Annotated in this window: 64 protein-coding genes and 1 pseudogene (2 of these 65 cut by a window edge); 16 read left to right on the forward strand and 49 right to left on the reverse strand. The window is 42.2% G+C overall.

Annotated elements, in window-relative coordinates; translation table 11 throughout:
- Positions 1-481: the beginning of a M56 family metallopeptidase gene (locus J3L18_RS04685; protein WP_129569735.1), read on the reverse strand. It extends 1286 nt beyond the left edge of the window; 481 of the gene's 1767 nt are visible here — the first part of the coding sequence; its start codon is at positions 479-481; the stop codon falls past the left edge of the window.
- Positions 478-855: a BlaI/MecI/CopY family transcriptional regulator gene (locus J3L18_RS04690; RefSeq protein WP_090526521.1), complete on the reverse strand. Its 378-nt coding sequence runs from the start codon at positions 853-855 to the stop codon at positions 478-480. Before J3L18_RS04690 ends, J3L18_RS04685 begins: the two co-directional genes overlap by 4 nt.
- Positions 856-1103: 248 nt before the next feature.
- Between J3L18_RS04690 and dprA the strand changes: the two genes are divergently transcribed.
- Positions 1104-2201, forward strand: coding sequence for a DNA-processing protein DprA (gene dprA / locus J3L18_RS04695; RefSeq protein ID WP_129569736.1), 1098 nt, complete (start codon positions 1104-1106; stop codon positions 2199-2201).
- 119 nt (positions 2202-2320) lie between these two features.
- On the opposite strand, the gene J3L18_RS04700 is transcribed toward dprA, so the two are convergent.
- The 8 genes from J3L18_RS04700 to J3L18_RS04735 all read right to left on the reverse strand — a co-directional run bounded on the left by J3L18_RS04700 (position 2321) and on the right by J3L18_RS04735 (position 8682).
- A complete protein-coding gene (locus tag J3L18_RS04700) occupies positions 2321-2797 on the reverse strand; it encodes a SixA phosphatase family protein (RefSeq protein ID WP_112655724.1) in 477 nt (158 codons plus the stop codon).
- 166 nt (positions 2798-2963) lie between these two features.
- Positions 2964-3479, reverse strand: a complete 516-nt coding sequence (locus J3L18_RS04705) for a porin family protein (RefSeq protein ID WP_129569737.1) — start codon at positions 3477-3479, stop codon at positions 2964-2966.
- Complete coding sequence (locus J3L18_RS04710; protein ID WP_262511173.1) at positions 3457-3585, reverse strand: hypothetical protein; 129 nt, start codon at positions 3583-3585, stop codon at positions 3457-3459. The genes J3L18_RS04705 and J3L18_RS04710 overlap by 23 nt, the downstream gene beginning before the upstream one ends.
- A gap of 132 nt (positions 3586-3717) precedes the next feature.
- Entirely contained in the window at positions 3718-4683 is a 966-nt protein-coding gene (locus tag J3L18_RS04715; protein ID WP_129569738.1) for a glycosyltransferase family 9 protein, read from the reverse strand.
- Positions 4684-4696: 13 nt separating this feature from the next.
- The gene (rfaE2, locus tag J3L18_RS04720; protein ID WP_129569739.1) at positions 4697-5200 is read right to left on the reverse strand and encodes a D-glycero-beta-D-manno-heptose 1-phosphate adenylyltransferase; all 504 of its coding nucleotides are present in this window, start codon (positions 5198-5200) and stop codon (positions 4697-4699) included.
- 81 nt (positions 5201-5281) lie between these two features.
- Entirely contained in the window at positions 5282-5848 is a 567-nt protein-coding gene (locus J3L18_RS04725) for a D-sedoheptulose 7-phosphate isomerase (RefSeq protein WP_129569740.1), read from the reverse strand.
- An 88-nt stretch (positions 5849-5936) separates the two neighbouring features.
- Positions 5937-6929, reverse strand: a complete 993-nt coding sequence (gene rfaE1 / locus J3L18_RS04730; protein ID WP_129569741.1) for a D-glycero-beta-D-manno-heptose-7-phosphate kinase — start codon at positions 6927-6929, stop codon at positions 5937-5939.
- Between the two features lie 79 nt (positions 6930-7008).
- Entirely contained in the window at positions 7009-8682 is a 1674-nt protein-coding gene (locus J3L18_RS04735; protein WP_129569742.1) for a DNA polymerase/3'-5' exonuclease PolX, read from the reverse strand.
- Positions 8683-8882: 200 nt separating this feature from the next.
- Here J3L18_RS04735 and J3L18_RS04740 point away from each other — a divergent pair, with 200 nt between their 5' ends.
- Positions 8883-9632, forward strand: a complete 750-nt coding sequence (locus tag J3L18_RS04740) for an ankyrin repeat domain-containing protein (RefSeq protein WP_129569743.1) — start codon at positions 8883-8885, stop codon at positions 9630-9632.
- Positions 9633-9635: 3 nt separating this feature from the next.
- On the opposite strand, the gene J3L18_RS04745 is transcribed toward J3L18_RS04740, so the two are convergent.
- Both J3L18_RS04745 and sppA read right to left on the reverse strand, forming a co-directional pair.
- The gene (locus J3L18_RS04745; RefSeq protein ID WP_129569744.1) at positions 9636-10097 is read right to left on the reverse strand and encodes a hypothetical protein; all 462 of its coding nucleotides are present in this window, start codon (positions 10095-10097) and stop codon (positions 9636-9638) included.
- Between the two features lie 82 nt (positions 10098-10179).
- Positions 10180-11970 (reverse strand): signal peptide peptidase SppA, encoded by a 1791-nt coding sequence (sppA, locus tag J3L18_RS04750; RefSeq protein WP_129569745.1) that lies wholly within the window; start codon positions 11968-11970, stop codon positions 10180-10182.
- 87 nt (positions 11971-12057) lie between these two features.
- Here sppA and folK point away from each other — a divergent pair, with 87 nt between their 5' ends.
- Positions 12058-12546, forward strand: coding sequence for a 2-amino-4-hydroxy-6-hydroxymethyldihydropteridine diphosphokinase (gene folK, locus J3L18_RS04755; protein WP_129569746.1), 489 nt, complete (start codon positions 12058-12060; stop codon positions 12544-12546).
- 16 nt (positions 12547-12562) lie between these two features.
- Positions 12563-12940: an Hpt domain-containing protein gene (locus J3L18_RS04760; protein WP_112655708.1), complete on the forward strand. Its 378-nt coding sequence runs from the start codon at positions 12563-12565 to the stop codon at positions 12938-12940.
- 140 nt (positions 12941-13080) lie between these two features.
- Here J3L18_RS04760 and purS read toward each other — a convergent pair whose 3' ends face one another.
- From purS to rho, 3 genes are all read right to left on the reverse strand, one after another.
- Entirely contained in the window at positions 13081-13338 is a 258-nt protein-coding gene (purS, locus tag J3L18_RS04765; RefSeq protein WP_121229743.1) for a phosphoribosylformylglycinamidine synthase subunit PurS, read from the reverse strand.
- Positions 13319-14041, reverse strand: a complete 723-nt coding sequence (gene pssA / locus J3L18_RS04770) for a CDP-diacylglycerol--serine O-phosphatidyltransferase (RefSeq protein ID WP_129569747.1) — start codon at positions 14039-14041, stop codon at positions 13319-13321. The genes purS and pssA overlap by 20 nt, the downstream gene beginning before the upstream one ends.
- A gap of 90 nt (positions 14042-14131) precedes the next feature.
- Positions 14132-15766 (reverse strand): transcription termination factor Rho, encoded by a 1635-nt coding sequence (rho, locus tag J3L18_RS04775; protein ID WP_129569748.1) that lies wholly within the window; start codon positions 15764-15766, stop codon positions 14132-14134.
- Between the two features lie 364 nt (positions 15767-16130).
- Here rho and pyrF point away from each other — a divergent pair, with 364 nt between their 5' ends.
- A complete protein-coding gene (pyrF, locus tag J3L18_RS04780; protein ID WP_129569807.1) occupies positions 16131-16961 on the forward strand; it encodes an orotidine-5'-phosphate decarboxylase in 831 nt (276 codons plus the stop codon).
- Between the two features lie 118 nt (positions 16962-17079).
- On the opposite strand, the gene dnaJ is transcribed toward pyrF, so the two are convergent.
- The 5 genes from dnaJ to J3L18_RS04805 all read right to left on the reverse strand — a co-directional run bounded on the left by dnaJ (position 17080) and on the right by J3L18_RS04805 (position 21264).
- Complete coding sequence (gene dnaJ, locus J3L18_RS04785; protein ID WP_090526554.1) at positions 17080-18243, reverse strand: molecular chaperone DnaJ; 1164 nt, start codon at positions 18241-18243, stop codon at positions 17080-17082.
- A 126-nt stretch (positions 18244-18369) separates the two neighbouring features.
- The gene (locus tag J3L18_RS04790) at positions 18370-18984 is read right to left on the reverse strand and encodes a nucleotide exchange factor GrpE (RefSeq protein WP_223266176.1); all 615 of its coding nucleotides are present in this window, start codon (positions 18982-18984) and stop codon (positions 18370-18372) included.
- Between the two features lie 265 nt (positions 18985-19249).
- Positions 19250-19930, reverse strand: a complete 681-nt coding sequence (locus J3L18_RS04795) for a cell division ATP-binding protein FtsE (RefSeq protein WP_091162312.1) — start codon at positions 19928-19930, stop codon at positions 19250-19252.
- 4 nt (positions 19931-19934) lie between these two features.
- A complete protein-coding gene (locus J3L18_RS04800) occupies positions 19935-20138 on the reverse strand; it encodes a fructose-6-phosphate aldolase (RefSeq protein WP_090526558.1) in 204 nt (67 codons plus the stop codon).
- A 100-nt stretch (positions 20139-20238) separates the two neighbouring features.
- On the reverse strand, positions 20239-21264 hold the full coding sequence (locus J3L18_RS04805) for an aldehyde dehydrogenase family protein (protein ID WP_129569749.1): 1026 nt from the start codon (positions 21262-21264) through the stop codon (positions 20239-20241).
- 101 nt (positions 21265-21365) lie between these two features.
- Here J3L18_RS04805 and J3L18_RS04810 point away from each other — a divergent pair, with 101 nt between their 5' ends.
- Both J3L18_RS04810 and J3L18_RS04815 read left to right on the forward strand, forming a co-directional pair.
- Entirely contained in the window at positions 21366-21719 is a 354-nt protein-coding gene (locus tag J3L18_RS04810; protein ID WP_090526563.1) for a 4Fe-4S dicluster domain-containing protein, read from the forward strand.
- Between the two features lie 265 nt (positions 21720-21984).
- Positions 21985-22749, forward strand: a complete 765-nt coding sequence (locus tag J3L18_RS04815) for a C40 family peptidase (RefSeq protein ID WP_129569750.1) — start codon at positions 21985-21987, stop codon at positions 22747-22749.
- Positions 22750-22842: 93 nt separating this feature from the next.
- Here the strand turns inward: J3L18_RS04815 and J3L18_RS04820 are convergent, their stop codons facing one another.
- The 13 genes and pseudogenes from J3L18_RS04820 to J3L18_RS04880 all read right to left on the reverse strand — a co-directional run bounded on the left by J3L18_RS04820 (position 22843) and on the right by J3L18_RS04880 (position 34836).
- Complete coding sequence (locus J3L18_RS04820) at positions 22843-23754, reverse strand: WD40 repeat domain-containing protein (RefSeq protein WP_129569751.1); 912 nt, start codon at positions 23752-23754, stop codon at positions 22843-22845.
- Positions 23755-23854: 100 nt separating this feature from the next.
- Positions 23855-24442, reverse strand: a complete 588-nt coding sequence (gene hisIE / locus J3L18_RS04825; RefSeq protein ID WP_129569752.1) for a bifunctional phosphoribosyl-AMP cyclohydrolase/phosphoribosyl-ATP diphosphatase HisIE — start codon at positions 24440-24442, stop codon at positions 23855-23857.
- A 152-nt stretch (positions 24443-24594) separates the two neighbouring features.
- Positions 24595-25380: an imidazole glycerol phosphate synthase subunit HisF gene (hisF, locus tag J3L18_RS04830; RefSeq protein WP_223266178.1), complete on the reverse strand. Its 786-nt coding sequence runs from the start codon at positions 25378-25380 to the stop codon at positions 24595-24597.
- Positions 25381-25389: 9 nt separating this feature from the next.
- Positions 25390-25734: pseudogene (locus J3L18_RS04835) on the reverse strand (endonuclease domain-containing protein); the annotation flags it as partial.
- A 43-nt stretch (positions 25735-25777) separates the two neighbouring features.
- Entirely contained in the window at positions 25778-26527 is a 750-nt protein-coding gene (locus tag J3L18_RS04840; RefSeq protein ID WP_112655469.1) for a 1-(5-phosphoribosyl)-5-[(5-phosphoribosylamino)methylideneamino]imidazole-4-carboxamide isomerase, read from the reverse strand.
- 5 nt (positions 26528-26532) lie between these two features.
- On the reverse strand, positions 26533-27201 hold the full coding sequence (hisH, locus tag J3L18_RS04845; RefSeq protein WP_129569753.1) for an imidazole glycerol phosphate synthase subunit HisH: 669 nt from the start codon (positions 27199-27201) through the stop codon (positions 26533-26535).
- A gap of 36 nt (positions 27202-27237) precedes the next feature.
- A complete protein-coding gene (gene hisB / locus J3L18_RS04850; RefSeq protein WP_129569754.1) occupies positions 27238-28377 on the reverse strand; it encodes a bifunctional histidinol-phosphatase/imidazoleglycerol-phosphate dehydratase HisB in 1140 nt (379 codons plus the stop codon).
- Between the two features lie 45 nt (positions 28378-28422).
- Positions 28423-29469: a histidinol-phosphate transaminase gene (gene hisC / locus J3L18_RS04855; RefSeq protein WP_129569755.1), complete on the reverse strand. Its 1047-nt coding sequence runs from the start codon at positions 29467-29469 to the stop codon at positions 28423-28425.
- Positions 29470-29561: 92 nt separating this feature from the next.
- A complete protein-coding gene (hisD, locus tag J3L18_RS04860) occupies positions 29562-30848 on the reverse strand; it encodes a histidinol dehydrogenase (protein ID WP_129569756.1) in 1287 nt (428 codons plus the stop codon).
- 95 nt (positions 30849-30943) lie between these two features.
- Positions 30944-31795 (reverse strand): ATP phosphoribosyltransferase, encoded by an 852-nt coding sequence (gene hisG / locus J3L18_RS04865; protein ID WP_129569757.1) that lies wholly within the window; start codon positions 31793-31795, stop codon positions 30944-30946.
- 521 nt (positions 31796-32316) lie between these two features.
- Positions 32317-32538 (reverse strand): hypothetical protein, encoded by a 222-nt coding sequence (locus tag J3L18_RS04870; protein ID WP_129569758.1) that lies wholly within the window; start codon positions 32536-32538, stop codon positions 32317-32319.
- 110 nt (positions 32539-32648) lie between these two features.
- Positions 32649-34169, reverse strand: coding sequence for a hypothetical protein (locus J3L18_RS04875; RefSeq protein ID WP_129569759.1), 1521 nt, complete (start codon positions 34167-34169; stop codon positions 32649-32651).
- A gap of 175 nt (positions 34170-34344) precedes the next feature.
- Entirely contained in the window at positions 34345-34836 is a 492-nt protein-coding gene (locus J3L18_RS04880) for a D-glycero-alpha-D-manno-heptose-1,7-bisphosphate 7-phosphatase (RefSeq protein WP_112655487.1), read from the reverse strand.
- A gap of 397 nt (positions 34837-35233) precedes the next feature.
- On the opposite strand from J3L18_RS04880, the gene J3L18_RS04885 reads away from it, so the two are divergent.
- Positions 35234-35563 carry a YbjQ family protein gene (locus J3L18_RS04885; RefSeq protein WP_112655489.1) on the forward strand — a complete coding sequence of 110 codons (330 nt, stop codon included), beginning with the start codon at positions 35234-35236 and terminating at the stop codon, positions 35561-35563.
- A gap of 72 nt (positions 35564-35635) precedes the next feature.
- On the opposite strand, the gene J3L18_RS04890 is transcribed toward J3L18_RS04885, so the two are convergent.
- The 3 genes from J3L18_RS04890 to J3L18_RS04900 all read right to left on the reverse strand — a co-directional run bounded on the left by J3L18_RS04890 (position 35636) and on the right by J3L18_RS04900 (position 36667).
- Entirely contained in the window at positions 35636-35833 is a 198-nt protein-coding gene (locus J3L18_RS04890) for a hypothetical protein (protein ID WP_090526592.1), read from the reverse strand.
- 46 nt (positions 35834-35879) lie between these two features.
- Positions 35880-36365 (reverse strand): hypothetical protein, encoded by a 486-nt coding sequence (locus J3L18_RS04895; protein ID WP_129569760.1) that lies wholly within the window; start codon positions 36363-36365, stop codon positions 35880-35882.
- Positions 36366-36475: 110 nt separating this feature from the next.
- A complete protein-coding gene (locus J3L18_RS04900; RefSeq protein ID WP_112655493.1) occupies positions 36476-36667 on the reverse strand; it encodes a hypothetical protein in 192 nt (63 codons plus the stop codon).
- Between the two features lie 359 nt (positions 36668-37026).
- On the opposite strand from J3L18_RS04900, the gene J3L18_RS04905 reads away from it, so the two are divergent.
- From J3L18_RS04905 to J3L18_RS04915, 3 genes are all read left to right on the forward strand, one after another.
- The gene (locus J3L18_RS04905; protein ID WP_091162340.1) at positions 37027-37971 is read left to right on the forward strand and encodes a hydroxypyruvate isomerase family protein; all 945 of its coding nucleotides are present in this window, start codon (positions 37027-37029) and stop codon (positions 37969-37971) included.
- A 35-nt stretch (positions 37972-38006) separates the two neighbouring features.
- Positions 38007-38558, forward strand: a complete 552-nt coding sequence (locus J3L18_RS04910; protein WP_129569761.1) for a GNAT family N-acetyltransferase — start codon at positions 38007-38009, stop codon at positions 38556-38558.
- Positions 38559-38698: 140 nt separating this feature from the next.
- Positions 38699-38914, forward strand: coding sequence for a hypothetical protein (locus J3L18_RS04915; RefSeq protein WP_090526601.1), 216 nt, complete (start codon positions 38699-38701; stop codon positions 38912-38914).
- 76 nt (positions 38915-38990) lie between these two features.
- Here the strand turns inward: J3L18_RS04915 and J3L18_RS04920 are convergent, their stop codons facing one another.
- On the reverse strand, positions 38991-39650 hold the full coding sequence (locus J3L18_RS04920) for a YdeI/OmpD-associated family protein (RefSeq protein ID WP_129569762.1): 660 nt from the start codon (positions 39648-39650) through the stop codon (positions 38991-38993).
- Positions 39651-39751: 101 nt separating this feature from the next.
- Here J3L18_RS04920 and J3L18_RS04925 point away from each other — a divergent pair, with 101 nt between their 5' ends.
- The gene (locus J3L18_RS04925) at positions 39752-40429 is read left to right on the forward strand and encodes a GNAT family N-acetyltransferase (protein ID WP_129569763.1); all 678 of its coding nucleotides are present in this window, start codon (positions 39752-39754) and stop codon (positions 40427-40429) included.
- Positions 40430-40512: 83 nt separating this feature from the next.
- Here J3L18_RS04925 and J3L18_RS04930 read toward each other — a convergent pair whose 3' ends face one another.
- Both J3L18_RS04930 and J3L18_RS04935 read right to left on the reverse strand, forming a co-directional pair.
- Positions 40513-41043, reverse strand: a complete 531-nt coding sequence (locus J3L18_RS04930) for an RNA methyltransferase (RefSeq protein WP_129569764.1) — start codon at positions 41041-41043, stop codon at positions 40513-40515.
- A 98-nt stretch (positions 41044-41141) separates the two neighbouring features.
- Positions 41142-42308: a galactokinase gene (locus tag J3L18_RS04935; RefSeq protein WP_129569765.1), complete on the reverse strand. Its 1167-nt coding sequence runs from the start codon at positions 42306-42308 to the stop codon at positions 41142-41144.
- Between the two features lie 179 nt (positions 42309-42487).
- Here J3L18_RS04935 and J3L18_RS04940 point away from each other — a divergent pair, with 179 nt between their 5' ends.
- Positions 42488-42778, forward strand: coding sequence for a YciI family protein (locus J3L18_RS04940; protein ID WP_091162351.1), 291 nt, complete (start codon positions 42488-42490; stop codon positions 42776-42778).
- A gap of 137 nt (positions 42779-42915) precedes the next feature.
- Here J3L18_RS04940 and J3L18_RS04945 read toward each other — a convergent pair whose 3' ends face one another.
- The 8 genes from J3L18_RS04945 to J3L18_RS04980 form a co-directional block, all read right to left on the reverse strand.
- Positions 42916-43314, reverse strand: coding sequence for a hypothetical protein (locus tag J3L18_RS04945; RefSeq protein WP_129569766.1), 399 nt, complete (start codon positions 43312-43314; stop codon positions 42916-42918).
- 115 nt (positions 43315-43429) lie between these two features.
- Positions 43430-44293 (reverse strand): aldo/keto reductase, encoded by an 864-nt coding sequence (locus J3L18_RS04950; RefSeq protein WP_129569767.1) that lies wholly within the window; start codon positions 44291-44293, stop codon positions 43430-43432.
- A gap of 167 nt (positions 44294-44460) precedes the next feature.
- Positions 44461-44865 carry a DUF1761 domain-containing protein gene (locus tag J3L18_RS04955; RefSeq protein ID WP_091162357.1) on the reverse strand — a complete coding sequence of 135 codons (405 nt, stop codon included), beginning with the start codon at positions 44863-44865 and terminating at the stop codon, positions 44461-44463.
- A 171-nt stretch (positions 44866-45036) separates the two neighbouring features.
- Positions 45037-47760, reverse strand: coding sequence for a carboxypeptidase regulatory-like domain-containing protein (locus J3L18_RS04960; RefSeq protein ID WP_129569768.1), 2724 nt, complete (start codon positions 47758-47760; stop codon positions 45037-45039).
- Between the two features lie 158 nt (positions 47761-47918).
- On the reverse strand, positions 47919-48860 hold the full coding sequence (locus J3L18_RS04965) for a hypothetical protein (protein WP_129569769.1): 942 nt from the start codon (positions 48858-48860) through the stop codon (positions 47919-47921).
- Positions 48861-48935: 75 nt separating this feature from the next.
- Positions 48936-49238, reverse strand: a complete 303-nt coding sequence (locus J3L18_RS04970; protein WP_129569770.1) for a hypothetical protein — start codon at positions 49236-49238, stop codon at positions 48936-48938.
- Positions 49239-49357: 119 nt separating this feature from the next.
- The gene (locus J3L18_RS04975) at positions 49358-49876 is read right to left on the reverse strand and encodes a hypothetical protein (protein ID WP_129569771.1); all 519 of its coding nucleotides are present in this window, start codon (positions 49874-49876) and stop codon (positions 49358-49360) included.
- Between the two features lie 73 nt (positions 49877-49949).
- Positions 49950-50891, reverse strand: a complete 942-nt coding sequence (locus J3L18_RS04980; RefSeq protein ID WP_129569772.1) for a hypothetical protein — start codon at positions 50889-50891, stop codon at positions 49950-49952.
- Between the two features lie 96 nt (positions 50892-50987).
- Here J3L18_RS04980 and J3L18_RS04985 point away from each other — a divergent pair, with 96 nt between their 5' ends.
- Positions 50988-51455 (forward strand): CYTH domain-containing protein, encoded by a 468-nt coding sequence (locus tag J3L18_RS04985; protein WP_091162366.1) that lies wholly within the window; start codon positions 50988-50990, stop codon positions 51453-51455.
- Positions 51456-51462: 7 nt separating this feature from the next.
- Here the strand turns inward: J3L18_RS04985 and J3L18_RS04990 are convergent, their stop codons facing one another.
- Complete coding sequence (locus J3L18_RS04990; RefSeq protein WP_129569773.1) at positions 51463-51756, reverse strand: hypothetical protein; 294 nt, start codon at positions 51754-51756, stop codon at positions 51463-51465.
- 331 nt (positions 51757-52087) lie between these two features.
- Here J3L18_RS04990 and J3L18_RS04995 point away from each other — a divergent pair, with 331 nt between their 5' ends.
- Positions 52088-52426 carry an ArsR/SmtB family transcription factor gene (locus tag J3L18_RS04995; RefSeq protein ID WP_129569774.1) on the forward strand — a complete coding sequence of 113 codons (339 nt, stop codon included), beginning with the start codon at positions 52088-52090 and terminating at the stop codon, positions 52424-52426.
- The gene (locus tag J3L18_RS05000; protein ID WP_129569775.1) at positions 52423-52848 is read left to right on the forward strand and encodes an SRPBCC family protein; all 426 of its coding nucleotides are present in this window, start codon (positions 52423-52425) and stop codon (positions 52846-52848) included. The genes J3L18_RS04995 and J3L18_RS05000 overlap by 4 nt, the downstream gene beginning before the upstream one ends.
- 117 nt (positions 52849-52965) lie before the next feature.
- Here J3L18_RS05000 and J3L18_RS05005 read toward each other — a convergent pair whose 3' ends face one another.
- Positions 52966-54332 carry the 3' portion of a glutamate synthase subunit beta gene (locus J3L18_RS05005; RefSeq protein ID WP_129569776.1) on the reverse strand. The gene runs 112 nt beyond the window's last position, so 1367 of the gene's 1479 nt are visible here — the last part of the coding sequence; its start codon lies beyond the right edge, outside the window — the gene reads right to left on this strand; the stop codon is at positions 52966-52968.

Here is a 54332-nt window from a genome sequence, read left to right on the forward strand (position 1 = left end):
TAATGATATTATTAGCCTGGGTTTTTGTGCCAATAAAAAGGTAGTTAAAGAAGGAAAAGGCGATGTTTGATCCCTCTATATTGATGAGTTTATACTTACCATCAACCAGGGTTTTGGTGGCCTTTGTTAATTTGACCAATTGATAAAGCCTGATAAATAGTACTGTGGTAAGTACTATTATACCAAGTATATAGGCGTAAACCCAAATATCGTTAAAGGTTAACGTTTGCCGCACGGTAAGTTTTTGCACTGTTGTTTGGTAAGCCGTTTGAGGAATGATAACGATTGTTTTGGTTGCAGTTTCAACCGGTTTTAGCCAGCCAATTTGTACAACGGGTAATACAAATGAAACCACACAGCTCAATAACAGGTATATACGGTTTAAGGTATAGTGTGTTTCCTTATTTAAAAACAGGCAGTACCCTGCATAAAATACGCATAGGTACAAGTTTGCTTCAAGCAAATAATATAGCCAGTTCATTGTTGTTTGCTTTTAAGTTTATCAATTAATGATGTTAGTTCGTCCAGTTCTTTTACGCTGATGTTCTTTTCATCCACAATAAAGGATACCAAACTTTGATATGAATTGCTGAAATAGTTTTTCATCATCTTATCAAAAGTGAATTTTTTGTACTCCGCGTCGCTGATGAGCGGGAAGTAAACATGCGAGTTACCATAGGCCTTATGGTCGATAAAGCCTTTGCCTTCCAATACCCTTACCACAGTCGACACCGTGTTGTAAGCGGGTTTAGGCTCAGGCATTTCTTCAATAATATCTTTAACAATGGCTTCTTTCAGTTGCCAAAGGATCTGCATTACCTGCTCTTCGGCTTTGGTTAGTTCTTTGATATGCATAGCAAACTATTTTTATAGTTAGATAAAGGTAAAACTATTTTTATAGTTTGCAAACTATTTTTGTAGTTTTTTAATAGATGTGCAGATTAGGGCTGTGCAGATGTGCAAATTAAATAACGAAAGGTATATGTTTTAGGGGTGAGTATGATATCCAGACTTTATTTATTGCATTGCAAATAACAGGTCCTGCTTGCAAATCGCCCGAATATTCATAATTTGCAAGGCTCTAATCTGCATGTCTAAACCCAATGTCATTACTCCATAAAGTAGCTTTATCTTTTGTTAAAAAACTCGGGCCGGTAGCGGCTAAGTCGCTGATCGCATATCTTGGCAGCGTGGAAGAAGTGTTTAACGCATCGCCCGAAAAGATGACCAGGATCCCGGGAATAGGTGAGAAGCGCGCTGTAAAATGGGATTTTGACGATGCTTTAAGGCAAGCCGAAAAGGAGCTGAAGTTTATAGAAGAGCATAACATCGACGTTGTTTTTTACACCGATCCCCGTTATCCTAAACGCTTGAAAAACTGCCACGATTCGCCGGTGCTACTTTATGCAAAGGGTAAAATGGATCTTAACCCGCCACATACTATTAGTATAGTAGGCACCCGTAATGCTACCGATTATGGCAGGCAATTATGCCGCCAGTTAGTTGAGGAATTACAGCAATATAATGTATTAATAGTAAGTGGTTTGGCGCATGGCATTGATGTAGCGGCACACAAAGAATGTTTAAAGCTAAATGTGCCAACCATCGGTGTACTTGGCCATGGGCTCGACAGGCTTTATCCTGCTCAAAACCGGGCCACTGCCGATAAAATGCTCGAAAATGGCGGTTTACTATCCGAATATCCTTCAGGCACTAATCCCGATAGAGAAAACTTTCCGCAGCGAAACCGGATAGTTGCCGGTATTGCTGATGCAACCGTGGTAATTGAAGCCAGTATAAAAGGAGGTGCGCTCATCACGGCCGAAATTGCCAACTCCTATAACCGGGATGTTTTTGCTTTTCCGGGCAGATTAGGTGATGAATTTTCTGAAGGATGTAACTTCCTGATCCGCAATAATAAAGCGAGCCTGCTAACCTGCCCTGCTGATCTGGCTTATAGTTTAGGTTGGGAAAAGAATGATGTAAGTAAACCTGTTGAGCAATTTATGCTGCCGTTTGATCTATCGGACGATGAACGGCTGATCATGGATATATTACGGCAAAACAATACGCCCGTTGCTATTGATGATTTAACCCTGCGGGCTAATATGCCTATGAGCCAACTCGCTATGAATTTGCTTACTATGGAGATGCAGGGATATATCAGTTCGCTTCCTGGGAAAATGTATCGTGCAAATTAAGATTTGTAAGGAGTTGGAAAGTCCGAATGTAAAGGAAGTTCGAAAGATGGGAGACTTTTACGCCCTAAATAATGTTTACTTCCGGACTTACTGACTTCTCTGACTTTCGGGCTTCTCCGCTACCCCTTCGGTGAATCAAAGTGTACCAGTTTCCCATCCTCTTCGCTGATAGATTGCCATGTATCGTTTTCAAAAGTAATGATAGCTACAGCACACGTAGGCATCTCTTTTAACTGGCTGGTGAGGTAATATAGTATTTGGCTTACGCCAGGGTTATGCCCAACTACGCCTATATAATCATATTCATCGGGCAGGCCATTAATCACTTTAACCCAGGTGTTTTCGCTGGCTTCGTAAATTCTTTTGTCTTCCCCGGGAGCCGGTAATTTAAACTGGTTGGCAAAAATTTCGGCAGTAGTTTTGGTACGAAGTGCCGGACTGGTTATAATAATTTGAGGGATTTGTAATTGTCCTTTTAAAAGAGTAGCCATTAAAACCGCATCCTGCATACCCGATTGTTTTAAAGGCCGGTCAAAATCAACATAACCGCTTTCATGGGTAGCTTTTGCGTGGCGTATTAATAATAACTTTTTCATGATTTTAAACGGCTGACCGATCGGTTTATAATGTTACGGTTTTGTGATTATAACGTGAGACATTTGTAATAAGTTTCCAATAATACTAAATAAATAAGGAGAAGCTGTTGCTTCTCCTTATAATAAAAGATAGACAAAGTCTGCTTCAATTTTTTCACCGGGTTAATTAAAACGCGTAACCAACTGAAATGCCGAAAACACGGTTTGTAAGTTTAATACCATCAACGTTGGTGATGTTGGTAAGTCCCCAATCATAATTAGCATTGATCAGGAAACCGGTTTTGAATTTAAAACCAACAATGGCATTTAAACCAGCGTCTGTTCTTTTGATTTCGTCCTGGCCGCTGCCAAATTTAATGTCTTCAGAATTGCCGCTGTTGTCTTTTGCTTTGCCGGAAACACCCATGCCAAGGTAAGGGCCGGCACCAAGGTAAAAGTCACCGACTACCGCAGGCACGTGGTACACAACATTTACCGGAACTTGCAGGTAATAGAGTTTTACTTTGCCGCCAGAGTTTGCTTCGCCATCAAAAGAAACACTTGATGATCCGCCTTTACCGGTAAAGTTTAAGGCTGGTTGTAATGATACATTGCCAAATTTAAAATCGACAAAAGCGCCTACGTTGAATGTGGTTAAGCTGCCCGAATTGCCGGAGCCGCTAAACCCCGTCAACTGTAGCATGTAACGTTGCGAAGTTTACACCTCCTTTAAAACCAACGGTAGGTAATTGTGCAAAGGCTGCGAAAGATGCCATTAAAAGGCACAGGCTTAGTAAAGTTTTTTTCATCGTGAAAGGATTTTAAGTTAATGCACAAAATTATATAAATACACTAAGATTAAAACATATCTGGTGCTTTTTGTGAAATATTATCAATTGTGCATTTGTAAGTATAACCTAGGCAAGGTTTTATACTTGTAATTAGCGATTGGAGAACTCTACAATATCAGCTTCTGGCATATCGTTCATACATTTAAAGTGTCCGAGCGGGCATTTTTCAAGTCCGAATTTGGAGCAGGGACGGCAGGATAGTTCAATACCGGCAATCAGTGTTTCTTTTACTTTATAAGGCCAAACCCCCAGCAAATCGGGCGTGGTGCCACCCCAAACCGAGGCTATGGGCACATTAAACGCTTCGGCAATATGTGTGAGACCTGTATCAAAACCAATTACATTTTTTGCGCGCGATACCAGAAAAACCGATTCATCAAGTGATGTTATTCCGCAGGCATTATAAACTGAAGTACCAACTGCCGCAGCTATTTCATCGCCATTTGCTTTTACATCATTGCCGCCCAATAGCAAAACAGGTAAATTAAGCTGCCTGCAAATGCTAATGATCTTGAAATTGGGCATCCGCTTGGTAAAATGTGTTGCACCTATTACAAAAGCAACATAGCTATGCTGATGTCTAACCGGTAGTAATTTAGTTATATCGTGTTGGGCTTTGATATAATAATCGATAGGCTTATCGTCATTAACCACACCTAAAAACATAACAGCTTTTAAATACCTGTCAACCAAATGCTCTTTACTTACCAGGTTGCGTTTCAACTTTAAACTTAGCCACTTTAAAATTGGCTGTTTTTTATAAGTTGATGCTTTGATACCGGCACGCAGCTTGATGATGCTGGTGCGGAGATTATTATGCAGATCAATGATCTGATCATACTTTTCTGCCTTAATGTCGTTAATGGTATCTGTTAACGAGGGTTTTAATAGCAGCAACTTATCAACATACGGGTTATTATCGTAAATATATTTGAAAGCTGGTTTGGTTAAAAAATGAACTTCGGCATCAGGGACCTGCTTTTTGAGGCAACGCACAACGGGCGTGGTATAAATTATATCACCCATTGAACTAAAGCGGATCACCAGTATCTTCATGTTGTTATCACGTTCAGGAAATCTGGTTCCTGATTTTTTCGATTATAGAAGTGGATGAATATCCTTCAACAAAATTAATGGTTTTAACCTCGCCTCCGTTTGCAATCACTTCTTTGGCGCCTACGATGTTTTCAACCGTATAATCGGCTCCCTTTACCAGTATGTCGGGCAGAAGGGAGCTGATCAAATTAAGAGGAGTATCTTCTTCAAAAACAACGATGGCATCTACAAAAAATAAAGCCGCCAACAGTGCTGCACGGCTGTTTTGATCATTTACCGGGCGGGTTGGGCCTTTGATGCGCCTAACCGAACTATCTGCATTAAGGCCGATCACCAGCTTATCGCCAAGTTCGGCCGCTTTGGCCAGGTAGGTGAGATGGCCTATGTGCAGCAGGTCAAAAACACCATTGGTGAACACTACCTTTTTGCCTTCAGCTTGCCAGTTTTTGATCTGTGCCTGTAGCGACGGTTGATCTGTTATTTTATCAAGAAGGGTTTTTTCGAAGCCGGTCCTCATTTGTTTTTCCTGTAAACACACATCACATGTGTCTTTGTATATTAATAGAAAGACGCGTGTGATGCGTCTCTACGGTACTGTTTAATCAAAAAGGTCATCAATGGCGGTACACAGGATATGCCCGATAAGAATATGCATTTCCTGGATACGCGCGGTAATGTTTGACGGCACGATGATGTTCAGCTCGCAAAGACCATTCATTTTACCGCCATCCCTGCCCGAAAGGCCTAATGTTTTAACCTCCAGTTTTTTAGCAGACTCAAATGCCGCCAGGATCCCCGGACTGTTTCCGCTCGTCGAAATGCCGATGAACAAGTCGCCCGGTTTGGCAAATGCCTCCAACTGGCGTGAAAATACATGTTCGTAGCCGTAATCATTGGCAATAGATGTAAGCGCCGAAGTATCAACTGTTAATGCAATGCCCGGCAAGGGTTTACGATCTTTTACATAACGCCCGGTAAGCTCTGCTGCAATATGCTGAGCATCAGCAGCACTACCGCCGTTGCCAGCCAGTAATACTTTATTGCCTTTTTTTATGGTTGAGGTAATCATATCACAGGCTATCTCGATATCGCCGCCAAGCGTATCAATTACCCTTTGCAGCGTATCCTGGTGATCTTTAAGTTCGTTTAATATCTTTTGGTTCATTAGTTCACTTGTTCATTAGTTCATTGGTTGGTTAGGGCAAGCACATTTCAAACCCTTCGCCTTTAACCTTTGGCCTTTCACCTCTATCTCACCTTTCGCCTTTTAATATATCTTCAATTATCTCATCTACAGTGGTTGTTGCGCTACCTACACGGCGAATCACTATAGCAGCGGCATGGTTAGCCAATTCGCAGGCATCCTCAATATTCAGACCTCCTGCCATAAAGTATGCCATGGTGGCCAGTACAGTATCGCCGGCACCGGTTACATCAAATACTTCGGTTGCCTTTACCGGTAAACTTTGATAGCCTTCTTCATTCAGTATTACCATACCTTCTTCGGATAAGGTAACTACTATATAGTGGGTCCCGGTTTGTTCAAAAATTACCTTGCCGGCCTGTTGCAGGCTTTCTATCGAGTTGATCTTATCGGTTTTAGCAGCTTCAGACAATTCCTTGCGATTAGGCTTAATGATAAAAGCGCCTTTGTATTTTTCGTAATTAAGCCCTTTAGGGTCGATGATCACTTTTTTGTCTTTAGCATTGGCCGCCCTGATAATGCCTTGCGTTAAAAACGGTGAAAAAAGACCTTTGTTATAATCCGATAAAAGTACCATATCTGCGTTGTCAATATAACTGCTTAGCTTACTTATAAGCTCGTTGGCAATAGGCTCCGATACTTCGTCGGTAATTTCCCGGTCAACACGTACCAGTTGGTGGCTGCCAACAACAACGCGGGTTTTTACTGTGGTAGGGCGGTTGCTATCTTTAATAATAGTGTGCGTTTCAACCCCTTCATCGGTCAGGATTTTGATCAATTCTCCGGCAGCCTGGTCATTTCCTATTATGCCGGCAACAATAACTTTTGCACCTAATGATACCAGGTTTTGAACCACATTACCGGCACCACCTAATGTAGTGGTTTCGTTTTTAACGTTTACAATAGGCACAGGCGCCTCGGGCGAAAGGCGGGTAGCGTTGCCCCATATATAATGGTCAACCATCAGGTCGCCAATTACCAGTATTGCGGGTTTGCGGACCGCTGCCTGGATGGATTGTACTTTATCTTTTAGGTTGCTCATTTAATTTTAGTCTTTGTTTCATTGGGTCATTAGGTCATGGTTTGTCGCGTAAAAAACATTAACCTTTGATCTCTAATCACTAACCTTTTTTACTGGAAAACGCCTTTGTGATTTCTTCTAAGGTCATGGCATTCATGCACATCTCTTTATACAAACCGCCTTTACGTGCGGCGAGAATACCGTAATGCATATCTGTGAAGCCTTCAATGCGATGGGCATCGGGGTTTATGGACAGCATAACGCCTTTATCTAAAGCATATTGGTGCCAGCGCCAGTCGAGGTCGAGCCGCAATGGGTTGGCATTGATTTCAATAACTACGTTGTTGGCTGCGCAGGCATCTATCACTTTTTTATAGTTGATAGGATATCCGCTACGGCTTAGTAAAAGTCTGCCTGTTGGGTGCCCCAATATAGTTGTATAAGGATTTTCGATTGCGGTGATCAGTCTTGACGTAGCCTTTTCCTCGTCCATTTTGAGGATTGAATGAACTGAGGCTACAATGAAATCAAACTTTTGCAGGATCTCGTCAGGATAATCAAGCGAACCATCATACAAAATATCCGATTCAATACCTCTAAAAATATGGAAACCGTCGAGTTTTTTATTCAGGGCATCTATTTCTTCATGTTGCTGCAATACCCGTTCAATACTCAAGCCTTTTGCATAAAACGCGCTCTTACTGTGATCACACATGCCCAGGTATTCTAATTTCAGGGTATCCCGGCAATACAAGGCCATTTCTTCAATGCTGTTAACACCATCGCTCCAGGTGCTGTGGTTATGAAGTGTGCCTTTCAGGTCGTGCCAGTTGATCAGCGTTGGCAGTTCGTTCTTTTCGGCTTTTTCAATAAACAGGGTACCTTCACGCAGTTCGGGCTGCATCCAGCTTAAGCCGGCCTTGGTGTAGATCATTTCTTCTGTTTCTGGCTGTTCAACAGGAACATTAATCCTGTCGAAAACGGCCTGTACGTGATCATCAGTACCTGTATTGATAAATAGTTCTTTGTAATAATCAGCCTTATCTACACAAACAATATCAACGAGCAAGCCATTTTGCAGCTCGCCCTGAATATGGTTTTGATTTTTACTTACATTGCAAAGTATGGTTGAATTTACCAGCGCATCGTAAGCAATATCATGGTTAAGGCTACCTACTACGATCACAATTTCGGTGATGATCTCATTCAAACGCCTGAATTCGCCTGCGAAGTGTTTTAGCGCATCAGGGAAAATGGCTTTTACCTCATCCATCAGTTCGTTGGCTTCCTTCTCAACCTGAGCAAAAAGAAATTTGCCATTGCTTGCCATTCTGAACTCGATAGCTTTACGGATATCTTCCTGCGTTTTAAGGCCGAAGCCTTTAGCCTCTATCAGGCGGTTTTCATTGCAGGCATAAAAAAGCTCACCGGTATTTTCAATGCCCAGCTCTTTCCAGATAACAGCTACCTTTTTGGGGCCGATGCCTTTGATACCCATCATTTCAACCACACCGGCAGGGGTTTTATCCAACATGTCCTGCAGCTCGGTCATGGTGCCGGTTTCAAGCAACTCAGCAACTTTGCCGGCTATACTTTTGCCAATGCCATCAATCTTTTCCAGTTCATCCAGTTTTTTACCGGCGATAGGGAAGGGGAGCTTATCAACCTTAAAAGCTGCATTAGCTACCGATTTGATCTTGAATGGATTAACCTCATGGAGTTCCATGAGTTGTGAGAGTAAACGAAGTGTACGGGCTATGGGTTTATTTTCCATAATTACAATGAGGCGGTAAAAATACAAAAAGCCATTGTAATGACAGCTTAGATGGTGGGTTTGTTTTTGTAAAGAGAGGTTTTAAGGCACGGTGATGCCGCAATAAGTTTGAGGATGCTTATCGGTTTTACATCTCTGCGAGATTCCAGATTATCTGATAAGTAGTTCTTTGATTGTTTAACTTTAATAAAAAGAAGATCATGCCCAACTACAACGACATCCTTTACGCTGCAGAAACCCACTCAGTTGATGAGATCAAGGCGTATTTTAATAAAGGGGGCAGCCCGAACGAAGTTCATGACGGAATGCCGGTTTTTACCATGATGGTTGAAATGTATGCCCGCGGTCCCCGGTTTAAGGATTGTGTACGGGCTTTCATTGACGCCGGACTTGAGTATCACGACAAGCCGCTACTGGCCGTTTTAGCCCATGATGAGGCAATGTTAAAACAGGCTTTGACGATAGATCCATCTGCTGTTAACAAAACCTATTCTTTATATAATAATACCTATACTCCTTTAACGGGTGGAACACTCATGCATTTTTGCGCCGAATATAATAGCCTTACCTGCGCCAAAATACTTTTACAACATGGGGCTGATGTAAATGCCAAAGCAGCTCATGATGATCATGGTTTCGGCGGACATACACCTATTTTTCATACGGTTAATCAAAACGGGAATAGTTCTGTTGATATGCTTCATTTTCTGTTACAAAATTGTGCAGACTTGTTGTACAGCGTTAAAGGATTGATTTGGGGCAGGGGATATGAATGGGAAACATTTATCCCGGCAGTAAACCCAATAAGTTATGCCATGATGGGCTCATTGCCTCAATTTCACCGCAGGGAGCAGACTATTATGGAGGTAGTTAGCCTGCTTATAAAGCATGCTTACGGAATTGATTATGTACCGAAAAATGTGCCGAATGCTTATTTGAAGAGGGGATAGGGATTAACGTGAATATCTTTTTAAAACCGTTCTTTCTATATTTTCACTGGGCCAAATCTCTATTCGATAGAAATCATCACCTTCATCGCCATAAACGGAAGCGAGGTTTGAAGAATATATTCTAACCCTGTAAGTTCCGGGTGCAGTGTGTAATTCTATCTGCACTGTCCAATCCGGGCAATTAAGTATTTGAATTACCCCGGATTTTATGTCAATGCCAGCTTCAACAATGTGATCGAAACTGGAAAAATCTACAATGTTATTCGCTGATTCCAAAATTTCAAGTTCAGCTTTAATCGGGCCATAACATTCCGTTCCTATGCCTAACACGCCATCTTCAATAGCTAATCTATCTTCGTAAGCTTCGTTTGTCCAAAAGCTGGCAGAGTCAGTTTGGCCTGGAGAGTACTCGTCATAAACATAAAACTGACTATATGAAGTATAGAAATCCAATGGATATTTCATGGTTTAAGTTTTTTCTAAAAATAAAAAAAGCCACCCAAATCGGGCAGCTTTTCACAATCAAAATTAATGTATTAATGAAATATTATTTGATCACCAAATCGTAAGGAAGGCGGGCTTGCGGAGTGCGCATCATTTGGGTGATCTCTTTTATTTGCTGATAAACACGGTAATTTTCGCCAAGCTCGTTTTTCACCATGCGGGTTTGTACTTCGGCGCTTAAGCCGCTGCCCACCTTGTTGAAAAAGCTTTTTTGCTCGGGATAACTTACAATATTATAGGTTTTGATCTTAGCTTTTTTGGCAGCTGAAGTGATAGCATCGTTGATATTCCCCAAACGGTCAACCAGGCCAATTTTTAGGGCTTGCTCACCGGTCCAAACACGGCCCTGCCCAATGCTGTTAATGTAAGCCTGTGTTTTGTCGCGGCCTTCGGCCACTGCTTTGGTAAATTCGTCATAACCACGGTTTACGCTGTTTTGTAATATCAGGCGTTCGTCGGGGCTAAGCGGACGGCTAATATCGCCCAAATCTGCATACTTCCCGGTTTTTACACCATCAAAGGTTACACCCAGTTTATCGTTAAACAGTTTTTGCATGTTTGGCAATACGGCGAAAATGCCGATAGAACCGGTAATAGTATTAGGCTGGGCAATGATCGAATCGGCTGCACATGAAATGTAATAACCGCCCGATGCAGCATAATCACCCATAGAAACAATGATCGGCTTTTTTTCGTGGATGAGTTTCACCTCGCGCCAGATCACGTCTGATGCCAGTGAGCTGCCGCCCGGCGAATTTACACGCAATACCACAGCTTTAACTTTATCATCTAAACGAGCTTTGCGTAATGCTTTCGAAATAGTTTCTGAACCGATACTGTTGTCGTCGCCATCGCCACCGGTAATATCACCTGATGCATAGACTATAGCAATCCGGTTTTTAGATGATGAATCATCCTCTTTATCGTCCGAATCATCATTTTTGCTTTTGGCGTAATCCCTAAGGTCAACGCTTTTTAAATCGTCTTTTAAATCGGTACCAGTGCGCCTTTTTAAGTCGTTAAGGATCTCATCTTTATATTTTAAGCCATCAACCAGCTTCAATTTATATGCATCTTCAGGAAATTGAATACGCATATTATCGGCATAAGTGAATAACGAATCCCTGTTAAGGCCGCGGCTTTTGCTGATGCCGGTTAAAAAATGATTGTACAGTGAACCAAGATATGAGGTTACCTGTAGTTTATTAGCATCGCTCATCTTGGTAAGGAACAACGGTTCAACAGCGCTTTTAAAGGTACCAACTTTAATGATCTGTGCTTCAATGCCTAATTTGTCCAGTGCACCCTTCAGGAAAGTGGTTTGAGAGCTAAAGCCGTGAAACTCAAAAATACCTTTTGGGTTAATATAAACTTTATCGGCTACTGATGCCAGATAGTAAAAGCCCTGTGTATATACTTCGGCGTAGGCTACAATAAATTTGCCTGATTTTTTAAAGTCGATAAGTGCGTTGCGGATCTCTTCGGTAGTGGCCTGGCCGGCGGTCATATAACTCTCATCAAGGTATATGCCTTTAATATTATCGTCGGTTTTGGCTTTTTTAATATCAGCCAGGATATCATTTAAGCCGATTGATTTATCTTCATTCAAACCCAAAAAATCCAGACCGGCAAGGGGATTGTTTGGTGTACGCTCGGTGATCTGATTTTTAAGCGACATGTATAAAATAGAGTTTGGGCTAACGTCTACAGTTTTATCACTGCCGGCGGATGCAATAAGGCCGATAACAAGAACCGCTCCTACAACACCTATTATTATACCCGAAATAATTACCCCTACAATAGTGGCCAGAACGAATTTGAAGAATTGTTTCATTAATGTTATAAATCTTTTTAACTATGCAAACTTAGTAATAAGGAGCCGTATAATGCTAAGAGCGGTTTCCATTATATTTGTTACAACATGATTGATGTTTTTTTATTGCTTGGGAGCAACCTTGGCACCCGCGAATTGTTTCTGCAGCAGGCAATTGAATCTGTTTCGGCCCGAATCGCTCCGGTTAAACTGATATCGTCGGTTTACGAAACCCAGTCGTGGGGTAAAACCGATGAACCCGACTATTTAAACCAGGTGCTGATGCTCCAAACTGAGCTTTCGGCGCAGGATGTGTTGGAAAAAATATTGGGTATCGAATTGCAAATGGGGCGTAAACGGGAGGTTAAATGGGGATCGCGCATTATTGATATTGATATTTTGTTTTATGGCGATGAAGTAATCCATGACTTTAACCTGGTAGTGCCCCATCCCGAACTATATAAACGCAGTTTTACGCTGATCCCCCTGGCCGAGATAGCACCTAACCTTGTTCATCCTGTGTTCAAAAAAAATATTTTGCAGCTAAAGGATGAACTAAAGGATAACTTAATCGTAAAAAAGCATATTTTTGAATAAACACAAAGCTTTTATAATGGCAGATATTTCACCAGAACAGGATCTTGATCTTTCTTTTTTATACGAGATCGCCGACGGTAGTGACGATTTTATTGTTGACTCGATTGGGATGTTCCTTGAGCAATCGCCCGATTTACTTAATACGATCAGCAACGCGTTAAATAACCAGGATTGGGCTTTAGCAGCCCAGGCAGCTCATAAATTAAAGCCTAACCTTGGTTTTTTTGGTATGCCCATAAGCCAGGCTACAATACAGGAAGTTGAGTTGGCCTGTAAAGCCGGAGGTCAAAACCCAACCGAAATATTTGAAAAATTTAACCAGGTAAACAGTATGGTATCTGCAAACCTCATCACTTTAAAGGAAATTAAAGCCGAGAAGGAAGCTAATTTGTAAGCTAAAAGCCTAAGGCTGAAAGCAGAAAGCTTTTTCACCAGTTAGATATAAACAAGAAAGGCAACCCGAAAAGTTGCCTTCTTTTTATTTTAAGTTTTTTAATTTATAAGCTTTTGGCTTTAAGCCTTGAGCTTTCAGCTCTAAGCTACTTCTGATATTTTAAAAGTATAGCTTTCCATAATCAGGTTGGCCAGTAGGTTTTTGCAGGCCTGGTCAACTTTGGCGCTGGCGGCTTCGGCATTTTCGGCTTCTATTTCAAGCGTAATGTGTTTGCCAATGCGCACGTTATGAATTTCGGCTAAGCCAAGGTTTTTCATGCTACCGGTTACTGCTTTTCCTTGTGGGTCAAGTATTTCTTTTTTTGGCATTACGTCGATTTCAGCCTGGAACTTTGTCATTTGTGAGTTTTGTTTGAATTAGAGATAAGGTGATATAAATAAATATAACCACCGGAACGGCCACAAATTTAAAAAATAGTATGAGTATTGCCGAAAACAAGAGCAGTAAATAACGGAAAATGTTTTTGGTAAAGTCGCGGTTCTTGAATTTAAGCGACATGAGCGGTATTTCGGATACAAGTAGCGTACACATTATTAAAACCAGAACTGTTAGAAAGTAAGGATTTAAAATGTAATGCGCCAAAGCATCGTACTGTTGTACTATTAAAGGCAGCGATGCGATAAGGATGGCGTTTGCTGGTGTCGGTAAGCCGATAAAGCTATCTGATTGCCGTGTATCGTTATTGAATTTAGCAAGCCTCAATGCCGAAAATACCGGTAAAAGGAATGCAACGAAATTTAACAGGTGACTTATGCCGTCTAATTGCGGAGCCTGTAAAAATAGTTCGTACATAATCACTGACGGCAATACGCCAAAGCTTACCATATCGGCCAGCGAATCGAGGTCTTTGCCTATAAATGAATAAGAGTTTAAAACCCTTGATGCAAGGCCATCAAAAAAATCAAAAATTGAGGAAAGAAAAATGGCATAAGCAGCCACTATGAGGTTACCCTGGAAAGCGAAAACTATACCTATACAACCGCTAAAAAGGTTGGCGCAGGTAATAGCATTTGGAAGGTGTTTTTTGACGCGTCTCTTCATTTCGCCATCGAAATTATCAGGAATTTATTAAGTAATAATGAAGTTACAAATAATATTCTACTTACTTATAACTTCATTATCGCTAAAATATTACGAATTCATCGAAATCAGAAATTCTTCGTTAGTTTTTGTGCCCCTAATTTGAGCTTGTAAAAACTCCATTGATTCCTGCGAATTCATATCAGCAAGGTGGTTGCGAAGGATCCAGATACGCTGAAGCGTGTCACGGTCAAGCAGTAAGTCGTCGCGGCGGGTACTTGAAGCAGTAATATCGATAGCCGGGAAAATACGTTTATTCGATAATTTACGATCCAGTTGTAACTCCATGTTACCGGTACCTTTAAATTCTTCAAAAATAACCTCGTCCATTTTTGAGCCGGTTTCGGTAAGCGCTGTAGCAATGATAGTTAATGAACCGCCATCCTCAATGTTACGGGCGGCACCAAAAAAGCGTTTAGGTTTGTGCAATGCGTTGGCATCAACACCGCCTGATAATATTTTACCTGATGCAGGGGCAACAGTATTATAAGCGCGTGCCAAACGGGTGATAGAGTCAAGCAAAATCACTACGTCATGACCACACTCCACCATACGCTTTGATTTTTCAAGCACAATGTTAGCAATTTTTACGTGACGCTCGGCTGGCTCATCAAAGGTTGATGATACAACTTCGGCACGTACGCTACGGGCCATGTCGGTAACCTCTTCCGGACGTTCGTCTATCAGCAATATAATAAGGTATACTTCGGGGTGGTTTTTGGCGATAGCATTTGCCACATCCTTTAATAACATGGTTTTACCTGTTTTTGGCTGTGCCACGATTAAACCACGCTGACCTTTACCAATAGGCGAAAACAGGTCCATGATGCGGGTTGAATAGTTGTTCGGATCGGTGAAGAGGCTCAGTTTTTCGGAAGGGAACAAAGGTGTTAAGTGATCAAAAGGAACACGGTCACGCACTTCGGCCGGGATCCGGCCGTTAATGGCCTCAACACGTACCAGCGGAAAGTATTTTTCACCTTCTTTCGGTGGACGGATGCTGCCCCTAACAGTGTCACCTGTTTTAAGGCCGAATAGTTTTATCTGTGATTGTGATACGTAAATATCATCAGGAGAAGTAAGGTAGTTATAATCAGATGAACGAAGGAAGCCATAACCATCAGGCATAATTTCCAAAACACCTTCATTTACAATTACATTATCAAAGTCGAGATTGATTGGCGGTTCCTGCGCTTTTTGCTGGTTTTGGTTGTTGCTGTTAACCCTGCGCTCAAATTTTTGCGGGCGGGCTTCCGGAACAACTTCTTCTGTACGGGTAACTGTTTCACCGGCTTGCGGCGCTTCCGTTTCTGTGCTTACAGCAGGAATTTCAGTTTCCGGATCATCCTGTGACGGCTCATCATCCTGCGCATCAAAAAGATTGGTATCATCTAAAGGAACCTCAATACGTGGTTTTGATGAATCTTTGGTTTTTATAACACGGGTTCTTTTTCGGGGCTTTTCAATTGTTTCAGCAGGTGCTTCGCCTGGCGCGGGTGTAGGGGTATAGTTTGATTCAATCAGGTTTTGTTGAGCCCTGGCGGCTTCAATAAGCTGTTGTTGTTCAATAATACGGGCAACAAGCTGAGCTTTACGTAGTTCGTCGGCCTCAGCAATACCTAAATTTCTGGCAATTTCGCGCAACTCAGAAACGAGTTTGTCGTTCAATTCAATTTTATCAGACATGATATGAATTATAGTTCAATGGGATTTTTTAATTGTAATTTGTTTTCAAACGGCAAAAATTTCTATGCAAGTGTTAAAGCTTGACCACATGTAAAAACATATGAGGCTATAATTGAAAGAAATTGATCTTGAAACCTTGTTTTAGTAAACATCCAAACCCATGCAAGTATTATGTAAAGTGATAATAAAAAGCGTGGTGATTTAAATTGTTTCTTTAGTGCAAGAAAAATTCAATGGAAAACGATGCAAGTGTAAACAATTATTCTTTAATTTCAAATTAATTAAATAAATATCACTTATCTCAGAACACATAAGCCAAATTTTTAGTTTTTTTGACAATTAAAATATTATTCAGCCGCTGATGATGTCCCGCAAGGAGTTAATTGAACAAATCAAAAAAAAGAAATCGTTTTTATGTGTTGGGCTTGATCCCGATATTAATAAGATCCCTGAGTTTTTAAAATCGTATCCCGATCCTATACTTGAATTTAACAAACGCATCATTGATGCTACGCAGGATCTTTGCATTGCCTATAAACCCAATGCTGCTTTTTATGAGGCTTACGGTATAAAAGGCCTGCAAAGCTTAATCGATACTTATAAATATTTGCCCAAAGATTGTTTAAGTATCATTGATGCCAAACGGGGCGATATCGGCAATACATCAGACAAATACGCCAAAGCATTTTTTGACGAACAATCGGGCGGGATGAGCTTTGATGCTATTACCATTACGCCTTATATGGGTAACGATAGTGTTACACCATACCTGGCTTACGAAGGTAAATGGGTTATTATTTTAGCCCTAACATCATCCGTTGGCAGTAAGGATTTTCAATACCTGCAAACCGGCGATGGTTACTTATATGAAAATGTCATTAAAAAGGCTAACACCTGGGCCGGCGCCGACAGGATCATGTATGTAGTAGGCGCAACCAAAAGCACCGAGTTTACTAACATCCGTGCATATGCGCCCGATAATTTTTTATTAGTACCCGGAGTAGGGGCACAGGGCGGAAGCCTGGAAGAAGTTTGCAAATACGGCATCACTAAAGATTGCGGCCTTATCGTAAACTCGTCGCGTTCTATATTATATGCAAGTAATGGCGAAGATTTTGCCGACGCTGCCCGCGCAGAAGCGCTGAGTTTGCAGCAACAGATGCAGGCGGAGTTGGAAAAGGCGGGCATTTTATAAAGCAAGTCCGGCGTCTACGCTTCAACTTTCTTTAAACTAAAAAGCCCGAAGTCATAACAACTCCGGGCTTTGCATATACCTTCAGCTTTCGCCTTTATCTTTTTACCTGAAAAAAATATTATTCAAAATATTCCTTCATCCGTTCAAAGAAACTTTTTTCGTTTTTACCGGGGTTGGGTTTAAAGTTAGGAGAACCCTGCAGTTTTTCCAGGATCTCACGTTCCTCGCGGCTTAACGCTTTTGGTGTCCAAATGTTAATATGCACCAGCTGATCGCCACGGTGATATGAATTTACTTCCGGTAAACCCTTACCTTTCAGGCGTAGTATTTTGCCCCCTTGTGTTCCGGGATCAATTTTTATTTTAGCTTTACCGTCAATGGTTGGTACTTCAATAGATGTGCCTAAAGTTGCATCAACAAAGTTTACATGCAGATCATAAATCACGTTATTGCCATCACGTTTTAATGTTTCGTGAGGTACCTCTTCAATCAGGATGATCAGGTCGCCGGGCACACCGCCGCGTGGAGCTGCATTACCTTTACCGCTCATGCTCAACTGCATACCTTCGCTAACACCTGCAGGCACCTGGATGGTGATCAATTCTTCACCGCGAACCACGCCGTCACCATGACAAACGTTACATTTTGACAGTATGGTTGATCCTTCGCCGTTGCAGGTAGGGCAGGTGCTGGTAGTTTGCATCTGACCCAAAATGGTATTGGTTACTCTACGTACCGCTCCTGAACCACCGCAGGTTTTGCAAGTTTGGAACGATGATTTGTCTTTAGCCCCGCTGCCATCGCAGGTTTTACAGATGATCTGTTTATTTACTTTGATCTTCTTTTCGGCGCCGTTGGCAATTTCCTCAAGGGTTAAGCGTACTTTGATACGCAGGTTGCTGCCGCGGGCTACACGCCTGCCGCCGCCACCGCTTTGACGGCCGCCGCCAAAGAAACCTTCAAACGGACTGCCACCACCAAAAATATCGCCAAACTGGCTAAATATGTCGTCCATATTCATACCACCGCCACCATAACCACCACCATTTGGCGATGAAGCGTTGGCTGCGTGACCAAACTGATCATAACGCTGACGTTTTTCGGGGGTGCTTAGTACCTCATAAGCTTCGGCAGCTTCCTTAAACTTTTCTTCCGCTTCCTTATCGCCCTGGTTTTTATCAGGGTGATATTTAATAGCCATTTTACGATATGCTTTTTTTATGTCATCAGCACTTGCGCCTTTCGCAACCCCAAGCACATCGTAATAATCTCTTTTAGCCATAATTTTAAAAATTTCGGATTCCGAAATTCAGATTTCGGATTTATAATTATTTAATATTGTGTAAGATCAGGATAGACCATCACATCCGGATAAATCCGAAATTGAAAGTCTCAAATCCGAAATCAGTTACGCTCCTACAACCACTTTAGCAAAGCGGATCACTTTGTCGTTCAGGGTATAACCTTTTTCCATTTCGTCCATTACCTTGCCTTTAAGGTCATCAGTAGGTGCCGGAATATTGGTGATAGCTTCATGCAGGTCGGCATCAAAGGCATTGCCTATTGATGTCATTTCTTTCAGGCCTTTTTGGCCAAGTATATTTTTTAGCTTGTTTTGGATCAAAGTAACGCCCTCTTTAACCGGGGTCACTTCGGTAGCCTTATCCATGGCGCGTTGCGCGCGTTCAAAGTCGTCAAGTACAGGTAGTAAAGCCACAATTACATCTTTACCTTCAGTTTTGCGGGCTTCCTCGCGTTCTTTAATGGTACGCCTCCTGAAGTTATCAAATTCGGCATATAAACGCAAGTACTTGTCATTAGCCTGTGCCAGCTCGTCTTTCAACTTTTCTTCGGCAGTTGGGGCAGCGGCAGTTCCCTGTTGGGTTTCTGTGGCTGTAGCTTCTGCTACCGGGGCTTGTTCCTGCCCTTCATCATGTAATTGCTCGTTGTTCACTTCGTTTATATTTTCAGTATTATCCGTATTTTCTTTCTTCTTTTTCTTCAACATATCGTTAAATTTCATAGCGAGTAGTGCCAATCAAGTATCTTGCCACAACTGTAAAGCAGTCAAGCTGTCAGTAGCATGAAATGATTTTAAGAAAGGGTGACAGACGAACCGCTGATTTGACACCGTTGGTTTTTGATGGCGCTGATTTCGTTGATTGTTCTTGAAGAGTGTTTATGACTATTAGCCGGCATGATTTTGACTTGCCGGCGAATTTAAAACATCAGTTCAATCATTAAATTAAAAGATCAACAAAATCAACGTAATCATCAATGATCAGCGGTCATATCTCCACATCTTCCAAAACCTTACCGTTCTCGCATTTGATAATACGCGATGGAAAAGCGCGGATAATGTGATAATCGTGCGTGGCTACCAGTACAGCAGTGCCTGATTGACTGATCTGTTTGAGCAGAAGTACAATTTCTTCAGATGTCTCGGGGTCGAGGTTGCCTGTAGGTTCATCGGCCAGGATTATTTCCGGGTCATTAAGCAATGCGCGTGCTATAACCACACGCTGCTGCTCACCGCCTGAAAGTTCGTGAGGCATTTTCTTTAATTTTGACCGCAGGCCAACTTTTTCAAGTACATCAAGAGCTTTATCTGAAATCAGCTTTTTATCGTTCCAACCGGTGGCGCGCATTACAAAGTTGAGATTTTGCTCAATGGTACGATCGGTAAGTAATTGGAAATCCTGGAAAACTATACCCAGTTTACGACGCAGATAGGGAATGTCGCGGCTGGGCAGCTTGCTTAATTCATAACCACAGGCATGACCGGTACCTGCTTTAATCCCCAAATCGCCATAAATTACTTTCAGCAGGCTGCTTTTCCCTGATCCTGTCTGACCTATCAGCCAAACAAAATCACCTTTATCAACATGTAAATTTACGTTTGAAAGTACCAGGTGCGCCTGTTGAAAAATATCAACGTTGTTTAGTTTTATTATAGAATTTCCAATCATTGTTTTATAACTCTAATTTTAAGATCTGCCCAAACGGCAGGTCTTTGATAATATTCATGATCTCGTCGGCCTTGTCGCCTAATCCAACCTTATCAAGCGATTTATCCGGTCTGTCAACCCTGAAATAAGCCAACAGCGTAAACTTATCATCACGCAGTTGTACATAATCAGGTATTTTGGCAACACCTTTAACTTTTATGATATACATTTTTTTAAGGTTAAAGCTGAAAGGCAAAAGGTGTAGTTCAAGTACAATAGGGTAGTAACCTTTCGCCTTTTACCTTACTTCCCAAAGGTATTTATTTTATTTAAAGACTTGACAAAAATTCCATCGTATCCACGCCGTCGGCATAATCCCATAGTTTGGGTTGCTGGCTTTGTCCAAAACCTACAACCTGGCTTGTAACCTGCAGCGGTAGTTTGCTTACTATACACTGGATATTTTCGGCATTCTGATCGATGATATTTTCGGCCTCTGCTATGCCATGATAATAGTTAAAAAACAATACTGACAGCGGAGATGTCAGCCTGTCATCTTCTTTAACCATCAAAAAACCATTATCAAAATGTTTATCACCGTTAACCAGGTAAATGGATTTGTTATAATCGTAATTATTGTTGTATTTATGGTGATTGATAATGGCTTTATGAGCTTCTATTGATTCAAAAAAGAAAGTAAAGTCATACCCCTCCGGTACCAGTATTTTGGATACGTTACGACAGCCAAGGCCGTAATAATCTAAAATATCATGTCCTAGGCTAAATAAGTCTGCAGCGCTTTCCTTGTCGCTTAAAACGGCAATACTGTTACGGTTTTTACGAATGATGTTAGGCACTTTGCCAAAGTAATAATCAAAATAACGTGAGCTGTTGTTGCTGCCTGTGGCTATGATGGCGTCAAAACCTTCCAGCCTGTCAACAAAGTTAAAGCTGCCGGCAAAAGCAGGATCAATAGCTACCAGTTTTTCCAATACAGCTTTGATGAGTCGTGCATCCTGTGATGAGGCTTTGATAAGCGCCTTGTTGCCGGAAGCAATAACACAAAGCACGTCATGAAACCCTACCAGCGGGATGTTTCCTGCCAGTATAAGCCCTACGTTTTTTGCAGGTTTGCCTGTTTCAAGCACATATTTCGAAAGCCATGTAGTTAGATCTTCCACGTTAAGCATGGCGCCTATGGCTGTAACCGCTTCTGAAACACTTGCCGGTGTAAACCAGGCATTATGATATTGTTCGTTTTCAATGAGTGCGCTTAATGCCGCATCGGGGGCCAGGAGTTGCCTGCCTAACTCCGAAAATGAATTTATTGAGTTTTTTGGATTAATTTTTGACATATATATGTTAAGGGATTAAACCCTTAAAGCCTTTTTTTGTTATATTTGTGCGCTTGTAATTTGCAGGCAAAGTTAATTGAGATTATTAGATATTTAGAAATATGGCGATTAAAATCACCGACGAATGCATAAACTGCGGGGCCTGCGAACCGGAATGCCCTAATAATGCTATTTATGATGCAGGAGCGGCCTGGCGTTTCAGCGATGGGACTGGCCTTAGAGGGATAATTGATTTTGGCGATGGTAATACCCTGAATGCCGAAGAAACACAAGCTGCATTATCTGACGATATTTATTATATAGTACCCGATAAGTGTACCGAATGTGTAGGTTTCCATGATGAACCCCAGTGTGCTGCGGTTTGCCCTGTAGATTGTTGTGTTGATGACGAAGATATCCGCGAAAGCGAAGAAGAGCTGCTTGCCAAAAAAGAGTGGCTGCATATGAACGAATAGGATTTTATTTTAAGGACATTAAAAGGGATATGCAATGCATGTCCCTTTTTAGTTAGCGACGATTCGGTGATTGATAAATTAAGTATTAAGGATTGCCGGAAGATTTCTGTTGGGTTAAATATTTCAAAAATATTTTGTATTATCGTATAGCTTTTACCCCAAAAGTTACTGATACCAATTATAAAATAATATCATATTAAAATGTTAACCGCGTATAGATTAAAAAATACGTGCCAGATTGTTGTTTATTTGACATTACAGAACTATGGAGTACGGGATATGTAATCTTGCTGTAATCCCGCTCAGGGCCGAGCCCAGTGAGCGGAGCGAGCAGGTATCGCAATTGCTATTTGGCGAAGTGTTTGAAATTACTGAGTGGCAAAACAACTGGGTTAAGATCATTGCCGAGGCGGATGGGTATATCGGGTGGATAGGCCGCTTGCAATTTGCTATGCTTGGTCATGTAGCGTATAAAAATATCAGGAACCATCCCTCAAAGCTCACTTACCAGCCGGTTACGCAGGCATGGAAAATGAGCGACAATAGTGTTGTTTATTTGCCGGCGGGCAGCTCGCTTGCTTTTTTAGAAGGGACCTCATGCCGCATTGGTCATGAACGTTTTGAAATAATTGGTAAAATCGGTGAGCCTGAAGATATTGCTGCTACCGCTAAAGCATTTCTGAACTCTCCTTACTTGTGGGGCGGGCGAACGCATTTTGGTATTGATTGCTCGGGCTTTACGCAAATGGTTTACAAACTTAAAGGCCTCAGAATTAAGCGGGATGCAAGCATGCAGGTGAAAGAAGGTACCAAGGTTGATTCGATAAAGGAAGCACGGTTAGGCGATCTGGCTTTTTTTGATAAGCCCGAAGGCAGGGTAACTCACGTGGGTATTATACTTAATAATGAGCACATCATTCATGCATCGGGCAAGGTTAAAATTGATGCCATTAACGAAGATGGTATATACTCGCGGGAGCAAAAAAAACATACCCATAACCTGTGCAGTATAAGGCGTTTTTTTAATTAGCTCCATGCCTTATTTACCCCAATAATGGTAAAGGCATACGGAGGGAAGGTAGCTTAATTTGGTAAGATAAGTTTCCTGAAAAAAAGAAGGATGTCAACTAAATTTAATCTCCCATGAAATGATCTTTTTATCGTCACTTACCGAAAGGAGCTGGTCGGACGTTCCCCAGGCTAATTTGTTGATAGATAGCACATGGCCTGGATAGCCTTTTTCCCTGCTGATATTTTTGTAGAGTTTAAAATCGTCCGATCCCCAAATCTTGATACTTTTATCCATGCTGGCGGTAGCAAAATAGGGTAGGGTGGGATGGAATGCAATATGGTTCACCGCAAATAAATGGGCCGGAACATTTTTTATTTCATGATAACTGCTGCTATCCCAAATCTTTACCTGTGCATCTCTTGAGCCGGAAGCGATGTAACTCCCATCGGGACTGTAGACAAGCGCAAAAACAGCCATAGTATGGCCGTGAAGAGCTTTAATAACCGTATAATCTTCCAGGTCGTAAATGGCGATGTGATTATCCCGGCAACCGAATGCCACCTGTTTTTGATCCGGCGAAACGGCAATACAACGAACGGTGTCCCTGGATACTGTTATGCTGTGCACCATTTCAAGCGTTTTAAGGTTCCATACAGATACGGTGCCATCTTCCGATGCTATTAATAACTCATCTTTTTTAACTGATGATTTGATATCGAAGATAGCCTTACGGTGGTGCCTTAAAGGTTTGAGCAATTTTTGCTGAATAAAATCAAACACCAGAACTTCGCCGCTGCGTAAACCCGCAAACATTAGCGGATATCCCTCCGGACAATGAATAGCATAAATAGATGCATTAACCGGGAACATCACTTTAATAAAAGTGAAATCATTCAGGCCCCACTCAACCAGTCCTTTATCATTTCCGCCTGTAAACAATATACCCGGCTTTTGCGATAACTCAAGCGTGAATATCGGGTTGGCATGGCCTGTGAGCTCGGCTGTTTTTTGGACGGTAATCATTTCAGTTTGCAGTTTCCGGTTGGCACCTTATAGTTTTGTATTTTGCAATATTAGTTAAAACTCTCCAACTGCCTGCTGCAAACTCAAAACTGCCAACTATTTACTTATGCCTTGATTCTAAATTTTTACCAATAGTTTCCAGTGTTAAACCTTTTTCGCGGAGCAATACCAGTAAATGGAAAACAAGGTCTGATGACTCGTTGATCAGGTCGGTTTCTGTTTCGGCAAGAGCTGCTATTACGGTTTCAACACCTTCTTCACCAACTTTCTGGGCTATTTTGTTAAGGCCTTTGTTGCGAAGTCTATTTACATATGATCCTTCAACCGGGTTAGTATACCTGTCGGCAATGATATTTTCCAGCTCCAGGATAAAATTTTGATTAAATTCGGTATTGAAGCAACTGCGCGAGCCAGTGTGACAGGTAGGGCCGTCGGCTTTCACTTTGATCAGCAGCGTATCATTATCGCAATCAATGCTGATGCTTTTTACATGCAGGAAGTTACTGCTGGTTTCGCCCTTAGTCCATAAACGGTTTTTTGTACGGGAATAAAAAGTAACGATATTTTCCTGAACGGTTTTATCATAAGCTTCCTGGTTCATGTAACCCAGCATCAGTACCTCTAAAGTTTGCTCGTCCTGTATGATTACGGGGACAAGTCCGCCGGTTTTTTCAAAATCTATATTCATTCTTTTCTTTTAATTTCCTCCCTGGGGAGGGGGGTATTGAGAATGTGTAGTGGCAGGGAGGGGGTTTATGCGCTTTGTATAATACACCTGTTACTGAAGCCCCTCCCTACACCCTCCCAAGGGAGGGAATCGCGCAAGGCCGCCGCTTTATCTCAAATCCTAACTTCTATTTTATTACTTTGCAATGCCCGCTTTAAATCCGGAATCAATATCTCACCATAATGAAATACAGAAGCTGCAAGCGCGGCATCAACGTTGGTTCTCTCAAAAACATTAACAAAGTGTTCAACTTTGCCTGCACCACCCGAAGCTATTACCGGAATGTGCACGGCATCATTAACAGTTTTCAGCAAACCATTATCAAAGCCGGCTTTGGTGCCGTCATGATCCATAGAAGTGAGCAGGATTTCGCCTGCACCACGGCTCTCAGCCTCCAGGATCCACTCCAGTGTTTGGCGTTCTGTCGGTAGTCTGCCGCCATTTAAGTGCACAATGTTTTTATCATCTATTCTGCGGGTATCAACAGCTATTACTACAAACTGAACACCAAAAGCGGCGGCCAGTTCATCTATCAGCTTAGGGTTACGTACCGCAGCCGAATTGATGGAGATTTTATCGGCTCCGGCATTGAGCAGTGCATCGGCATCAGCAATTTCATTGATACCACCACCAATAGTAAAAGGAATGTTGATTTGCCTGGCGACTGCTTTCACCAGTTCAACCATAGTTTTGCGGCGTTCAACGGTTGCTGTAATATCCAGAAACACCAACTCGTCGGCTCCCTGGTTCGAGTAATTCCAGGCCAGCTCAACCGGGTCGCCGGCATCGCGCAGGTCAACAAAGTTTACACCTTTAACCGTGCGGCCGTCTTTAACGTCAAGACAGGGGATGATTCGCTTGGCGAGCCCCCCCCGCCCCCTAAAGGGGGAGCCTTTGATTTGTGTGTTTATATTTTCCAATACTTTATTTAAGTTGTTGAAGACTTGCTCATTAGTAAAACGTAATACTTTGCGGCCGTCGAGTTCTAAGTTGGTTTGCCTGATTATATCATTTTGAGCAACCTCAGGAAGATGATGAATACTCCCGTCGAGCTCAATAACCAATTTATGTTGATGACAATAAAAGTCGGCGATATAAATTCCCAAAGGATGCTGCCTTCTGAATTTTACACCTAACTGTTTGCCCTTTAATTGTTCCCAAAGTAACTCTTCCGCGGCAGTCATTCTATAACGAAGAGATTCTGCATTTTGGAAAACTAACTTATCGGCTCCCAAAAACATTTTTCTTTTCATTGTTGAACTATTTCTCCCCCTTTAGGGGGGCCGGGGGGGCGACTTATATCGATATCAACGCGTCTAAATTCCAGTGTTTCACGTCTTCAATGGTGATATGGCCCTCATATATGGCTTTGCCAACTACTACCGACTCAACTTTTAAGCGGTTAAGTTTTTCGATATCGCTCATAGAGCTAACGCCGCCTGAGGCGATCAGTTTAATGAATGGAGAATGGTCAAGCAGTTTTTCGTATAGCTCAATACCTGCACCTCCTAATTTACCATCTTTGTTAATATCGGTACAAAGGAAACGGAAGAAACCTAAAGCCAGGCATTTATCAACGTAATCCATCAGTTTGATAGGTGAACTTTCCATCCAGCCTGAGTATTTGATTACTTCATCCAGCACGTCTATAGCCACAACCACCTGGTCGGAGCATTTGTCTTTGCCGCAGATCTCTTTGCTCAAATCTGGTAAAAAATCAGGGTTGGTAAGTGCCTGCGTGCCAACAATAACGCGGTGAACGCCTGCATCTATCAGCTCTTTTACTTTTTCGATGCTGCGGATACCTCCGCCGTACTGCACTTTCATGTCGGTTTTGCGGATCACATCAAACAGGTACTGCTGATTGCTGAAATCATTTTTTGCGCCATTAAGGTCGATAATGTGGATGAAGTTGGTGCCGTTGCTTTGGTAGCGTTCAATCATTTCTTCAAGGGTAACATCGTATTCGGTTACCTGTTTGTAGTCGCCTTCACGAAGACGAACAACCTTCTTGTTCAAAATGTCAATGGCAGGAATAATGTACATATCCTTTATATTTTTGAGAAATTAGTTAACAATGTTTCGCCAACCACACCCGACTTTTCGGGGTGAAATTGAACGCCATAAAAATTATCAAGCCAAATTGATGCCGAAAATTCATTTCCGTAATCAGAAGCTAATAAAGTGTATGCTTTATCATACTCAATAAAGTATGAATGTACAAAGTAAAAATGTGAACCTGACGGTATATTTTCAAATAGCGGGTTTTCTTTTTCGGGATAAACCCTGTTCCATCCCGTGTGCGGCACTTTATGATCGGCGCTATCTTTAAACCTTAAAGTTTTAACCGGTATGATATCCAACAGGTTAGAGTCGCCCTCTTCAGAGTAAGAGGTAAGCAATTGCATGCCTACACAAATACCGAGGGTGGGTTTTTTTAACGCTTTGATGGAAGGTACAAGCCCGGTAGCTTTAAGCTTATTCATGGCTGCGCCCGCATGTCCGACGCCGGGGATGATATAACGGTCGTACTTATCAAAATCCTCCTCACTGTTTATAAAGCCATAAGGGATACCTAAGCGCTCTAAAGCGGCAGTTAGGGAAAATATGTTTCCAGCTCCGTATAGGATGATGCCGATACCCCCCCCGCCCCCTGAAGGGGGTGCCTCTGCGAGGCTTTTATCGGTTTCCGATGTATTGTTTTGATCTGGTGTTTCCATTTTGATTAGTTACTCCCCCTTTAGGGGGCTGGGGGGTTACAAAAGTCCTTTAGTGCTTGGTAAAACCATCTTATCTACATCACGTTTTACAGCCACTTTTATTGCCTTGGCAAAGGCTTTAAATATAGCTTCAATTTTGTGATGTTCATTTTGTCCTTCGGCTTTTATGTTCAGATTGCTTTTTGAAGCATCGCTAAACGATTTGAAAAAGTGGAAGAACATTTCTGTTGGTACATCGCCTACTTTTTCGCGTTTAAAATCAGCTTCCCAAACAAGCCAGTTACGGCCTCCGAAGTCGATAGCGGCCTGGGCCAGGCAATCGTCCATCGGCAGGCAAAAGCCATAACGTTCAATGCCCATTTTGTTACCTAACGCAGCAGCAAATACTTCGCCTAAGGCAATGCCGGTATCTTCAATTGTATGATGCTCGTCGATATGCAGATCTCCTTTGGCTGTAATTTCCAGGTCAATACTACCATGACGGGCAATCTGATCCAGCATGTGGTCAAAAAAATGCAAACCGGTTGATATTTTGGCATCGCCCTTACCATCAAGGTTTATTTTGATATAGATATCGGTTTCCTTAGTGGCACGGCGATGTTCAAATACCCGCTGACCAAGTTTCAGAAACTCATAAATCTTTTGCCAGTCGGTAGTTTCAAGGGCGATAACGTCATCAATATGATCTGCTTCGTTAAATTCGTTTCCGCCCAGGTTGCTGTTGTTGTTAAGCCAGATAGCTTTTGCACCCAGGTTTTTTGCCAGCAGCACATCGTTTTTACGATCGCCGATAGTAAACGAATTTTTCAGGTCGTATTTATCCGCATCTAAGTATTGCGTTAACAGTGCAGTGCCCGGCTTACGGCTGGGAGCGTTGTCGCGGGCGAAAGTACGGTCGATGATCTGGTTAGCAAATTTTACGCCTTCACCTTTAAATGTTTGCAGGATGAAATTGTGGACAGGCCAAAATGTATCTTCAGGATAAACAGAAGTTCCTAAACCGTCCTGGTTGGTAACCATTACCAGTTCAAAATCAAGCTCTTTGGCTATTTTGGGCAAATAGGTTAACGCGCCCGGATAAAACTCCAGTTTGGAAAATGAATCAATTTGCTCATCAGCAGGCTCTTTGATCAGGGTGCCGTCGCGGTCGACAAATAATATTTTCTGTAAACTCATTCTTTATAATTAGTGAATTAGCGAATTATTGAGTTAGTGATTTTTTTATTTAAAGTTTTGAAGCGCTTCGAGTAAAATAGTGTTCTCATCTGGTGTGCCTACAGTGATGCGCAGACAGCCCTCGCAAAGCTCAACTTTTGAACGGTTGCGCACTATAATGCCCTGTTTTACCAGGTAATCGTAAATACCGTTAGCATTAGTGGTTTTTACAAGGATAAAGTTGGCATCTGATGGGTAAATATCTACCACAAACTCAAAATCTTTCAGTTGTAAAACCAACCTGTCGCGTTGCGTAAGGGTTTCTTTAATCCATTCATTAACCTGACCAACGTTTGCCAGGGCAGCCAATGCCAGCTGTTGTGAGGACTCGTTAACGTTATAAGGCGGCTTTACTTTGTTCATTACCTCAATGATTTCCTCGCTGGCGAAAGCCATACCAACACGTAAACCGGCCAGGCCCCAGGCTTTGGAAAGAGTTTGCATTACCACAAGGTTGGCGCATTCGGTCAATTCCTGTATAAATGACTTTTGACGGCTGAAGTTGATGTAAGCCTCATCAACCACTACAATTCCGCTGAAGTTGGCCAGCAGGGTTTGAATGTCATCGCGGTTGATAGAATTGCCAGTCGGGTTGTTGGGCGAGCAGATAAAGATGAGCTTGGTGTTTTTGTCGATAGCTTCGGCAATGCCCTCTAAATTTAGCTGATAATCTTCCGTAAGGTTTACTTTGCGGGCCTGGATATCGTTGATATTGGCCGATACCTCGTACATGCCATAAGTAGGTGGTACCAATATCACATTATCAACGCCGGGGTTACAAAAACTGCGGAAAAGGATATCAATAGCTTCATCACTGCCGTTGCCTATGAAAATATTTCGCGGCGGTACACCTTTAATTTCGGTGATGCGTTTCTTTAAATCGTATTGTAAAGGATCAGGATAGCGGTTAAACTGCTGATCCAAAGGAGAACCAAAGGCATTTTCATTAGCATCAAGGAAAACGCTTGCCTCACCCTGGTATTCGTCACGTGCCGATGAATAGGGCACAAGACGTTTTATATTTTCTCTGAGTATATTATTTATGTCGAACATTGATCATTCATATAAATTATGTCATTGCGAGCGATAGCGTGGCAACCGCACGGAAGCATACCTCGCAATGACATGTAGTGTTAGTATTGTTATTAATTGCTCATTCTCACACTCACGGCATTTCTGTGCGCGTGCAGCCCTTCCAGCTCAGCCAAAACTTCAACTGTTGGGCCGATGTTTTGGATACCCTCGCGGGTGATATGCTGAAACGTGATCTTTTTCACAAACGAATCAACCGATACACCCGAATAAGCCCTTGCATAACTGCTGGTTGGCAGGGTATGGTTAGTTCCTGATGCATAGTCACCGACACTTTCAGGCGTTAAGTTTCCTAAAAATACTGAACCCGCATTGATGATGTCTCCGGTGATCTGTTCCCAACTGTTGGTTGCCAGGATCAGGTGCTCAGGAGCATATTCATTGCTGAAACTCATTGCTTCGTTCAGGTTATCTGTAATCACCACATATGAATTATCAATAGCCAATTTGGCTATCTCGGCACGTGGCAAAACGGGTAGTTGTTTTTCAACCTCGGCAACGGCTTTTTGGGCAATATCTGCAGAGGTACAAACCAATACAGCCTGGCTGTCGATGCCATGCTCGGCCTGGGCCAGCAGATCGGCTGCAATGTATGCCGGAATAGCCGTTTCATCTGCAATAACCAATACTTCCGAAGGGCCCGCAGGCATATCAATTGCCGTTGTGGTGGTTGACTGGATAATGGTTTTTGCTTTGGTTACAAACTGGTTACCCGGCCCAAAGATTTTGTCAACCTTAGGGATGCTGGCAGTTCCGTAAGCCATAGCGGCTACAGCCTGGGAGCCGCCTGCCAGGTAGATTTTATCAATACCTAACATCAGCGCCACGTAAGCTATAAAGGCATTTACCTTGCCATTTTTTTGCGGGGGCGAACAAATCACTATTTCATGACAACCTGCGATACGCGCCGGGATCCCAAGCATCAAAAACGTACTTGGCAATACCGCCGAACCTCCCGGAATATACAAACCAACTTTTTCAATTGGTCGTAATTCGCGCCAGCAGGTTACGCCGGGCATGGTTTCAACCTTGTCCTCGGATTTGAGCTGCGTTTGGTGAAATTTATAGATATTACTGTAAGCCGTTTCCAATGCCGCCTTTTGATCGGCAGATATTGCTTTGGCAATTTCTTCCAGTTCGGCTTTATCAAGATAAAGTTTGTTCAGTTCTACCTTGTCGAACTTCAATGCATAATCAAATAAAGCGCTGTCGCCATGCTGCTGCACGTTGGCTATCACATCTTCAACAATAGTCCTGATCTCATTGGCCGGGTCAACATTACGCTGAACCAGCTTCTGGATATCGTTGGATGAAAGTTCTGAATAATTGTATGTCTTCATACCCCCAAACCCCCTAAAGGGGCGTTATGTCCTAAAGTAAACTATTCAATTTATTATATAACCACACTCGCTCCCCCTTCAGGGGGCCGGGGGGCTTATAAAATGATCTTCTCAATAGGCATTACTACAATGCCTTGCGCGCCGGCCTGTTTAAGCTGGCTTATACGGTTCCAAAAATCACGTTCGGGAATTACAGTGTGTACTGCTACCCAGCCTTCTTCGGCCAATGGTACTACCGACGGGCTTTTTACGCCCGGCAATAAAGCAATAACGGCATCGAGGTTTTTTTTCTCAACGTTAAGTACCACGTATTTAGTTTCTTTGGCGCGTAAAACTGATTGAATACGCTGGATCAGTTCCTGTACAAGGTCGCTTTCGGCAATGGCCTTGCTGCCTATCAGTACCGCCTCAGATGACATTACATCGGCAAAAGGTTTCAGTCCGTTGCTTTTAAGGGTACCGCCTGTTGATACCAAATCGCAAATGGCGTCACTTAGACCTAAGCCCGGTGAAATTTCAACCGAACCGGAAATGGTGCGGATATCTGAGGTAATATTTTGTTGTTTTAAAAACTTGCCTAAAATGGCGGGGTAGGTGGTAGCAATTGCTTTGCCGTGTAAATCGGCCAGTGAGTTGATATCGCTGTTGTTGGGCACTGCTATCTTGAGCGAACATTTACCAAAACCAAGGCGTTGCAGATAGCTTACCTCAACTTCGGTTTCCTGGATCACGTTTTCACCAACAATACCTAAATCGGCAATACCATCCTGCACATATTCAGGAATATCGTCATCACGGAGGAAAAGGATCTCTAAAGGGAAATTGGATACCGGAGAGATAAGCGAGCTTTTGTAATTTTCAAAGTTTAAGCCGCAATTTTTTAATAATTCAACAGATTTTTCGTTGAGCCTACCCGATTTTTGGATAGCTATTTTAAGTGTTTTCAAAAGATTGAATTTAAGAGACTATGATAAAAAAGAATATAAACGGAGGTTGTTATTTCGCGTAGAAACATACATATTAGCTGATCACCACATGGTGGTGATGCAGATGAAGATGATGTAGTGCGATACCGTTCATTTTTTATATAGTAAAACTATAGATTAGCGGTGCAAATATAGACAGATGTTTTTTAAATCAAAATTTAATGTGAAAAAGTATACGGGTGCGTGAAATTTTCAAGAAGTTTTATGTCCGATTGAACGAGCTTTTAGAATTTAATTTTGTTAACCTTTGCTGTTGTTGGTGACAACAGCAACCGCAGATTGCACTGAGAGGGGGTTAACAGGGGTAACATAAATTTGAATATGTTGAACTAAGTAATTGGTTATCAATTGTTTGATTTGAAGGTAGGGTTACTCCAAAGATTATTAAAATACTTAGCCTGTGGTCAACTTGTTGTCACCCACCCGTTATTGGTGTTGTCAGGTAACTATATACCTGTTAGACCATGTGGATGAGAAAAGAATTACTTCAACGTTAATTCTTCAGTAAACAAATGCCCATTGGGGCATTTGTATGTATAGATTATCAGTTTACCATCTCGCTTATTCGATACAATATCTTTTGCTTCTTCACCACATTCTAAACAGTCGGGGTAAGGCTTTTTAGGCAAAGGAATATCCACCGATGCTTTTATTATAGAGTTAAAGATGTTTGATGCTTCTTTGGGGTTCTTTTGGCCTGCCATAAAACAAAGATAAACATTGACAAATGAAACCCGCCCGTTGTTGGTGACAATACCAACAACGGGCGGAAGCTGCGTTTATTCAATTCGTGGTAATCCTAAAATCCCGTAAATCATGGTTCAGACTTATATTCATAAATCGCCCCTTCTTCGCCAAAATCCTTGATCTTTTTGAGGTTTTTAACCTTTTGGATATCCTTCAGGTTGATCAGTTCAGGGTTCTCCAATACATTAAACCAAATAAGATAATAATGTTTCACCTTATAAAACTTATCGATATCCTTAGTGAAGAAACGGTGGGGCACCAGGTATGATGACATGCCCGAGAAAAAGTAAACGGCTTCATGCGCGTCGGTATAGATTTTGACGCCGGGTTTAAACAGGCTGTGGTCTGTACCCCTTAAATAGGCTGCAAATTCAGAGTCTATCCAACTTTCGTCGGTATAGCCGGGGTTACCGTATTCGTCGGCTACCTGGTCGTTGTACCGGGCTTTATCTATCAAAAATTCGCTGGTGATAAAACCCAGCATCAGCACAATCATTACAGCACCGATAATGCGCCGGGTAGTGGTATTGTTTATTTTTTTCAGCAGGAGCAAAGCCCAACTGGTATATCCCCATAAAGCGGAAATATATAATGGCGATAATAGGCGGTGATTAATTCGCTCATATCTTGAAAAGGTAGATGAAAGCACAATAAACGCTCCGTAAACCAACGCGAAGGTAATAGCCAGATTTTCAAAACTATCCAGCTTGCGGCGATAATAATTAAATGCCAGAGCAGCAATAAAACCCAGGAATATGACGATGGCTAAAGGTGTGGCGGCCCAGTATTGATTTGGTGTAAGGCCCATCCAGTCGCACATTACGGTGCCGAAGTAATACAGGTTTTTGCTAAACGGAGTGATGGATGGCTCCCTCGGACCCGTTGTTGTACCTGTTACAAAAGCATTGAATATCAGATTGCTTACCAGCAGCGATATGCAAATTAATCCATAAACAATGATATGGGTAATCTTCTTTTTAAGGGGTAATACCCTGTCCAATAGCAAAAGTAAACCGCCTGTACCTACAATGGTAACAGCCGCGTACCTGGTTATGCAACTTATGGCTGCTATAACGGCTGCCACTATAAGTGCTTTAAGCGTGTGTTTTAAAAGGTATTCGCGGAAAGCAACCAAAAAAAACAGGATCTCAAGAATGAACAATGTCTCGGACCATAAATAGGAGTACACCTGGAGCAACGGGGGGCTCAGGATGATAGCCGCCAGCATCAGCCATTTATAAATTCTTGAGGCCGGTATAAAGTGCTCCATGATCCACCCACTGGTAAAGATGAGTGTGGCGAACATGATCCCATTCATTACCGCGCCAAACTTAACAGGATCTATCTGCGTGATAACTGAAATTATACCAAGATAGATAGGATAGAAAACCGGAAAGTCAACAATAGGTACATGGTTAAACGTTAGCAGGGTACCGTGGTCTTTAAAGCTCCTGGCCGCGCTGGTATACATGATACTATCCGGAGAAACTCCTACACCGCTATACCTGAAAAACAAGCTTAATATAAACCAGCTGATTAAGGCGGCTATTACAGCATCAAGGTTTTTTAAGTAGCGGCTTTTTTGCATAGGATAATATAAATATTTGTAAAAAGCAGGAGAGAAGAAAATGTTTTAGGGAAAGGGCTTTATTTTTATGTCATTGCGAGGAGGAACGACGAAGCAATCTCGTAGCCAAGCAGATCGGAAATGCATTGGCTACGAGATTGCCACGCTACGCTCGCAATGACATATGTTTTTGCTTTTATAGTATCAGATCCAGCACCGTACTGATCGGCTGGTCGCTGTCTATCAAAATACCTTTTACACCTGCAGCTGTACCTGCTTCAACGTCGCGTTCGCGGTCACCTATAAAGTACGATTTTGATGGGTCGATGTTGTATTTAGCTATACCTTGCAGCAGGAGTCCCGGTTTTGGTTTGCGGCAATCGCAGTCGCCGGTAAAGTTGGGGTGATGCGGGCAGTAAAAAAAGTCGGTAAGTTCAACGCCGCGTTCAAGATAAACCTGTTTCAGGTGAGTGTGCATTTTTGCCAGTTCTTCTTCAGTGTACCATCCTTTGGCCAGGCCGCCCTGGTTGGTAGCAACAAGCAGCATATAGCCGCGGTCCTGCAGGGTTTTAAGGGCATCAAAGTTATCAAGTACATGGAAATCCTCAAAACGGCATACATAATCGCCCATTTCCTGGTTCAACACACCATCTCGATCTAAAAAAACAGCTTTAATTTTATCAGGCATCTATTTTAATTTTTTGGCGAAGGTACGTTTTTTAGTCCATAGTCGATGGTCTATGGACCATGGTTTATAGTTCATGGATCATAGTTGGTGGTTTAAGGAGCATGGGCAGTTTGCTTCGATTACTTAAATTGAAAACGGAGTTTGCGTTAGTTAATAGCGAATACCGGTTATGTTTCTGACCTGGATTAAACGGATTTTAGGATTTGCTCTTAATTTAGATATCATTAGCCCTTGTATATGCAAAGAAACTAATCTCTAATCTCCAGCCACTAATCTCTGATCACAAACCATTGATCTCAAAAAATAAAAACAGATATTTACGTAATATCGTTAACCATACTACATCTAAATAAAAACCAGGCCGGATAAATTGCTGGCTAACAAACTTAAATTAAAAATGGATACATCACTTATTACTACCAGTACAGGCTTAGATGGCTACAAAGTTACCAGGCATTTAGGCGTTGTACGTGGCATTACGGTGCGCAGCCGCAGTGCGTTGGGCAATATTGCCGGCGGTTTTCAGTCGCTGTTTGGCGGCAGGCTTTCAATTTATGTTGAGTTGTGCGAAAACGCGCGCGAAGAGGCTTACCAGCTTTTAATTCAGCACGCGCAGGCTATTGGTGCCAATGCCATCATTAACATGCGTTATGATGCCAACGAAGTAATGCAGGGCGTTACAGAAGTGCTTGCTTACGGTACCGCTGTTGTGGTTGAAAAGGTTTAATAAAAACAGAAAACCACCCTGGAATTATATACCAGGGTGGTTTTTCTTTTTTATATATCGTCCAGTTTTACTTTATTTAAAGTATGAAAGCGGGATAGTTTTCCACATGCCGTGGGCAAGGTGGCCTATTAGTAGTTCATATATCAAGTAAACAGGCCAAAATATGTAATGGATAATAAGTAATATAACACTGTGATTGTAATACCAGCTTATCATTAAACTATATAGGCCTAAAACAAGATATAGTATACTGGTTTCGCGCTTTTCCATTTTCTTGACCTTTTATTTTTTAGCTAATTTATAAATTGCGTTTAAATTAACGGCAATTTTTCATGCTGTAAATTACTGTATAATCGGCTGTGCTGTTTGTTTGTTGCTTGCCGGTTTTGGGATCGTACCTGTAAGGCTTCTGGGCAAGCTGATTACCCCTTAGCTGAAACTCTACGCTCAGCGTATCCGTGCGGCCTTCCTGCCCATAAGTCCATAAGGCTTTAATAACATTGCCGTTTAAATTGCCCATCAGGCTGCCTTTGCGGGCATCTTTTTCTTTGGGCAGCCAGTCCATATCGCCGGTAACTTTATTGCCGTTAATATGAAGGTTAACTTTGGTAGTATCCTGGCTGGCGGTGCCTTCGGTAGTATAAAAGCAATACTCCATATTTACAGATGGGGCGTCGGGTGCATTAGCCATGGCGGTGTCTTCCTTTTTAATTACCGTATCAGTATCATTCGTCGAATGATTGCCCGAGCAAGAGGCAACCGTCATTGCGATAAGGGAAACAAAGCCTAATTGAAATTTCATAACTGTGGTTGATTTTTTGTTATGACAATTAAAATAGTAAAAGGTTCAATCACTAATTGCTACAGCCACGAAATAGTTACAATGTACTGGTTAATGCCATTCGTACCCGGTTATGCCTGTTTTTTTTCGGGCGGGGTAGATACAATTTCCCCAAATTCATTTACATAGGCCAGCATGCTTTCCAGATCGCTGGCGCCTGCGTTTTGTTTGCGTTCCTGTTTACGTTGTTCTTTATCTTCCTTTTTTTTCTGGCGATTTTTTTCCAGTTGTTTTTTCATGAATGTTGCTTGCGATTTAGCCATAATTAAGATCAATTAAGTTAAACAATAGCTATTCCGTGTAGCAGTAAAAAGGCCGGGCCAGGTAATAATCCCTTGTTTTGGTGAGCGTAAAAATGATCTTTAAGTTAAGTTCCGGGCAGCAACGGTATCAGCGGGGAATAAAACAGATCAGCATCAAAATAGCTGGGCGCTGTGAGCTGGAATAGCTTTATATATTTTGCCGTTTATACGCAAAGATAACAAAAATAGCTGATTTTTCAACCGCACTCTGTTACCGGGCCAACGTGAATCATTAAAAAATCCCGATAAAAACAGTGTTGTCCATGTTTGAAAACGATGTGTAGGTGTTATATTTAGCCCGCAAAACCAATTACAACCTCATGAAACGCAGAAACTTTGTTCAAAGCTCGGTACTGGCCGGGGCTTCACTTTTTACCACAGGTGTTTTAAAAGCCTCCGCGCTTACCGGTTGCGCTCAACCTACAGGAGAAGTAGCTGCTGTAGTCGGCGATAAACCTTTTAATCTTAACTATGGTATTCATGACGGCATGTTTAAAAGCCATGCAGGCGATGATTTTATCGACCAGATAAAATTTGCTTACGATAAAGGTTTCCGCGCTATTGAGGATAACGGCATGAGCGGCCGCCCGGTTGAGCAGCAAAAAAAGATAGGTGATACGCTGGCGAAGCTGGGCATGGCAATGGGCGTTTTTGTGCAGCCAGGCTTGGGCAACGATAGTAACATGCTGGCAACAGGCAATGCCGACCAGGTTGAAAAGTTCATCGCCTCCTGTAAGCAGGCGGTTGAGGTAGCCAAACGCATAGGCAGCAAACTGGTTACTGTAGTCCCCGGCGATTTTGCGCGGAAACTCCCTATCGGCGTGCAAACAGGCAATGTTATTGAAGCCGTAAAAAAGGGAGCTGCTATACTGGAGCCGCACGGCGTTATTATGGTTTTGGAGCCGCTAAGTGATAATCCAGATCTGTTCCTGCGTACACCCGACCAGGCTTATGCCATCTGTAAGGCTGTGGGAAGTCCGTCATGTAAGATCCTGTATGATATGTATCACGTTCAGCGTAACCAAGGTAATATTATCCCAACACTTGATTTGGTTTACGATGAGATAGGCTATTACCAGATCGGGGATAACCCCGGCCGTAAAGAACCGGGAACCGGCGAGGTTAATTATAAAAATATATTCAAACACATTTATAATAAAGGTTATAAAGGCGTAATGGGTATGGAGCATGGCACAGCCGGAACAGGAAAAGAAGGTGAGCTTGCATTAATTAAAGCGTATCGCGAAGCGGACAGTTTTATTTAAAATGCCGCTATTGCAGCCGGTTATTAACATTATTTATGCTTAGTCCCAACTTTAATCCGTTTCCTGTTTTGGTAACTGAGCGCCTTATATTAAGGCGTTTTACCCGTGATGACGCTGCCGATTTGTTTGAAATGAGATCGAACGAAACCGTGATGCAGTACATTCATCGGCCAATCAACAAAACCATTGATGATGCCATTTCGCTGATAGACGTGATAGAAGACCTGCTTGGCAAAAACGATGGTATTACCTGGTGTATCTGCCTGAAAAACAATAATAAATATATTGGGAGCATAGGTTTTTGGCGGATAGAGAAAGACAGTCACCGTGCCGAGATCGGGTACCTTTTAAACCCGGTATACCAGGGGCAGGGGCTCATGCAGGAGGCAATAACCGCCGCTATCGACTATGGTTTTAATGTGATGAAACTGCATTCTATAGGAGCTTATGTAAGTCCGGGGAATTTCGCTTCAATTAAATTATTGCTCAAAAACAATTTTGTGCAGGAGGCTTATTTTAAGGAAGATCATTTGTATAACGGTCGTTTTGAGGATACGATGGTTTATTCGTTATTAACACAAACTTAAATCTGTTAACAAATTATTTATCCCAGCTATTTTTAATTAAAAAAAAATGATGCATGTTTACGCATAGAAACCAATTATACCTGTGCTGAAAACAATTCAGTTTAAATGGGGTTAACATTAAAAAACAAAAGAAACTTATCATGGCAACAGAAAAAGGAAGTGGCATCACCGCTTATTCAGTGAAAACAAAAACTAAAAATGTACCAATGATCAATCCCGTTATCGACGTAAAATCGGGCAGATACATTGCAACAGGAACTGACAGTGAAGGTAATAAAATGGCTGCCATCATGGGCAAAGCAACTGCCGAAGAGCATATCAAAAATGGTAATGCTAAAAAAGGCTCTGGCTGGTAAATAAAACTAAACATAAAAATGCCCTGTATTTGTTGAAAATGCAGGGCGCTTTTGTTTAGTAACCATTTGAAATTTTTTATTTATCCGAAGGATTCTTCTTTTTATTCTGCAGCATTTCCACCATTTTAGTTAAGCGGTCCTGGCGGGTTTTTTCCTGTTTGGCTGTAAGGATCCAAAGTACATACTCCTTTTTATGGCTGTAAGCCAGCGATTGAAAGTAGTCAAGCGTTGCCGGATGTTGCTCCAATGTTTCTTTTACGTAATCAGGGAGGGTTACTATTTTATTATCCACGTCAATATAATCGCCGTACTCATTATTTCGTACAGCCTCATTTCGTCCTTCAGAAACTTTTACAGATTCAACCGGCCGAAAGCGTAATGCAGTCCATACTTCGTTAACAGCAGCTGATGCTACAGGCCGTAAGCCATACAGAGCCGGGGCGTCCCAACTGCTCATCATTTCCAGATCTGTTTGGATACCTGAGCTTTTCTTAGGGTAGATAATCCAGAAAACAGTATCGTCTTTAAGTAAGGGGGTGATTACCTTAAGTTCGGATGTCAGTTCTGTACTGTTGGTCACAAATAGCTGGATACCGTTAAATTCGCCTTCGGTGTTAAATACAAGACTGGCATTATCCGGCAGGGGAGACAAGTTATCCTGGTAACCTGCGGGCGCATTTTGCAACAACCAGCGTGAATTTGGTTTGATCAGCAGTTTTTTAGCAAGGGCATTCATTGTAAACGTTTTATAATGGATAAAGCTAATGTAAGCAATAAATTAAAATTGAATGACAAGCCCAAACCCTGCTGCATGGTATTTTTAATAGCTTTGCCTTGATGGAACATGTACTTGATAACCCAGCCTGGAACGCCCTTAGCACCGGTAATAAAGCTTTTGCAGGCGGTAATGATATAGCTAAATATTTCCCGAAGGAGGTTTCGCCTTTTGTTGCTATTCCCGAAATATCTGCTGAAAATTTTAACCTGCTTTACGATATAATTCCTTTTGAGAGCCATTTTATCTTTATTGCCCCGCACGATATTGTGATCCCGGAGCAGTGGAAAATAGTACATTACCTGAAGTGTCTGCAGATGGTTTTTGATGGAGAGGTACCTGCTGGTTTTGCTGATGACGATCTCTTGCCGCTTACAGAGCAACATGTACCCCAAATGATTGAACTTACTCAATTGACCAATCCGGGGCCTTTTATAGAGCGTACAATCGAATTTGGACACTACCGTGGCATATTTGATGGCGATAAGTTGGTTGCTATGGCCGGTCAGCGTTTAAACCCTGCACCTTATGCCGAGATCAGCGCAGTTTGTACACACCCCGATTATCTGGGGCGTGGTTATGCAGGCAAATTATTGTTAAACCAGGCTAAGCGGATCAAAGCAGCTTCTGAAATTCCATTTCTGCATGTGAAAAGTGAAAATGAAAGGGCCATTAAAGTGTATGAAAAGCTCGGTTTTGTAACGAGGAAGGAAATGTCGTTTTATGTGCTGAGGAAGTAACCCACTCTAAATCTCCCCCGAGGGGGGAGACTTTAAGAAGCATTTTTTAAGCCCTCTCTTTTGGAGAGGGTTTGGGTGAGGTTCTATATCGCCATTTTGGCAAAAAAATCCCAGAGCACTATCCCTGCCGATACTACGATATTAAACGAATGCTTGGTGCCAAACTGGGGGATTTCGATACATGCGTCAATCGCCTGCATTACTTCATCACTTACACCGTTTACTTCGTTACCAAAAATAAGGGCATATTTGCCATCTTCGGCAGGTTTAAACTCGTGAAGCATGGTGCTGTTTTCGGCTTGTTCAATGGCTATGATCTGATAGCCATCGTTACGTAATTGTTCAACAGCCTGCAAAGGGGTTTCGTAATAAATCCAGTTTACTGATTGGGTTGCGCCAAGGGCTGTTTTTTCAATTTCGCGGTGAGGGGGCTGGGCTGTAATACCACAAAGGCAGATTTGTTCAACCGCAAAACCATCGGAGGTGCGGAAAATAGAGCCAATATTGTGCATACTCCGCACGTTATCCAGCACCACGGCTACCGGCAATTTATCCTGTGCTTTAAATTCATCAACCGTAGCCCGGTTCAGCTCATCCAATTTTAATTTGCGCATATTTTTTTGTCGATAGTCCATAGACCATAGTCGATAGTTTAAAGTGAATGGCTATCGTCCATCGACCATGGTCCATCGACAAAAATACAAAAAAGCGGTTAGTTAGCTACTGAAGCCAGTTCGCCTACACCATCGCCAATAAGCGAGCTATAAACTGAAGGTGCATAGCCTATTTTTTGCGTGTAGTATTCGGTTATTTCTTTGCTGAAATTATCAAACGCCTCACCTTTTACCAGGGCAATGGCGCAACCGCCAAAACCTGCACCCGTCATACGGGCACCCGCAACATCAGGGTTGGTTTTGCTGTATTCGGCAACAGCGTCCAGTTCAACACCGCTTACTTCATATAAATCGCGCAGGGAATCATGTGAGGCGTACATCAGCCTGCCAAACTCGGTCAGGTTGTTATCTGCAAGGGCCGTTGCGGCCAGTTTTACACGGTCGTTCTCTTCAATTACGTGTTTGGCCCGTTTCAACACAACCGGATCGGTTATCAGGTGTTTGTATTGCTCAAAAGTAGTACTATTGATCTCGCAAAGATATTTAATGTCCAGTTGCTGTTGCAAGGCCATTAGCGCTGCCTGGCACTCTTCTACGCGTTCGTTGTATTTTGATTCGGCCAGTTTGCGGGGTTTATTAGTGTTGATAATGGCAAGTACATAATCGCCAAGATTGCTGTCAACAGCCTGGTAATCCAGGGTATCGCAGTTAAGCATCAGGGCTTTGTTCTTTTCGCCAAAGGCAACTGCAAACTGGTCCATGATACCGCAGTTAACACCTATAAAGTTGTTTTCTACATCTTTTGACAGTTTAACCAGGTCGAGCTTGCTGTAGCCGCTGTTAAACAGGTCGTTAAGTGCATAGGAGGTAACCACCTCGATTGAAGCTGATGATGACAAACCTGAGCCAATTGGGATATCGCCATAAAATAGCATATCCAGGCCTTTTAACGGATGATCATCCTTTATAAAGCGGTCAATGACACCTATAGGAAAGTTAAACCAGTTTTCGCCGGTTTTTTCATAACTGATTTGCAGCGGAATATCTTTTTGCTCACTAAAATTTAAACTCCTGAATCGGAAAATGCCATCCTCATTAGGGGAGGTTAGTAAATAAGTACCAAAAGTAATAGCACATGGCATAACCAAACCGCCGTTATAGTCAATATGCTCGCCGATAAGGTTTACACGGCCGGGTGAAAAGTACGCGTTGTCTGCTTCTTTGTTAAAGATCTTAATAAATTCCTGGTGCAAATTATTCTTCATTATTCAGGTTGGTTTTTCGGAAAACAAATATTGTAAAAATTGTCAACTTTACAGTTATAAATTTAATTTAATTTTTAATTCATTTTAATGGGATAGTTTTGCAGATATTCGGACCTGATAAAACATGCAGGCGCCAAAGCTGCAGGCATGTATTTAAGTACCAATTAAAATAGATATCCATGAAACAATATCTCGTTACTGCCTATGATTATACCGACGCCGAAGCATTTGAACGTCGTTTAGGCGCACGCCCTCATCATCTTGATGGTGCCAGGGCTTTAAAAGCCAATGGTAATTTTGTGTTAGGAGGAGCCATGTTGAACGAAGAAGGCAAGATGATTGGCTCAACCATGATAGTACAGTTTGAAACCGACGAAGAGATGGAAGCCTGGAAACAAAATGATCCGTATGTTACTCAAAAAGTATGGGAAAGTGTTGATGTAAAGCCATTTAAAGTGGCCGACGTTTAAGGCGGTTTGCAGTCATTAGTGTGCAGTTTGCAGTGACAAAAAACTCCGCTGTTCGATGCCAGGGACTTCGGACAGCGAATATAACAGAATATCAAACATGTTTTCACTGCAAACTGCTAACTCAACACTGCCCCTGCCTACTGTTCCGACCATCTGCTCATTTGCCAGTATCCCTGGGCATCTTTAGCATAAAAAGCAGTATAACCTTTGCCCTGCATCGTAAAATTAAAATCAAACTCATTTATCGAACCGTCATCTGGCAAAAAATTGGCGACTACATTATCGGCTACCGCGGTTATCATTGTACCGAAGTTATCTTGCACCTGCGCCTTAGCCTGGGTGCTCGCCATAAAATCATTAAAAGTTTCAAACTCGTAAGCTTCGTTACGTTGTTTCCTTGCTGCATTAAAAGCCGCTTCGGCCCATTGTTGTTTGTAGGCTTCCATGGCGTTGAGCAGGTCTTCGGCTGATATTTCAGGCAGGCCATCCTTGCCAGTAGTGTTATAGTTGTTTAGTATTTCTTCTTTACTTTTCATTTAGGATTGATGTTTCATAATAGCTGCCGGTGTTCATCCTTTTCAATTTGATTCAAAATTAAAAGGATGCCAAATTAATGGCATCCTTTTAATTTTAGCTCTTCAAATGTTTTATTTATACTTCAGACAGGCTGTTCAATACATCTATATCATCATCTGACAGCTGAATATCGGCGGTTCTCATATTTTCCTCCAAATGTTTAACACTTGATGTGCCGGGGATAAGCAGAATGTTTGGCGAATGATGCAATAACCAGCTTAACGCCACCTGATGAATGGTAGCATCGTGTTTGGCGGCAATACGACCTAATATGTCTTCGCCCTGTACGTTGCCGCCGCCAAGCGGGAACCATGGAATGAAGGCGATGTTATGATCGCGGGTGTATTCCAGTTCGGCCTCCCATTTGCGGTTGTCAACGCTGTACATGTTTTGTACCGATACTACTTCAAAGTATTGCTGGGCCAGCTTGATATCGTCGACGCTTACTTCAGATAAGCCTATATGCCTGATCTTACCTTCCTGCTGTGCTTTTTGCAAAAACTCAAATGATTTTTCGGCAGGAACTTTAGGGTCGATGCGGTGTAGCTGGTACAGATCTATACGATCAACCTGGAGGCGTTTCAGGCTGCCCTCAAGAGCTTCCTTCAAATGCTCCGGCGAGGCGTCCACAGGCCACTCGTTAGGGCCGGTACGTAATAAACCGCCTTTGGTACCTATCAGGAGGTCGGTAGGGTATGGGTGCAGGGCTTTGGCAATTAACTCTTCCGATACATTTGGCCCATAGCTATCGGCTGTGTCAATAAAATTTACACCGAGTTCAATAGCGCGCTTCAACACACGGATGCTTTCGTCTTTATCTTTCGGCGGTCCCCAGATGCCGGGACCTGTAATACGCATTGCGCCGTAACCTAAACGATTAATGGTAATGTCGCCACCAATGGTGAATGTCTTTTCAAATGAACTTGTTGTGCTTGCCATGGTCATGTTTTTTTGGTTTGACTACTGTAAAGTTCAACTAAAAAGCACCAGTATTGTTCATGGAATGTATAACATCAATGTCATTTGTGAACGAATTACACAAATTAAAGCTCGATGACTATCTGTGTAATTCGCATAAATTCGTTTTCTATTAATGAATAATCATCCTATCTCCAGGCACCTAATATCAATCCCATCAGGGTTAGGGATACTACGCTGTAACCGCCGTTTATAAATATAAGCCGCCAGCTTTTGAGTTCAAAAAGGCTGTGGATTGCAATAGCGCAGAATGTCCAGATACCGGCAAGGAAACCTGCTGTAGCTCCCCAGGCAAGATCGGTTTTTGCATCGGCCAAAAACATAGCAAGGTTTACAGCCATAATGATAGAAAAGAATGCTGTAAAGCCAAAGGCCCTGCCTTTGTTGGAAGCCTGTAATTCGGCACTGGTTAGTTTATTATCTGCCATCCATGCATTGGCAAACAGGGCAGGAGAGTACCAGATACCGCCAACTAAAAACGCGGATAATGCTGCAACCATAACGGCCAGCCAGTTGATAAGTTGAAAATTCATGATGATAATGTTTAAATTAATTGGTTGTACTAATATAAACTATTAATAGGTAAAAGCTGAATGCACAAGGCTTAAAGCTTTTAAAAAAAACACTGAATAGGTATAAATGGAAAACCCTGATTGCTGCTTAAGCGATCAGGGTTTTCCATTTATAATAACCGGGGTTGTATCTTATTTTACGTTATAATGTATCACACTTCGGCCTATATTGCCTTCGGCGTCAATCCCTTCAATTATAGCACGGTATGAGCCGCGCTGATCGCTGTTAAAGAAGCTGATGGTTGCAGTGCCGGTTGCTTTATCGGTAATTACGTTAGGTTTCCAATAAATAGTATTACGTAAATCGCCGCCAAGCGTGCCTGCTTTGGTTACATCATATTTAGGCGAGTAAAACTCTTTGGCCTTGGTATAGCCTTGCACTGCAAAAGTGATCACATTTTGTTTGGGGATAAGTTCCTGTAATTGTGCAAGTGTTATCTTTTGTTTTTTAACAACCTTTTTGTTAATCACCAGTACACCCTTGGTTTGCGTACTACGGTTGATGCCGCTTACCCCATCATTTAAAAAGATCTCTACAGATTCAACCTCGCTCGATGGGATGCTCGATAAAAAGTTGGCATCAACAGGCAGGCTGCCTACATATACCTGCACCGGGGTGCGGCCACCGGCATTGTAATCGCGGGTAACGTAAAAATTGTTGTCGATATAGGTAAGGCCCATTGCCATGGTTGATAAACAGTTTAACAACAAAGGGCAGCCCTGTAATTGCTGTGCAGATACTTCATGATCGGCCTGCATAGGTAAACCTGAGAACGTGCCATAATCAGCATGACTGGCTTTTTTTACGATCTTGGTTGATTTTACAACAACTTCTTTTATGGTACGTGAGCTTTGATATTGCTTATAGCTGTTTTGTAAATAAGGGCGGAAAGTACTGTCAATGTTCAGGATCTCATCGGGGATGTTGTTGTTTTTGCTCAGTTTTTGATAAGCTTCGCCATTAACCGATATGACCATGTTGCGTCCGTTAGGATTGTTGCGGGCACTCAGTGTAATTTTTGATGTATCCGGCACATTCACGTTTGAGAATTTAAAATTGCCCGACATATCGGTAATTGTTTCTGCCGAAAAGTTTTTATCTGGAATCAGCAACCTTAAGCTGCCTTTGGCTACAGGGAGACCTGCATTGGTCCTCAATGTTCCTGTTATGTCAATGCCTTGCTCCGGCATAAGGTATATAGGCGGATTTTTGTCGGCCAGTATATCCTCATAATCAAAACGACGGTAACCCTGGGTAAGCATCAAAATATCCAGGTTGGCCAGTTTTTCATCATCGGGTTTATTGAAGTAATAGTTCGGTTTTTCGATGTACCCTTTCAGATCGGAGGTGAGCAGCATATTACTCAATATGGTTGATTCTGCATCTTCATTTGACGGTACTGTACCATCATCAACAACAGCTACCGAAAAGCTGCCTTCGGCCGGGGTTGTATTGTTTTTTGCCGATACAGTGATCTTAACGTTGCCCCTTGTAGTGTATGATGGTTTATCAGTTTTAAGGGCCAGGTTCATCTGGTCGTTATGCTGAATAAACACAATCCGTTCGCACAGAGCATATCCGCCCGATGAAAACAGTGTTACCTGCACAATACCTGAGGGGAATTTACTTTTAGGGATATTGGCCGAATAAACCGTGCTTTGTAGTACAGTCTGTGCTGCATAGTAAATAACACCGCCGCTTTGCGCTACCAGGTAAAAACTTTTGTTTTGTTTGCGCTGAAAAAACAAATCGTTAGCCGATATTTTTACAGTGAGATTGGTTGGATCATTGTTGTAAACGGCAATATTTATTCCCATTGATTGTACGCGAGGCAAATTATAGGTAGCCTGTGATCCATCGGGGAAAGTAATGTTTGCTTTGTACGATCTTTCGATGTCAGGAGTGATAGCGAAGATGCCCATTCCTAAATGAGCACTGCTGATCTGGGCAACCTCAGCGCCTTTATCATCAACAATGGTTCCTTTAACATCTACGCCCAGTCCGCTTGAGGCTATAGCCTTAAAAGCAACTTTAGTGCGGATCCCGTTGGTTAGCTGCCCTCCTTCCGGAAAAAACTGCACATCATAGCCTTTAACGGCTGTACGCATAGAAAAGCTGCTGCTGATAGTTTTACGGTCGCCAACGTCAATGGATGTAACCAGGATACCGCCGGTAATTACATCGGCCTGGCTTTCGGGCAGGTCAACCTGCAATACGCCTTTATCGTCTGTAACGCCGTGGCCTTTGCTTACGGGGTCGCCGTTTTTCATCAGTTGCCAGTTTACTTTTTTGTTGGCATACGGACTGTTGTCCGGCCCTTTGTAAAGGATGGTGGCATCAACTTTAACGCCTGTTCTTTTGCTTGAACTTTTATAAGTGATGTTGGTGCGTACCTGGTTATCTATGGCATTGCCAACACTAAAAGTATGGTCATAAAAATAATCCGGGTCAAAATTACGCATCCAGTTGGTGTAGCTTCGCAGGCGGTAAGCTCCCTGTTTATAAGTATCTCCGTTAAGCACAATGTTACCACTTGCAAAACCGTTTGTAACTGCAATGCGCTGACTCTCAACTACGGAATCGCGGTTGTTAATCAGGTCGACATATACTATACGGCTTAGTGCTGATGGCTGGCGCTTTTCAATGGTTACATAGGCTTTAAACCAAATGGTATCACCAACAGCGTAATAAGGTTTATCTGTATGCAGGTAAACTTTCTCGATAGGGTAGCTGCTGATAAACTTGCTTGTTTTTTCGATTATGGTTGTTAGAGGGATGCTATCCTGCTGGGCAAAAACAGATGCGCCAAATGCGGTTAACAGGCATAATAGGAGTAAAAATCGACGTATGATCATCAATATAAGTTAAAGAAGTAACAGGGGCTAATATAAACATTTAGCCGTATTGCATTTTTAGCGAGTGTTTATTTAACACTTTTTTACAAATGCTTTTTTTAGCCGCTTGCGAAAGTTAAACGCTAAAAGCTATACGCTTGTACAAAATAGCACAATTGTTACTTGGCTGCAGTTTTGGCCTTGCCCTCAACATGTACCGAGACCATGCTTGAGTGGATGATGCCCAGGGTAGTACCAGGCTTTACATTAAGGTAAAATTTAAAGTAGCTGTCCACAACCGCTTTTGAGGTATGGATATAATCAGCCTCTCTTTCCTGGTCGCCGTTAAATCCAACAAGCGGGGCGCCGTAGTACAACTTGCCCTTATCATCAACATACATGGTGAAGGAAAAATAGAAATCCTTATAGGCATTTTTGATCACAATGTCGTAAGTAGGGTCGAGGTAGTCATCAGAGTTGTCGAAATTATTAAGTATGTCCGGTTTGGTAGTGCGGCGAGACACTGTTACCAGCGGGCTTTTGCTGGTTATAATAGCCGGCTGTCTGGCTGCAAAAGCCTTGGCATAATCTGCGGTTGCTTTAGCGGCAAGCGAACGGATGAATACAGTATCGGCATGGCTTGGCCTTCTTAATGTACTGGTATCGGTGTGCAAAACGTTTTTTACATAATTATCAGCAAAAAATCGCATGAACACCTTGGTGCCTTTAACATCAAGTGAATCACCTTTCTGGATCAGGATCTCCATGGTGATACTGTCTTTATTGATTTGCCTTATCTTTAACCATGAGCGCGCTGCGTTGAAGATTGAATCATAGCCACGTGTTAGCGGGAAATTAATAAATGCATTTTTTGTTGGACTGAAAATGCTTATCGAATCGTCTGAAACAAATTTTAGCTTCCATTGTGGCTCCAGTTGATAACCGTATTCGTTAAACGAAAGACCGTTTTTTTGACGCCTGGATACTTCGGAGTAGTTGATGCCATTGTAAGGTTTAAAGGAGATCAGCTCTCTTTTCTTTTTACCTGAAGGACCGCTGCCGCAACCTGAAATAAAGGCAGATATAATGAAGAGCAGCCCAAATGCTGCCGTTTTTAACATTTTAAAATTGATAAGTAGCATTGCTGCTAAAGATATAGATAATTTGATAAATGGCTAAAAAATGGACCGATATCATTACAAGCCACTTTTGCCGGTAACGTTTACTGCAATCTCGCTGGTATGCACAATGCCAAGCGTACTGCCCGGCTTTACATCAAGATAAAACTTGAGGTAAGTCTCCATTACGGCTTTTGAAAGATGGGTATTGCTTACCCTTTGAGTTTCTTCGAAAAATACCCGTAGGGGTTTACCATAATGCATCCGCCCCACGGGGTCAACAAAAATTGAGAACGAATAGTAAAAGTTTGCATAGGCTTTATTAATGGTAATGTCAAACTCGGGTCGCATATAGTCGGATGGATTAAAATTGTTGAGCATAGTTGGCTCTGTATGGAGTTTTTTTATTTTTATCCGGTTGCTGCTGCTGCTAAGCTCGACCGGTTGCCGCGCTGCAAAGGCTTTTTCAATGTTTTTGTTGGCAACGTCGGCTAATCGCTTTATATATATATCGAGTCTTTACGGTTTGGGCTTTTACATTTGCTCAAATCGCCATGAAGTGTGTTTTTAATATAATTATCGGCATAAAAAACCATATAAACCTTTGCGCCGCGGGTATCAACCGAATCGCCGCTGGCTTTAAGCATTTCGATGATCACGCTATCCTTAGTCATGGTTTTAACTTTTAACCAGGTGCGGGCGGTATTAAAAACAGAATCATATCCGCGGGTAAGCGGAAAATTGATGAATTGTTTTTTAGCCGGACTATAAATACTGGCTGAATCATTGGAAACGAATTGCATTTTCCATTGCGGCTCTAATTGATAACCTGAGTTATTGAATGATAGCCCGTTATCTGATCTGCGCGCTATCTCTGTATAGCTGATACCCAATACAGGTTTAAAGGAAATCAGGTCTTTTTCGCCATTGTGTTTAACAATGTTACGTTGTTTGCAGCCCATGCAAAGCAAAGCCAAAACGATGCAGGTTAATTTTGCTATAGGTTTGTTAGTTATCATATAGGTATTTGTTAAATATATGACGTATTATGAACGCTAAAATGAGGAGGTTACATAACCCCGTGACTTAAATCTACACGCCCCGGTTTCCTGTAACATGAACGGCTATCTCGCTGGTATGCACTATACCAAGTGTTTTACCGGGAATAAAGTTCAGGTAGTATTTAAGGTAACTGTTCATTACCGCTGTAGAGAGGTGAATATAATTTTCCTCGTAGCTTTTTTCCGTAAATACCGTAAGGGGTTTTCCATAATGTATTTGCCCTGCCGGATCAATAAACATGGAGAATGAATAGTAAAAATTGCTGTAGGCTTTATCGATGGTAATATCAAACTCGGGGTTCATATAATCATAAGAAGTGTCGAAGTTGTTAAGCATGGTTGGCTCTGTATGGCGTTTACTAAAAGTAACATGCGGACTTTTGCTTTCGAGTTCAACAGGTTGTCTTGCGGAAAATGCTTTGGTGAAATCTTTATTGGCTGCATTGGTTAATGATTGTATGTAAACAGAGTCTTTTTTACTCGGGCTTTTGCATTTGCTTAAATCGCCATGAAGTGCATTGTTTATATACTTATCCGCATAAAAAACCATGTAAACTTTAGCGCCGCGCGTATCAACCGAATCTGCATAGGCTTTGAGCAATTCAATGATCATGCTGTCTTTTGTCATGGTTTTAACTTTGAGCCAGGTGCGGGCTGTATTAAAAATAGAGTCATAACCACGGGTAAGGGGGAAATTGATGAACTGCTTTTTTGTTGGGCTATAGATACTGGTAGAATCATTTGAAACAAATCGCATTTTCCATTCCGGTTCTAACTGGTAACCAAAATGGTTAAATGATAGCCCGTTTTGTGAACGCCGCGCAATTTCGGTATAGCTGATGCCAAAGACAGGTTCAAATGAGATCAGATCTTTTTCGCCGTCATGTTTAACAATGTTGCGGTGTTTACAGCCAAGGCAAAACAAAGTCAATACAATGCAGGTTAAATTTGTAAAAGGTTTAGCAATTAGCATATAGGTTCGATATATTATAAATATATGATATTTACCAACGCCCAAATGTTAAATAATGCTAAAATTGCAGATTGTAAGTAAATCTGATATAAGCTGATGGCAATTGAAATAGAACGTAAATTTTTGGTAGATCAGGAGAAATGGCAGCTGGTAACAAAGCCTGAGGCAATGCATTTCAGGCAGGGGTACATTTTTAGTGATGAAAAGAAAACAATTAGGGTGCGGGTTACTGATACAGAAGCATATATCACTATAAAAGGGAGTACAGCAGGTTTTAGCCGGAGCGAGTTTGAATACACTATTCCCGCAACCGATGGCGTTCAGTTGCTTGATAATTTTGCCACTTCCGAGTTGGAAAAATACCGCTACCGCATTACTTATGCCGGTAAACTTTGGGAAGTTGACGAATTTTTAGGCGATAACCAGGGCTTACTGATGGCCGAAATTGAACTTGGCAGCGAGGATGAAGAGTTTGAACTGCCGCCATGGGTAACAACTGAGGTAACCGGCGATGATCGGTATTATAATGCCAGGTTGAGCATTTATCCTTTTAAAAACTGGTAGCAACTTTTCAGGCGCATTCAGGTAAGCCGAGCAGATAGTCGGGTTTCGATTCGTCGTAAACGGTCTTAACATACTTGTTGCCCTTGGGACAAAGAGCAGGGATCAAGCTGGTTTTATTGCCTTTGTCATCAATAATGTAAGCCTCACCATCCTCATGTTTTATCCAGTCATAAAGTTTCGACCTTTCGGTGAGGCCTTTTACATTGATCCGCTCGTTGATCCATTCAAGTGAGTCGATGGCCACATACGGGTTATCGTGCGGTGCGCTGTCGGTTTTTATAGATACTATACGTACTGCCATTGTATTAAATTGCATTAAACATTCAGGTGGGATAAAAATATGGTAAAAAGCAATACCCCGAAATAGGTATAATCACCCAATTTTCACTACGTAAAATTACCTATGGTATAGGCGCTGCCGCTTGCTAACCATATCGCTTATTTGGCGAATAATGAAATGATTTGAGGATAGGGGTGTATTGCATATGCTTGTAAATAAGTATGTTGTAAGTAAAGTAGCACCCTGTAGGTGCGTGTTGCGTCTTTTTAAGAAAATTAAAATAGATATTGCGTAACCAAATGGTTTCATTTATATTTGTAACCGAACGGTTTCATGTTTCCGTTCTGTTACTATGCGAAGAGATGTTTTCCAGGCCATCGCCGACCCAACCCGCCGTGAGATCATTAACCTGCTGGCCAGCCGGCAAATGAACCTTAATTCCGTGGCCTATAATTTTGATATCAGCCGGCCGGCCGTATCCAAACACATAAAAATATTAACCGAATGCGGTTTGCTCATTATTAAGCAACAGGGGAGGGAACGCTATTGCCATGCCGATTTGAAACAGTTAAAGCAAGTTACAGACTGGGCAGAGCAATACCGCCGGTTCTGGACGCAGAAGCTGGATGCCCTCGACGCTTTTTTAACCGACGAACAAAATACAGATAACTATAAAAACAGCAAACTATGAGCACACAACCATTTGTAATTGAACGTGTTTATTCGGCGCCCATTCAAATGGTATGGGAAGCCATTACCGTTAAAGAAAAAATGAAAGAATGGTATTTTGACCTTGCCGAATTTAAACCCGAGGTAGGATTTGAATTTGAATTTACGGCGGGAGATAAGGATAATTTTCAATACCGTCACCTGTGCCGGGTAACTAAAGTTGTTGAGGGCAAAACCATTGCTTATACCTGGCGATATGATGGCTATGAAGGCGACTCGGAAGTTACATGGGAACTTTTTCCTGAAGGGAATGGTACCAAATTAATCCTCACCCATAGTGGCCTGGAAACTTTCCCGCCGTTGGATTCCTTCAAAAAAGAAAATTTTGTTGCTGGCTGGACACATATTATAGGTATTTCGCTTAAAGAGTATCTGGAAAAGTAAAAAACAACAAAGCCGGGCAAACGCCCGGCTTCATAATTAAAACAATATGATAAGGAGATATCTACTTTGTAAGTTAAAAATAACTAACCTCTAATCTCAAACCTCCAATCTCTAACATTAAAACACCTGGTCGAACTGGTTAACAGCGTCTTTACTTTCCAGCAGAGAGTGGCCCATTAAAAACTCGTCAACCTTGCGGGCAGCTTCGCGGCCTTCAGATATAGCCCAAACCACCAGTGATTGTCCGCGGCGCATATCGCCTGCTGTAAACACTTTGCTTACGTTGGTACGGTAAACACCTTCTTTGGCTTTAACGTTTTTACGGTCGTCAATTTCAACGCCAAGCTGGCTGATGAAAGTATCATGCTGTGGATGTAAGAAACCCATAGCCAGGAATACACGCTGACAAGGGATTTCACGCTCCGAACCTTCAACTATATGGAATTTTACCGGTCGACCCATAAAATCCTGTTCCCATTCAACATCAACTACTCTCAGGGCACGCAGGTTACCTTCTTCATCGCCTAAAAACTCTAAAGTATTAACACCCCAGAAACGGTCGGCACCTTCCTCGTGCGAGCTGGTAGTTTTCAGTACCATTGGGTAAGTAGGCCATGGCATATGCTGTGTACGCTGAGCCGGCGGCTGGAACATCACCTCAAATTGTTTGATTGATGCAGCACCCTGACGGTTTGAAGTACCCACACAGTCCGACCCGGTATCACCACCGCCAATTACCACTACATCTTTACCTGTAGCTATAATATCTTCGGCAGTAACCTCAATATTGCTAACACGTTTGTTTTGCTGTTTCAGGAAATCCATTGCAAAATGGATGCCTTTTAACTCACGGCCCGGAATGTTAAGGTTACGCGGAATAGTTGAACCGCCTGCTAAAATCACGGCATCGTTGTTACGTACCAGTTCATCAGCGGCTACGTTTACACCAACCTCGCTGTTGTATTTAAATACAACGCCATCTTTTTCCATTACTTCAACGCGGCGCTCAACAACCCATTTTTCCAGTTTAAAATCGGGGATGCCATAGCGTAATAAACCACCTGCACGGTCATCACGTTCGTAAACGGTAACGGTGTGGCCAACTTTCACCAGTTGGGCCGCTGCAGCAAGACCCGCAGGTCCCGAACCTACAACGGCTACCTTTTTGCCCGTTTTAACAAGCGGTGAAGTTGGTTTTACAAGGTTTTTCTCGTAAGCGATCTCGATGATATGGCGCTCAATTTCCTCAATAGCAACAGGCGGTTTGTTGATGCCTAACACGCATGCAGATTCGCATGGGGCAGGGCAGATACGGCCTGTAAACTCAGGGAAGTTATTAGTTGATGATAATATATGGTAAGCTTCTTCCCAGTTTTTACGATACACGGCGTCGTTAAACTCAGGAATGATATTACCAAGGGGGCATCCCGAATGGCAGAAAGGGATACCGCAATTCATACACCTTGCCGATTGCTGGTTAAGCT

Origin of the sequence: Mucilaginibacter gossypii (assembly GCF_017569325.2) — a bacterium.
Lineage (GTDB): Bacteria > Bacteroidota > Bacteroidia > Sphingobacteriales > Sphingobacteriaceae > Mucilaginibacter > Mucilaginibacter gossypii.

What these genes read in the sequence shown, in the direction of transcription:
- J3L18_RS04690 (WP_090526521.1), bottom strand. Translation starts at nt 855, where the DNA reads ATGCATATCAAAGAACTAACCAAAGCCGAAGAGCAGGTAATGCAGATC.
- dprA (WP_129569736.1), top strand. Translation starts at nt 1,104, where the DNA reads ATGTCATTACTCCATAAAGTAGCTTTATCTTTTGTTAAAAAACTCGGG.
- J3L18_RS04700 (WP_112655724.1), bottom strand. Translation starts at nt 2,797, where the DNA reads ATGAAAAAGTTATTATTAATACGCCACGCAAAAGCTACCCATGAAAGC.
- J3L18_RS04705 (WP_129569737.1), bottom strand. Translation starts at nt 3,479, where the DNA reads ATGCTACAGTTGACGGGGTTTAGCGGCTCCGGCAATTCGGGCAGCTTA.
- J3L18_RS04710 (WP_262511173.1), bottom strand. Translation starts at nt 3,585, where the DNA reads ATGAAAAAAACTTTACTAAGCCTGTGCCTTTTAATGGCATCTTTCGCA.
- J3L18_RS04715 (WP_129569738.1), bottom strand. Translation starts at nt 4,683, where the DNA reads ATGAAGATACTGGTGATCCGCTTTAGTTCAATGGGTGATATAATTTAT.
- rfaE2 (WP_129569739.1), bottom strand. Translation starts at nt 5,200, where the DNA reads ATGAGGACCGGCTTCGAAAAAACCCTTCTTGATAAAATAACAGATCAA.
- J3L18_RS04725 (WP_129569740.1), bottom strand. Translation starts at nt 5,848, where the DNA reads ATGAACCAAAAGATATTAAACGAACTTAAAGATCACCAGGATACGCTG.
- rfaE1 (WP_129569741.1), bottom strand. Translation starts at nt 6,929, where the DNA reads ATGAGCAACCTAAAAGATAAAGTACAATCCATCCAGGCAGCGGTCCGC.
- J3L18_RS04735 (WP_129569742.1), bottom strand. Translation starts at nt 8,682, where the DNA reads ATGGAAAATAAACCCATAGCCCGTACACTTCGTTTACTCTCACAACTC.
- J3L18_RS04740 (WP_129569743.1), top strand. Translation starts at nt 8,883, where the DNA reads ATGCCCAACTACAACGACATCCTTTACGCTGCAGAAACCCACTCAGTT.
- J3L18_RS04745 (WP_129569744.1), bottom strand. Translation starts at nt 10,097, where the DNA reads ATGAAATATCCATTGGATTTCTATACTTCATATAGTCAGTTTTATGTT.
- sppA (WP_129569745.1), bottom strand. Translation starts at nt 11,970, where the DNA reads ATGAAACAATTCTTCAAATTCGTTCTGGCCACTATTGTAGGGGTAATT.
- folK (WP_129569746.1), top strand. Translation starts at nt 12,058, where the DNA reads ATGATTGATGTTTTTTTATTGCTTGGGAGCAACCTTGGCACCCGCGAA.
- J3L18_RS04760 (WP_112655708.1), top strand. Translation starts at nt 12,563, where the DNA reads ATGGCAGATATTTCACCAGAACAGGATCTTGATCTTTCTTTTTTATAC.
- purS (WP_121229743.1), bottom strand. Translation starts at nt 13,338, where the DNA reads ATGACAAAGTTCCAGGCTGAAATCGACGTAATGCCAAAAAAAGAAATA.
- pssA (WP_129569747.1), bottom strand. Translation starts at nt 14,041, where the DNA reads ATGAAGAGACGCGTCAAAAAACACCTTCCAAATGCTATTACCTGCGCC.
- rho (WP_129569748.1), bottom strand. Translation starts at nt 15,766, where the DNA reads ATGTCTGATAAAATTGAATTGAACGACAAACTCGTTTCTGAGTTGCGC.
- pyrF (WP_129569807.1), top strand. Translation starts at nt 16,131, where the DNA reads ATGTCCCGCAAGGAGTTAATTGAACAAATCAAAAAAAAGAAATCGTTT.
- dnaJ (WP_090526554.1), bottom strand. Translation starts at nt 18,243, where the DNA reads ATGGCTAAAAGAGATTATTACGATGTGCTTGGGGTTGCGAAAGGCGCA.
- J3L18_RS04790 (WP_223266176.1), bottom strand. Translation starts at nt 18,984, where the DNA reads ATGAAATTTAACGATATGTTGAAGAAAAAGAAGAAAGAAAATACGGAT.
- J3L18_RS04795 (WP_091162312.1), bottom strand. Translation starts at nt 19,930, where the DNA reads ATGATTGGAAATTCTATAATAAAACTAAACAACGTTGATATTTTTCAA.
- J3L18_RS04800 (WP_090526558.1), bottom strand. Translation starts at nt 20,138, where the DNA reads ATGTATATCATAAAAGTTAAAGGTGTTGCCAAAATACCTGATTATGTA.
- J3L18_RS04805 (WP_129569749.1), bottom strand. Translation starts at nt 21,264, where the DNA reads ATGTCAAAAATTAATCCAAAAAACTCAATAAATTCATTTTCGGAGTTA.
- J3L18_RS04810 (WP_090526563.1), top strand. Translation starts at nt 21,366, where the DNA reads ATGGCGATTAAAATCACCGACGAATGCATAAACTGCGGGGCCTGCGAA.
- J3L18_RS04815 (WP_129569750.1), top strand. Translation starts at nt 21,985, where the DNA reads ATGGAGTACGGGATATGTAATCTTGCTGTAATCCCGCTCAGGGCCGAG.
- J3L18_RS04820 (WP_129569751.1), bottom strand. Translation starts at nt 23,754, where the DNA reads ATGATTACCGTCCAAAAAACAGCCGAGCTCACAGGCCATGCCAACCCG.
- hisIE (WP_129569752.1), bottom strand. Translation starts at nt 24,442, where the DNA reads ATGAATATAGATTTTGAAAAAACCGGCGGACTTGTCCCCGTAATCATA.
- J3L18_RS04840 (WP_112655469.1), bottom strand. Translation starts at nt 26,527, where the DNA reads ATGTACATTATTCCTGCCATTGACATTTTGAACAAGAAGGTTGTTCGT.
- hisH (WP_129569753.1), bottom strand. Translation starts at nt 27,201, where the DNA reads ATGGAAACACCAGATCAAAACAATACATCGGAAACCGATAAAAGCCTC.
- hisB (WP_129569754.1), bottom strand. Translation starts at nt 28,377, where the DNA reads ATGAGTTTACAGAAAATATTATTTGTCGACCGCGACGGCACCCTGATC.
- hisC (WP_129569755.1), bottom strand. Translation starts at nt 29,469, where the DNA reads ATGTTCGACATAAATAATATACTCAGAGAAAATATAAAACGTCTTGTG.
- hisD (WP_129569756.1), bottom strand. Translation starts at nt 30,848, where the DNA reads ATGAAGACATACAATTATTCAGAACTTTCATCCAACGATATCCAGAAG.
- J3L18_RS04870 (WP_129569758.1), bottom strand. Translation starts at nt 32,538, where the DNA reads ATGGCAGGCCAAAAGAACCCCAAAGAAGCATCAAACATCTTTAACTCT.
- J3L18_RS04875 (WP_129569759.1), bottom strand. Translation starts at nt 34,169, where the DNA reads ATGCAAAAAAGCCGCTACTTAAAAAACCTTGATGCTGTAATAGCCGCC.
- J3L18_RS04880 (WP_112655487.1), bottom strand. Translation starts at nt 34,836, where the DNA reads ATGCCTGATAAAATTAAAGCTGTTTTTTTAGATCGAGATGGTGTGTTG.
- J3L18_RS04885 (WP_112655489.1), top strand. Translation starts at nt 35,234, where the DNA reads ATGGATACATCACTTATTACTACCAGTACAGGCTTAGATGGCTACAAA.
- J3L18_RS04890 (WP_090526592.1), bottom strand. Translation starts at nt 35,833, where the DNA reads ATGGAAAAGCGCGAAACCAGTATACTATATCTTGTTTTAGGCCTATAT.
- J3L18_RS04895 (WP_129569760.1), bottom strand. Translation starts at nt 36,365, where the DNA reads ATGAAATTTCAATTAGGCTTTGTTTCCCTTATCGCAATGACGGTTGCC.
- J3L18_RS04900 (WP_112655493.1), bottom strand. Translation starts at nt 36,667, where the DNA reads ATGGCTAAATCGCAAGCAACATTCATGAAAAAACAACTGGAAAAAAAT.
- J3L18_RS04905 (WP_091162340.1), top strand. Translation starts at nt 37,027, where the DNA reads ATGAAACGCAGAAACTTTGTTCAAAGCTCGGTACTGGCCGGGGCTTCA.
- J3L18_RS04910 (WP_129569761.1), top strand. Translation starts at nt 38,007, where the DNA reads ATGCTTAGTCCCAACTTTAATCCGTTTCCTGTTTTGGTAACTGAGCGC.
- J3L18_RS04915 (WP_090526601.1), top strand. Translation starts at nt 38,699, where the DNA reads ATGGCAACAGAAAAAGGAAGTGGCATCACCGCTTATTCAGTGAAAACA.
- J3L18_RS04920 (WP_129569762.1), bottom strand. Translation starts at nt 39,650, where the DNA reads ATGAATGCCCTTGCTAAAAAACTGCTGATCAAACCAAATTCACGCTGG.
- J3L18_RS04925 (WP_129569763.1), top strand. Translation starts at nt 39,752, where the DNA reads ATGGAACATGTACTTGATAACCCAGCCTGGAACGCCCTTAGCACCGGT.
- J3L18_RS04930 (WP_129569764.1), bottom strand. Translation starts at nt 41,043, where the DNA reads ATGCGCAAATTAAAATTGGATGAGCTGAACCGGGCTACGGTTGATGAA.
- J3L18_RS04935 (WP_129569765.1), bottom strand. Translation starts at nt 42,308, where the DNA reads ATGAAGAATAATTTGCACCAGGAATTTATTAAGATCTTTAACAAAGAA.
- J3L18_RS04940 (WP_091162351.1), top strand. Translation starts at nt 42,488, where the DNA reads ATGAAACAATATCTCGTTACTGCCTATGATTATACCGACGCCGAAGCA.
- J3L18_RS04945 (WP_129569766.1), bottom strand. Translation starts at nt 43,314, where the DNA reads ATGAAAAGTAAAGAAGAAATACTAAACAACTATAACACTACTGGCAAG.
- J3L18_RS04950 (WP_129569767.1), bottom strand. Translation starts at nt 44,293, where the DNA reads ATGGCAAGCACAACAAGTTCATTTGAAAAGACATTCACCATTGGTGGC.
- J3L18_RS04955 (WP_091162357.1), bottom strand. Translation starts at nt 44,865, where the DNA reads ATGAATTTTCAACTTATCAACTGGCTGGCCGTTATGGTTGCAGCATTA.
- J3L18_RS04960 (WP_129569768.1), bottom strand. Translation starts at nt 47,760, where the DNA reads ATGATCATACGTCGATTTTTACTCCTATTATGCCTGTTAACCGCATTT.
- J3L18_RS04965 (WP_129569769.1), bottom strand. Translation starts at nt 48,860, where the DNA reads ATGTTAAAAACGGCAGCATTTGGGCTGCTCTTCATTATATCTGCCTTT.
- J3L18_RS04970 (WP_129569770.1), bottom strand. Translation starts at nt 49,238, where the DNA reads ATGCTCAACAATTTTAATCCATCCGACTATATGCGACCCGAGTTTGAC.
- J3L18_RS04975 (WP_129569771.1), bottom strand. Translation starts at nt 49,876, where the DNA reads ATGATAACTAACAAACCTATAGCAAAATTAACCTGCATCGTTTTGGCT.
- J3L18_RS04980 (WP_129569772.1), bottom strand. Translation starts at nt 50,891, where the DNA reads ATGCTAATTGCTAAACCTTTTACAAATTTAACCTGCATTGTATTGACT.
- J3L18_RS04985 (WP_091162366.1), top strand. Translation starts at nt 50,988, where the DNA reads ATGGCAATTGAAATAGAACGTAAATTTTTGGTAGATCAGGAGAAATGG.
- J3L18_RS04990 (WP_129569773.1), bottom strand. Translation starts at nt 51,756, where the DNA reads ATGGCAGTACGTATAGTATCTATAAAAACCGACAGCGCACCGCACGAT.
- J3L18_RS04995 (WP_129569774.1), top strand. Translation starts at nt 52,088, where the DNA reads ATGCGAAGAGATGTTTTCCAGGCCATCGCCGACCCAACCCGCCGTGAG.
- J3L18_RS05000 (WP_129569775.1), top strand. Translation starts at nt 52,423, where the DNA reads ATGAGCACACAACCATTTGTAATTGAACGTGTTTATTCGGCGCCCATT.